The following is a 50,534-nucleotide window of genomic DNA, read 5'->3' on the forward strand; positions in this document are numbered from 1 at the left end:
AACCTCCAAGTTGGCGAAATCATATCGCCCTTAAGAGGTGTCCGGAATTATTAGGCCAGTTCAGCTTGCTCGCGAAGAGGGCGTGTCAGTCGACATTAACGTTGCCTGATACACCCTCTTCGCGAGCAAGCCCGCTCCCACAGTTGATTTGTGTCGGCCTTATCAGCGCTGCAAAAACGCCTGATGCAGCTCTTCCAGCGTTTCAAAGTGATACGCCGGCGCTTCGGCACTCAACTCTTCGCGGCTGCCGAACCCGTAACCCACCGCCGCCGCATCCAGGCCATTGCTGCGTGCGCCGATCAGGTCGTGCTTGCGGTCGCCGATCATCAGAGTGTTGGCCGGGTCCAGGCCTTCTTCGGCCATCAGGTGTGCGATCAGCTCGATTTTGTTGGTCCGGGTGCCATCCAGTTCACTGCCGTAAATCACTTTGAAGTGCCTGGCAAAATCGAAATGCCGGGCGATTTCCCGGGCGAATACCCACGGCTTCGAAGTGGCGATGTACAGCTGCCGCCCTTGTCCGCTCAGGGTTTCCAGTAGCGGCGTGACGCCGTCGAACACGCGGTTTTCGTAGAGGCCGGTGACCTTGAAGCGCTCGCGATAGAAATTCACCGCCTCCCAGGCGCGGGCTTCATCGAAGTCGTAGAACTGCATGAACGCCTGCAACAGCGGCGGGCCGATGAAGTGTTCAAGTTTGGCCAGGTCCGGCTCATCGATGCCCAGTTTGCTTAAGGCGAACTGGATCGAGCGGGTGATACCTTCGCGCGGGTCGGTCAGGGTGCCATCGAGGTCGAACAAAACGGTTTGGTAATGCATGTTGAATCCTGAATAACGAGGCTGGGTCAAAGCGAGTCGTAGCCTTCGGCCAGATGCAGGTCCTTGAGCTTCACGTAGTTCGCCGCGCTGTAGGTGAAAAAGGCGCGCTCCTTGTCAGTCAGCGGGCGGATCTGTTTCACCGGGCTGCCCACATACAGGAAGCCGCTTTGCAGGTGCTTGCCTGGTGGCACCAGGCTACCGGCACCGATGATCACGTCATCGTCGACCACCGCGCCGTCCATGACGATGCTGCCCATACCGATCAACACCCGGCTGCCCACCGAACAGCCATGCAGCATGACCTTGTGGGCGATGGTCACGTCATCGCCGATCAGCAACGGAAAGCCATCGGGGTTGAACGGCCCGGCATGGGTGATGTGCAACACGCAGCCATCCTGCACGCTGGTGCGCGCGCCGATGCGGATGCGGTGCATGTCGCCACGGATCACCGTCAGCGGCCAGACCGAGCTGTCTTCGCCGATTTCGACGTCGCCAATCACCACTGCCGAGCCATCGACAAAAGCGCCTTTACCCAGCAGCGGCGTGTGGTTCTGATACTTGCGAAGGTTCACGATAGGGTTTCTCTCTGTTGCTGATAGCTGCGGTGAACGTCGATTGTAATTAAGATGGCTACATGTTTCTCCAGCCAAGGTATCAACCGTGAGCGTGAACAACCCTCTTTTGCAGTCCTATGACCTGCCGCCGTTCTCCGCCATCCGCGCCGAACACGTACAACCGGCCATTGAACAGATCCTGGCTGACAACCGCGCCGCCATCGTCGAGATCCTCAAGACCCAGGCCAAACAGCCAACGTGGGCTGGCCTGGTGCTGGCGATGGATGAACTCAACGACCGCCTGGGCGCCGCCTGGAGTCCGGTCAGCCACCTCAACGCCGTGTGCAACAGCGCCGAACTGCGTGAAGCCTACGAGTCGTGCCTGCCGGCCTTGAGCGCCTATGCCACCGAATTGGGCCAGAACCGCGAACTGTTCCAGGCCTTCGAAGCCCTGGCCAGCAGTCCTGAAGCCGCTGGTTTCGAGGTGGCGCAGAAAACTATCCTGGAACACTCCCTGCGTGACTTCCGTCTGTCGGGTATCGACCTGCCGGAAGCCGAACAGAAGCGTTACGCCGAAGTACAGAGCAAGCTGTCCGAACTGGGCAGCCGTTTCTCCAACCAGTTGCTCGACGCTACTCAGGCGTGGACCAGGCACATCACCGATGAAGCCGCCCTCGCTGGCCTGACCGATTCGGCCAAGGCGCAAATGGCTGCCGCGGCTCAGGCCAAGGATCTGGACGGCTGGCTGATCACCCTGGAATTCCCGAGCTATTACGCGGTGATGACCTACGCCCAGGACCGCGCCCTGCGTGAAGAGGTCTATGCCGCGTACTGCACCCGTGCGTCGGACCAGGGGCCGAATGCCGGCCAGAACGACAACGGCCCGGTCATGGAAGAAATCCTCGACCTGCGTCAGGAACTGGCAAAACTCTTGGGGTTCAGCAGTTTCTCCGAGCTGAGCCTGGCGACCAAAATGGCCGAATCCAGCGATCAGGTGCTGAGCTTCCTGCGCGACCTGGCCAAGCGCAGCAAGCCATTCGCCGCCCAGGATCTGGAACAGCTCAAGGCCTACGCTGCCGAACAAGGCTGCCCGGATCTGCAAAGCTGGGACAGCGGTTTCTACGGCGAAAAACTCCGTGAACAGCGTTACAGCGTCGCCCAGGAAGCCCTGCGTGCTTACTTCCCGATCGACAAGGTGCTCAGCGGCCTGTTTGCCATCGTCCAGCGTCTGTACGGCATCGAGATCGCCGAACTCAAAGGCTTCGACACCTGGCACCCGGATGTGCGCCTGTTTGAAATCAAGGAAAACGGCCAGCACGTCGGCCGCTTCTTCTTCGACCTCTACGCCCGCGCCAACAAGCGTGGCGGTGCCTGGATGGACGGCGCCCGCGACCGTCGCCGCACGGCTGGCGGCGTGTTGCAAAGTCCGGTGGCGAACCTGGTGTGCAACTTCACCCCGGCCGACAGCGGCAAGCCTGCACTGCTGACCCACGATGAAGTCACCACCCTATTCCATGAATTCGGTCACGGCCTGCATCACCTGCTGACCCGCGTTGAGCATGCTGGTGTGTCCGGCATCAACGGCGTGGCTTGGGATGCCGTCGAACTGCCAAGTCAGTTCATGGAAAACTGGTGCTGGGAGCCGGAAGGTCTGGCGCTGATTTCCGGTCATTATGAAACCGGCGAACCGCTGCCTCAGGACCTGCTCGGGAAAATGCTCGCGGCGAAAAACTTCCAGTCGGGCCTGATGATGGTCCGCCAACTGGAGTTCTCGCTGTTTGACTTCGAACTGCACGCCAGCCACGGCGATGGTCGCAGTGTGCTGCAAGTACTCGAAGGCGTGCGCGACGAGGTTTCGGTCATGCGTCCGCCGGCTTACAACCGCTTCCCCAACAGCTTTGCGCACATCTTCGCCGGCGGTTATGCCGCGGGTTACTACAGCTACAAATGGGCTGAGGTGCTCTCGGCCGATGCGTTCTCGAAGTTTGAAGAGGAAGGCGTGCTCAACGCCGACACCGGTCGCGCGTTCCGCGAAGCGATCCTGGCGCGTGGCGGTTCCCAGGAACCGATGGTGCTGTTCGTCGACTTCCGTGGCCGTGAGCCATCGATTGACGCACTCTTGCGCCACAGCGGCCTGAGTGAGGACGCGGCAGCATGAGTGAGGGACCTGTGATTACGAAAAAACGCTTTATCGCCGGGGCGGTCTGCCCGGCATGCAGCGAGCCGGACAAGTTGATGATGTGGAACGAAGACCAGGTGCCGCACCGTGAGTGCGTGGCCTGCGGCTACTCCGACACACTCAATGAACAAGGGCTGTCGGTGCCCAGAGAGCTGGGTACGCGCGTCAATACGACTGCGCCGAAGGCGGCAGACACCAAAGTTCAGACGGTTCAGTTCTTCCCGAACCCGAAACTGACAAAAAAGCCTGACGAACAACACTGAGTGAAAAAGCCCCCGTTGCGTCATGCAACGGGGGGTTTTTTGGTTCCTTCACTGGTTTGGACTCGGACGCGGTCTTTTGTAGGAGCTGGCTTGCCAGCGATGGTCGTTAACGATAACGCGTGTGAACTGGATAAACGCGGCGCACTGGAGTCCATCGCCGGCAAGCCGGCTCCTACAGTTTCCCAGGATTGCGTGAAGAACTTTTTTACTCGATGTGAGCCGACTTGAACCAGCTCTTCATCGAGCACGCGGCAAACGGGCTGGTGCTGCAATCGCCGTTGGCCAGAGCCGTGCGCAGTTTTTCCACGTCGGCCTGCATCATGTAGCGAATGCCGTCCTTGAAGTGGGTACTGTCACCAAAGCCGCCCTGGGTCATTTCGTTCAGGGCCTCTTCCTTGGTCCAGCCCTGGATGACAACCCGGTACATGGCCGCCATCAGGCCGGTACGGTCGGAGCCGTGTTTGCAATGCATCAGTACCGGGCCTTTGGCTTCGGCAGACTTGATGGCGCGCAAGGCCTTGAGCACATCGGCGTCATCCACATGGTTGGTGCGATAAGGCAGCTGTACTTGAGTGATGCCTGGCGTGGACAACCAACTGGAGTCCGCTTCCGGCAGGAAGTTGATCACCGTCCCGACCTTGAGCTTCTCCAGCAGCGGCACCGCCCCTTTGTCCGGCAAGGCGCTGCGATAGAGGGTTGGCGACATTTGAAAGAGGTTGTATTGCTTCTCGACCGGTTGAGCCCAGTCTGCCGGACGGTGCATTGCGCTGTCGTCAGCAAATGCCGGTGTCAGGTTAACGAGTGCGACCAGCGACAGGCATATTGCAGATAAAAATCGTGATAGAGGCATGCTTGAGCGACCGTTCAGAAAGGGACGGGAAGATGCTGACAAGGATCAGCCATACGCGGTCAAAGGCCTGTGAGCGGACCGTCAAAGAATCGTGAAGTCCCTGCCCGGAAGTCGCTACGCCTGACCGGGCCTACAGTTCCAACTTGATGAATGCCTTGAGCAATGCCTCCAGGGCCGTCCCGTACTCATAAACCGTTCCAGTCTGAGGGTTACGGCGCGCGCCCTGAAACCGGGAACCGGAATCCAGAGACTCGGTTTCGAGAACATCGTAGCTGTAGAATTTTTGATCATCTTCATCAAGCTCCAATATCTCGACGCCTATTCGAAACTCGGGCGGGTCAGCGGGAAGGCGATAGAGATAGCCTGCGAATTCAGAAGTTATTAATGTTTGATGATAATAGGCGAGCGCGAGATTTGTCACGATACCGATATCTTTTTCGTCAATGCTATTGTCTGAATTAATATTGATGTCAGACCATGGGTCAAAGTCCAGTCTTACTGTTTTGTCGTAATTACTTACATGGAGTGTCAGAGTAGGAGCGTGGGTGAGGATATCGGGGAGGTGTTGATTTGTTGCGTCGGAATAGTTGTTTGGTCTTATTAATTTTATAAGTATTTGTACATCGTTTGATGTTTCTATTCGTTGCAAGAAAGCGCCTGTTTTGGTGAATATTGGCATTTTATCCTCGCGATTATCTTGAATGCATGCAGTCGTCCACATGCATCCGAAACGACTCTATGACAGCCGAAATCAACGGTCAGGAGTCAAGGGTTGACGATGCTGGCGTAGGCCTTGGCCAGCGCCTGCAGCTTGGCTTTGTCGGTTGCACCGATGGTCCCGTCTCCATCGACATCCTTGCCAACGGACCTGATACTGAACGAACTTCCACGGTCTGTGGAAACAGCCGTGTAAAACTCCGAGTCGACCAAACTTTCAACTTGGGTTTCATTTTCCGCGTCCCAACTTAGTTCTTTTCGAGCCAGTTGTAGCGAAACCAGTGTATTGGGCTCCGAAGGACTTGGTTGCATAAGTTGCAGGAAGATACCGCGCTGATTGAAGAAAGACATTAATAAATCCTTTTATTAGTTTGCTGTTGAGGGTGTTGCTTGTTGGGTTGAATATACGGGCGGGTATTGAATTCAGCCACTGACTATATGTTTCCTTAGTTTTCTCTTCGTTTGTTGGACAAGTAAGCTAATGACAACGACCATGCTGCCAGATGAAGGGCTGAGCGGTACTGGTCGCCAGGTGCGGTGTCGGTTACTGTATGGATATACAGATAAAGGAGTCCGCCGATGGTTAGCTCTCTGCCTCCCCGTGGCCGCGGCACCGCAACCAACCCGCACAACCGCTTCGCCCCCAGCCATTCGGTGACTGAGGACGACGGCTGGTACCAGGAAGTACCGCTCACCCAGGGCACCGAGGTGCGCATTGAAACGGCGAAAACCATCATTACCCGTAACACGTCGCCGGATTTGCCCTTCGATCGCTCGATCAATCCCTATCGCGGCTGCGAGCACGGTTGCATTTATTGCTATGCGCGCCCCAGTCACGCCTATTGGGACATGTCACCGGGGCTGGATTTCGAGACAAAACTGATCGCCAAGACCAACGCCGTGGATGTGCTGGAGGAGCAGCTGTCCAAGCGTGGCTATCAATGTGCACCGATCAACCTCGGTTCCAACACCGATCCGTATCAGCCGATCGAGCGTGAATACAAGATCACCCGGCAAACCCTCGAGGTACTCCTGCGTTACCGGCACCCGGTGACCATCGTCACCAAGGGCTCGCTGATTCTTCGCGACCTGGACCTTCTGACCGAGCTTGCCAGCCAAAGACTGGTGGCGGTAATGATCAGCCTGACCACCCTGGACGACGAACTCAAGCGCATCCTCGAACCGCGCGCCGCAGCGCCCAAGGCCCGGTTGCGGGCGATCAGGGTCATGCGCGATGCAGGCATTCCGGTGGGCGTGCTGTGTTCACCGATGATTCCGATGATCAACGACAGTGAGCTCGAAAGCCTGCTCGCCGAGGCCCATGCGGCCGGGGCGCAAAGTGCTGCTTACATGATGTTGCGCCTGCCGCTGGAAGTGGCGCCGCTGTTCGAAGAATGGCTGGGTGCCCACTATCCGCAACGGGCGGCGCATGTGCTGAGCCTGATTCGCCAGAGCCGTGGCGGTGAACTCTACGACAGCCGCTTTGGCGCTCGAATGCGCGGCGAAGGCCCCTTCGCCGACCTGCTGGCACAGCGCTTTGCCAAAACCATCAAGCGCCTGGGGCTCAATCGACGGGAAGGCTTTAACCTGGATTGCGACGCCTTTTGTCCGCCGGGTCGCCAGATGTCATTGATTTGAGGACAATTGGCCTATGGTTGAGTACTGAAGATCACGCTCACGCATTAGGCCGGTCACGTTTTTTGTGACCTGGAACACACGTCCTAGAGCGTTTCATTCAGTTTCAATTAAGATTCGGTCGCTAACTTGTTCATCGAGTGACTGATGGGTCGAGATGTTTGACCTGGATGTTTTTCAACCAGCCACTGGCTTCACACCGGACAACACGGGATGGCTCCCTGAGCCCGTCAATGAGGATGAATCATGAGTGATAAGGATAAACAGCCGTTGGCTGCATCGGCTTCGCCCGAACCCGAGGCGGAAACCGCCGATGCAGCGTTGCAGCATATCGTTGACGGTTTTTTGCATTTTCATCATGAGATCTTTCCCCAGCAGGAAGAGCTCTTCAAGAAACTCGCCACGGCCCAGCGGCCGCGAGCGATGTTCATCGCCTGCGCCGATTCACGCATCGTTCCCGAATTGATCACCCAAAGCTCCCCAGGCGATCTTTTCGTGACCCGCAATGTCGGTAACGTCGTACCACCTTACGGGCAAATGAACGGTGGTGTTTCCACGGCCATCGAGTACGCCGTACTGGCTCTGGGAGTGCATCACATCATCATTTGCGGGCACTCCGATTGCGGCGCCATGCGCGCGGTGCTTAACCCGCAAAGCCTGGAAAAAATGCCCACGGTCAAAGCCTGGCTGCGTCATGCCGAAGTGGCCAAGACCATGGTGCAGGAGAACTGCAACTGCTCTAACGAAAGCGAAAGCATGCACATCCTTACCGAAGAGAATGTGATCGCCCAGTTGCAGCATCTGCGCACCCATCCGTCGGTGGCCTCGCGCATGGCCAACGGTCAGCTGTTTATTCACGGCTGGGTCTACAACATCGAAACCAGCGAAATCAAAGCCTACGACGCCGATCAAGGCTGTTTCCTGCCGCTCAATGGCAGCCTGCCAATTCCTGTGGCGACGCCCAAAGCGCGCTTCTAAATCCTCCTAAATCGTTGTGTGGTTCAGTCGAGGCTGCCGTTCAGGCAGCCTGGCTTTGCCATGCCTGAAGAAAACTTCGGGAGACTCACCATGCGTGCTGCTCGACTCAAAGCTGTTCTGCCACGGGAGCTGCTGGCTTCGGTGGTTGTGTTTCTGGTTGCCCTGCCCCTGTGCATGGGCATCGCGATTGCTTCGGGGCTGCCTCCGGCCAAAGGTCTGATCACCGGCATCATTGGTGGCCTGGTAGTCGGTTGGTTGGCCGGCTCGCCGCTGCAAGTCAGCGGCCCGGCGGCGGGCCTGGCGGTTCTGGTATTCGAACTGGTTCGCCAACACGGTATCGCCATGCTCGGGCCCATTCTGGTGTTGGCGGGTTTGCTGCAACTGTTGGCCGGTCGTTTGAAGCTGGGTTGCTGGTTTCGGGTGACGGCGCCTGCGGTGGTGTACGGCATGCTGGCGGGGATTGGCGTGCTGATCATCCTGTCTCAGGTGCATGTGATGCTGGATGCGGTGCCCAAACCTTCGGGCCTGGATAACTTGGCAGCCTTCCCGGCGGCACTGGCTCAGGCGTTGCCCACGGTTGGCTGGCAAGCCGGTTTGCTCGGTTTGTCGACGATTGCCGTCATGTGGTTGTGGGAAAAACTCCGTCCGCAACCCCTGCGCTTCATTCCCGGGGCGCTACTCGGCGTCGGTCTGGCCACGCTTGCCAGCCTGGTGCTGGCGTTGCAGGTCAAACGGGTTGAGGTGCCGGCCAACCTGGCGGAGGCCATCGACTGGCTGAAACCGGCGGATCTGCTCAACCTGGCGGATCCGACCTTGCTGATCGCCGCGTTTGCAGTGGCCTTCATCGCCAGCGCCGAAACCTTGCTCTCGGCCGCGGCGGTTGACCGCATGCACAGCGGCCAGCGCTCGGACTTTGACCGGGAATTGTCGGCGCAAGGTATCGGCAACATGCTGTGTGGCCTGCTTGGGGCGTTGCCGATGACCGGCGTTATCGTGCGCAGTTCGGCGAATGTTCAGGCCGGAGCAACCACGCGCTTTTCAACCATTTTCCATGGCCTGTGGCTGCTGGCGTTCGTGCTGTTGCTGTCCAGTGTCCTGCAAAGCATTCCGGTGGCGAGCCTGGCGGGCGTGCTGGTGTATACCGGTTTCAAACTGGTGGACCTCAAGGTCTTTCGCGGCTTGGGCCGGTATGGTCGGGCGCCGATGTTCACTTACGCGGCAACGGCGCTGGCCATCGTTTTCACGGACCTGCTGACGGGTGTGTTGATTGGCTTCGGCCTGACGCTGGTGAAACTGGCGCTCAAAGCCTCGCGCTTGAAAATAAGCCTGGTCGACCTGCCTCAGGAAGGGGAAATGGAGTTGCGTCTGGTGGGCGCGGCGACCTTCCTCAAAGTGCCGGCGCTGACTCAGGTACTGGGCAGCATTGCGCCGGGTACGACGGTGCATGTGCCGCTCAATAACCTGAGCTACATCGATCACTCGTGTCTGGAGCTGCTGGAGGAATGGGGGCGGGCGAATGCGGCCAAGGGGTCGAAGCTTTTGATCGAATCGCGGGGATTGAAGCGTCGGCTTGAGGGGCGGGTGCGTACCAACACAGGAATTGGTGCGGCCGGGTAGATAACACTGTGGGAGCGGGCTTGCTCGCGAAAGCGGTCGATCAGCCAGTTCATCTGCTGAAGGGTTAACCGAGTTCGCGAGCAAGCCCGCTCCCACAGGGGATTGTGTTTACCGGTGGATCAAGCCGCCGGCTGATCCAGCTCCAGGCCTACGCCCAAACGGCGGGACATGCACGGCCAGCGTTTCCACGCGGCGCCAGTGTCCGGGCTGTTGAGCTTCTCACGGTAGGCTTCCACCGATTCCAGCGCGAAGCTTTCGTCGTTGAGCATCTCGTCAAAGGCGTGATGCACCACCTCATCCAGTTGGTTGGCAAATTCCTCACCGATCAATTGGTGAGCAATCAGGTTGGCGACAGTCATGTCCAAGGGGATCAGTGGCTGGCCGAAATGCTTGATGTACAGGTCGTTGACCTCTTCGACAAAGCGGTGCGCCAGATAGGCTTCATCCAGCAGGCTGTCGAGCCCGACATGGCCGGCCATGATGGCTGGCGGCTGGAGGAAGTACTGCTCGGCGATATTCAGCACCGGTTTGATCTGTGACTCGATGCCCGCTTCCCTGGCGACGTCATTGGCTGCGTCCAGCAGATCGGGTACTTCTTCGATGTAGGCGGCGACAAACCGTGTCAGTACGCCGTTGGTATCGATCTCCGGCAATTGGATCGTCGGGTGTAGATGGGGCAGTTTACTTTCCAGCTGACGCGTCAGCAGGCCGGTCTCGGCTTCGTGTTGTTGGGCTTTTTGGATCTGCTCGCGCAATGCGGCGGTGTTCATGAAAACTCCAGGAAACAAGGCAATGAAATAGGGAAGACATAACTTAGCTGGCTTACGAAAAATGCTAAGACGCATTTGTCATAATTATTTCATCCTTGAGACAGAGCCGTTATATCGATTAGCCACCACTCGTCTGCATCCTTCTCCATTCGTGCCCTGCAAAGCAAGTTAATGCTGTTTCAGATGATTTACGCCTTCGCGTTGCGAGGTCAGAGGTGCTGTCTATACTCGGGTTGGAATGGAGTTAGCTGATGACGCCCGACTGCATATGCAGCAAGGCGCGGCGATTCAAGTTCGTAGTCTGATGCAGCCGCTCCCTTGCCGCAGGTGAAAGCCGGCGGGATAACAAGAACGATAAGGGGAACCCGCAATGATGCGACATCCACATGTCTGGATGGGCCTCCTGTTGTGGTCGATTTTCGGTCAGGCGCAAGCGGCCTGGACTGTGAATATGGCGCCTGGAGCGACTGAAATCAGTCACGCAGTATTCGACCTGCACATGACCATTTTCTGGATCTGTGTGGTGATCGGCATCCTCGTTTTCGGTGCCATGTTCTGGTCAATGATTCTCCACCGCCGCTCGACAGGGCAGGTGGCCGCCAAGTTTCATGAAAGCACCACCGTCGAAATCCTCTGGACCATCGTGCCCTTCCTGATCCTGGTGGCCATGGCGATTCCCGCTACCGCGACGCTGATCAAGATGTACGACGCCAGCGAGCCGGAGATCGATATCCAGATCACCGGCTACCAGTGGAAGTGGCATTACAAATACCTGGGCCAGGACGTCGAGTTCTTCAGCAACCTGACCACCCCCCAGGATCAAATCCACAACAAGGAAACCAAGGGCGAGCACTACCTGCTCGAAGTCGACAAGCCATTGGTGCTGCCGGTCGGTACCAAGGTGCGCTTCCTGGTGACCTCCGCCGACGTGATCCACTCCTGGTGGGTGCCGGCTTTCGCGGTCAAGCGCGACGCGATTCCCGGGTTCGTCAATGAAGCCTGGACCCGCATCGACAAGCCCGGCATCTACCGTGGCCAGTGCGCCGAGTTGTGCGGCAAGGATCACGGCTTCATGCCGACCGTGGTCGAGGTCAAGGAAAAGGCCGATTACGAAAAATGGCTGGCCGATCGCAAGACCGAGGCCGCGCAGCTCAAAGAGCTGACCAGCAAGGAATGGACACTCGACGAGCTCAAGGATCGCGGCGACAAGATCTATCACACCACCTGCGTGGCCTGTCACCAGGCTGAAGGCCAGGGCCTGCCGCCGATGTTCCCGGCACTCAAGGGCTCGAAAATCGCCACCGGACCGAAAGACGCACACCTGAGCATTGTTTTCCACGGCAAGCCCGGCACCGCCATGGCGGCGTTCGGCAAGCAGCTTTCGGAAGTCGATATCGCAGCGGTCGTGACCTACGAACGTAACGCCTGGGGCAACAACAAGGGCGATATGGTCACTCCCAAAGAAGTGCTGGAGTTGAAACAGGCGGAAAGCAAATGACCCGGTCTATTGCGTACTTGAGGAACCGGTCGGGGCAGCTCGCCCCGGTCTGCCCAGCCCATCTGTTTGCAGGAGACAGGACATGACTGCTGTAATCGATGAACATGTTCATACCGCCACCGAGCACGCCCACGGTCCTGCCAAAGGCCTCATGCGCTGGGTGCTGACCACCAACCACAAGGACATCGGCACGCTGTACCTGTGGTTTGCATTTTCCATGTTCCTGCTCGGCGGCTCGTTCGCCATGGTGATTCGCGCCGAGCTGTTCCAGCCGGGGCTGCAGATCGTCCAGCCGGAATTCTTCAACCAGATGACCACCATGCACGGTCTGGTGATGGTCTTCGGTGCCGTGATGCCGGCCTTCGTCGGCCTCGCCAACTGGATGGTTCCGCTGATGATCGGCGCACCGGACATGGCGTTGCCACGGATGAACAACTTCAGCTTCTGGCTGCTGCCGGCGGCGTTTCTTCTGCTGGTATCGACCCTGTTCACTCCCGGCGGCGGACCGAACTTCGGCTGGACGTTCTACGCGCCGCTGTCGACCACCTACGCGCCGGAAAGCGTGACCTTCTTCATCTTTGCCATTCACTTGATGGGGATCAGTTCGATCATGGGCGCGATCAACGTGATCGCCACCATCCTCAACCTGCGTGCCCCCGGCATGACACTGATGAAAATGCCGCTGTTCGTCTGGACCTGGCTGATCACCGCTTTCCTGCTGATCGCGGTGATGCCGGTACTGGCCGGTTGCGTGACGATGATGTTGATGGACATCCACTTCGGCACCAGCTTCTTCAGCGCCGCCGGTGGCGGTGACCCGGTGCTGTTCCAGCATGTGTTCTGGTTCTTCGGTCACCCCGAGGTGTACATCATGATCCTGCCGGCCTTCGGTGCCGTCAGCTCGATCATTCCGGCGTTCTCGCGCAAGCCATTGTTTGGTTACACGTCGATGGTCTACGCCACGGCGAGTATCGCGTTCCTGTCGTTCATCGTCTGGGCGCACCACATGTTCGTGGTCGGCATTCCGCTGGTGGGCGAGCTGTTCTTCATGTACGCCACACTGCTGATCGCTGTGCCGACGGGCGTGAAGGTGTTCAACTGGGCCAGCACCATGTGGCAAGGCTCACTGACCTTCGAGACACCGATGCTGTTCGCCGTGGCGTTCGTGATCCTGTTCACCATCGGCGGTTTTTCCGGGCTGATGCTGGCCATCGCCCCGGCGGACTTCCAGTACCAGGACACCTACTTCGTGGTCGCGCACTTCCACTACGTGCTGGTGCCGGGGGCAATCTTTGGGATCTTCGCCTCCGCCTACTACTGGATGCCGAAATGGACCGGCCACATGTACGACGAAACCCTCGGCAAGCTGCATTTCTGGCTGTCGTTCATCGGTATGAACATGGCCTTTTTCCCGATGCACTTCGTGGGACTGGCGGGCATGCCGCGACGGATCCCGGACTACAACCTGCAATTCGCCGACTTCAACATGGTGTCGTCGATCGGCGCATTCATGTTCGGTGCCACGCAGATCTTCTTCCTGTTCATCGTGATCAAGACCATTCGCGGCGGCCCGCCGGCACCGGCCAAACCGTGGGATGGGGCCGAAGGCCTGGAGTGGAGCATCCCGTCGCCGGCGCCGTATCACACCTTCACCACGCCGCCGGAAGTGAAATGAACCGCCTCGGCCCTGTAGGAGCTGGCTTGCCAGCGAAGGACTCAACTCGGTGTGTCAGACATACCGGTTTCGCTGGCAAGCCAGCTCCTACAGGGTCCCGGCAGAGGTTATGAATCATGGCTGACTCGATTTCGCTGAAGAAACTGGTCACCCGTCTATTGCTGGTAGTGGGAGCAATGTTTGTGTTCGGGTTTGCGCTGGTGCCGATCTACGACGTGATGTGCAAAGCCTTCGGCATCAATGGCAAGACCGCCGGGCAGTACGAGGGTGAGCAGACGGTCGACACCTCGCGGCAGGTGCGCGTGCAGTTTCTGTCGACCAATACCGCCGACATGCCCTGGGATTTCTATCCCAAGGGTGAGGAATTGACGGCCAACCCTGGGGCGGTGAACGAGATGATCTTCATCGCTCACAACCCAACCGATAAACCGATGAGCGCCCAGGCTGTGCCAAGCATCGCGCCCAGCACTGCCGCCGCGTACTTCCACAAGACCGAATGTTTCTGCTTCACCCAGCAAGTGCTGCAGCCCGGTCAACGAATCGAGATGCCGGTACGTTTCATCGTTGACCGTGACATGCCCAAGGAAGTGAAGCACCTGACGCTGTCTTACACGCTGTTCGATATCACCGCCCGACATCCACCGGTAGCTGTAAACACTGGCGGCTGAGCGTGCCCGATAAGGAGAACAATAAATGGCAACTCATGAACATTATTACGTTCCCGCCCAGAGCAAATGGCCGATCATCGCCACGCTCGGCATGGTCACCACCGTGTACGGCCTGGCCACCTGGTTCAACGATCTGAAAGCGGCACGCCCCGAATCCCACGGGCCGCTGATCTTTTTCGTCGGCGGACTGCTGCTGGCCTACATGCTATTCGGCTGGTTCGGCACGGTGATCAAGGAAAGTCGCGGCGGTTTGTACAGCGCGCAAATGGATCGCTCGTTTCGCTGGGGCATGAGTTGGTTCATTTTCTCGGAGGTGATGTTCTTCATCGCCTTTTTCGGCGCGCTGTTTTATGTGCGTCACATCTCCGGCCCGGCTCTGGGCGGTGAAGGCGCCAAAGGCATCGCGCACATGCTGTGGCCGAACTTCCAGTTCACCTGGCCGCTGCTGAGCAACCCCGACTCGAAATTGTTTCCGCCGCCCAAGGAAGTCATCAGCCCCTGGGGCCTGCCGCTGCTCAACACCGTGTTGCTGGTGAGCTCCAGCGTGACCGTGACCATCGCCCACCACGCCTTGAAAAAGGGCCATCGCGGTGCACTGAAACTTTGGCTGGCGCTCACCGTATTGCTCGGCTGCGCGTTTCTCACCTTCCAGGCCGAAGAGTACATGCACGCCTACCACGAGCTGGGCCTGACCCTGGGCTCGGGCATCTACGGCGCGACGTTCTTCATGCTCACAGGGTTCCACGGCGCCCACGTGACCATCGGCACCATCATCCTGTTCGTGATGCTGATGCGGATCATGCGCGGGCACTTCGACATCGATCACCAGTTCGGCTTCGAAGCGGCGAGCTGGTATTGGCACTTCGTGGATGTGGTGTGGATCGGGTTGTTCGTTTTCGTCTACGTACTGTAGGAGCGAGCTTGCTCGCGAAGGTGTGTCAGTCGAAATCAACGTGTCTGACACACCATCGCCAGCAAGCTGGCTCCTACACGGCTACCAGGGGGCATGAGAAACCAGTTGGCCGCTGAAAAAACCCCAGGTGATCAGACCGAGGGTAATGGCGGCCAGCGTGACGCGCACACTCAAGGCAATGACGAGGCGGTTTGAGCGGCTGTCGTCCTTGACCAGAAAAAACAGGCCGCTGAACAGGCTGACAACCGTGGCAATCAGCATCAGGACGATGGCTGCTTTGAGCATGGTGAGACTCCGGGGGGACAAGCGATGCATTTGAGTATAGCTATCGCGATGACCGACTTTCTGGCGATGCCATGAAGCGCTTTCGGCCGGGTATCGTGCCAACGCTGGTGGTGGCGCTGTTGCTGCCGTTGCTGGTGTCCCTGGGGTTCTGGCAATTGAGCCGGGGCGCAGAGAAAAGCGCACTGCTGCAAACCTACGCCGAGCGCCGGGCCGCCGAGCCGATGGCCAGCACCGAGCTGCAACACACCCAGGATCCGGCCTTTCGCCGGGTGCGCCTGCATGGCGAATTCGATGCCGCCCACAGCCTGTTGCTGGATAACCGTCAACGCGACGGCAAGGTCGGGGTCGAACTGCTGCAGCCGTTCCAGGACCGGGCGACCGGGCTCTGGCTGTTGGTCAATCGCGGCTGGCTGCCCTGGCCGGACCGGCGCACCCCACCGCAATTCACAACGCCGAATCAAGCCTTGGGTCTTGATGCCTGGGTGTATGTCTCTCCCGGTGCCGCCTTCCAGTTGCACGCCGACCCCGACAGCACAACCTGGCCGCAACTGGTGACCGCTGTTGACCCGGCCAGGCTCTGGGCCGCGCTCAATCGTGACGGCTTTGCCTTTGAACTGCGCGCCGAAACCGGCCCTGCCACCTATCAGGCCGACTGGCCGGTGGTCGCCACGGGCCCGGAAAAACACATCGCTTATGCCGTGCAGTGGTTCGCCATGGCGATTGCCCTGTTCGGTCTTTATCTCTATCTCGGCTGGCACAACGCAAAGGAGAAACACCATGGGAGCGGCCATGAATCCACCCAGCATGTCTGAGGCGAAACCGCCGGTGAACCGGCGCAAGGGCCGCTTGCAACTGCTGCTGATACTTTTCGGGGTGATCGGTCCGATGATCCTCGCCACCGGCATGTACAAGCTGAATTTCTGGGTGCCCGAGGGCCGCAGTTATCACGGCGAACTGATCGGCAACGGCCAGACCCGCGCCGATATCGGCGTGCAGGCACAGGACGATCACTGGCAGATGCTGGTGACGGCGCCCAAGGATTGCGCGGTGGACTGCCAGCAACTGGTGTACCTGGCGCGGCAGATCCAGATCGGCCTTGGCCGCGATGCATCCCGCGCGAGCCATGCCTTGGCTGCCGCGCAGACGCTGAACAGCGATTACGAGACTAAACTTCAACGCGAGTACCCGCAGTTGCAGCGCTATTCACTGGACTTGCCGACCTACATTAAAGGCGCTCAGGGCAATGACGCGCCGCACCTGTGGATCATCGACCCTCACGGCAATCTGGTGCTGCGCTACGACCCGTCGGTGAAGGGCAAGGACCTGCTCAACGACCTGCGCCACCTGCTGAAACTGTCGAATATCGGATAAGGGCACCGTCATGGCCAAACCTGGATTTCGCCTCGCGTTGTTTGCCACCTTGCTGGCACTGATTGTGGTGTTGCTCGGCGCCTATACCCGCCTGACCCACGCAGGCCTCGGCTGCCCGGACTGGCCTGGCTGCTACGGCTTCATCAGCGTACCGAAAAGCGAAGTCCAGCTGGCCCATGCCGAATTGCATTTCCCGGACGCTCCGGTCGAGGCCCACAAGGGTTGGAACGAGATGATCCACCGCTACTTCGCCGGCACGCTGGGGATGTTGATCGCGGTGTTGGCCGGTCGCGCATGGGTGCATCGTCGCCATCCGGGGCAACCGGTGAAGTTGCCCTTGTTCATATTGGCGGTGGTTTTTGGCCAGGCCGCGTTCGGCATGTGGACGGTAACGCTCAAACTCTGGCCGCAGGTAGTCACCGGGCATTTGCTGGGCGGCTTCGCGACCTTGAGCCTGTTGTTTCTGTTGACCTTGCGCCTGTCCGGCGTACTGCCGGCGCTGACCGTGCCACGACGTTTGCAGTACTGGGCGACGGCGGGGCTGCTGCTGGTGATCGGGCAAATCGCCCTCGGTGGCTGGGTCAGTTCCAATTACGCCGCCGTGGCCTGCATCGACTTTCCGACCTGTCACGGCCAGTGGTTGCCGCCCGCCGACTTCGCCAACGGCTTTCACCTGACCCAACACATCGGCCCGAACTATCTTGGCGGGCAACTGGACAGCGACGCCCGCACGGCCATTCACCTGACCCATCGCATCGGCGCGTTGCTGGTCACCCTGGTATTGCTCGGTCTGGCCTGGCAATTGAAGGCGGTCGGCATGACGCGCCTGGCAGGCCTGGTGCTGGTCGCCCTTGGCGCACAAATCGCCCTGGGCATCAGTAATGTGCTGTTCCATCTGCCGCTGCCGGTGGCCGTCGCGCATAACGCGGGCGGCGCGGCGCTGTTGCTGACCATGGTGCTGGTCAATTACCACGCCCGAACCAGTCTGGTCCGGGTCAAGCAAGCGCGCTGGCACTTCAGCCCGCGTAAACACTCAGCCGGGCCCATAACAATAAAAGGAGAGATGCCATGGCGATTCTGATCGGCGCACGTCCCAGTCAGGCGATCTGGCGTGACTACCTGGAACTGACCAAACCCAAAGTCGTGGTGCTGATGCTCATCACTTCACTGGTGGGGATGTTCCTCGCAACGCGCGCCGGGGTGCCGTGGACGGTGCTGATCTTTGGCAACCTGGGCATCGCCTTGTGTGCCGGTGGCGCCGCGGCGGTCAATCATGTGGTGGACCGGCGCATCGACGCGGTGATGGCGCGCACCCACAAACGGCCGCTCGCCGAAGGCCGGGTTTCGCCGACCGCCGCGTTGACGTTCGCGCTGGTATTGGCAGCCCTCGGGCAAGCCATGCTGCTGGCGTTTACCAACCCGCTGACTGCGTGGCTAACTCTCGCCTCGTTGCTCGGCTATGCGGTGATCTACACCGGATTCCTCAAGCGCGCGACTCCGCAGAACATTGTCATCGGTGGTCTGGCCGGTGCCGCGCCGCCATTGCTCGGCTGGACTGCTGCCACCGGTCACGTCAGCGCCGAACCGCTACTGCTGGTGCTGATCATCTTCGCCTGGACCCCGCCGCATTTCTGGGCACTGGCGATTCATCGCAAGGAGGAATACGCCAAGGCCGATATCCCGATGCTGCCCGTCACCCACGGCGAGCACTACACCAAGATTCATATCCTGCTTTATACCTTCGCGCTGCTTGCCGTCAGCCTGATGCCTTATGTGATCCACATGAGCGGTATGCTCTACCTGGTATGTGCGCTCGGGTTGGGCGCGCGATTTCTGCAATGGGCCGTGGTGTTGTACCGTGGCACTCGGCCGCACGCGGCGATCGGCACGTTCAAGTACTCTATTTATTACTTGTTCCTGCTGTTTATTGCCCTGCTCGTAGACCACTACTTACTGTTGAACCTATGACTCGAACCCAGAAAACCGTCTTCATTCTCGTCGCCCTGATCGCGCTGATCCTGGGCCTGACCATCAACAAGGTACTGTCCGGGAAAAACCAGGGTGATCCGACGGCGCTGATCGACGCCGGCATCATTTTGCTGCCGCAGAGCCGTCATCTGCCGGACGTGACGATGACCAATCAGGACGGCCAGCCGGTCATGATCAATGAGTTGAAAGGTAAGTGGAGCCTGCTGTTCTTCGGCTATACCTTCTGCCCGGACATCTGCCCGACCACCCTCGCCCAACTGCGCCAGATCAAGAGCGAGTTGCCGCCAGAAGCCGTGGATAAGCTGCAAATCGTGCTGGTCAGCATCGACCCCAATCGCGATACGCCCAAGCAGCTCAAGCAGTACCTGGGCTACTTCGACCCGCAATTTATCGGCCTGACCCCGGCGTCGACCGATGAGCTGCAAAAGGTCGCCAACGCGGTGAGCATTCCATTCATTCCGGCGGACACCAACAAACCGAACTACACCGTCGACCACAGCGGCAACCTCGCTGTGCTCGGGCCGGATGGCACGCAGCGCGGGTTTATCCGGGCACCGTTGAATAATGCGAAGCTGGTGGCGCAGTTGCCGGTGATGCTCAAACGTAATTAAGCGCCACAATCCCTCTGTAGGAGCGAGCTTGCTCGCGATGGAGTGTCAGTCGACATTGCAGTGGCTGACACACCTTCGCGAGCAAGCTCGCTCCTACAAGGGGCCGTGTTTCAGGCATAAAAAATGGGGCGCATTCAATGCGCCCCATTTTTTTTTGCCGAATCAGATCAGAACGCCGGCACCACAGCGCCTTTGTACTTCTCGAGAATGAAGGCCTTCACTTCCGGGCTGTGCAGGGCCGCCACCAGTTTCTTCATCGCTTCGCTGTCCTTGTCATCCGGGCGAGCCACCAGGATGTTCACGTACGGCGAGTCGCTGCCTTCGATGACCAGCGCGTCCTTGGCCGGATCGAGCTTGGCTTCCAGCGCATAGTTGGTGTTGATCAGCGCCAGGTCGACCTGGGTCAGCACGCGCGGGATGGTCGCGGCTTCCAGCTCACGGATTTTCAGGTCCTTGGTGTTCTCGGTGATGTCCTTCACGGTCGACAGGATGTTGTTCGAATCCTTTAACTTGATCAGGCCGGCCTTGGCCATCAGCAACAGTGCACGGCCGCCGTTGGTGGCATCGTTCGGGATCACCACGTTGGCACCGCCAGGCAGTTCAGCAATGGTTTTGTACTTGCTGGAGTAAGCGCCCAGGGGCTCCAGGTGCACGCCGGCCACGGAAGCCAGATTGGTGCCCTTGGCCTTGTTGAATTCATCGAGGTACGGCTGGTGCTGGAAGAAGTTGGCGTCCAGGCGCTTTTCCGCGACCTGCACGTTCGGCTGGATGTAGTCGGTGAAGACTTTGACCTTCAGGTCCACACCTTCTTTGGCCAGGGCCGGCTTCACGAATTCGAGGATCTCGGCGTGTGGTACCGGGGTGGCCGCGACGGTCAGGGTTTCAGCGTGGGCAGAGAACGCGGCGACGGCCGCGAAGGCCACGAGTAGTTTTTTCATTCAGCTAACTCCTTGTGAGGCGCCCGTTTGGCGCCTGCCAGCGAATGGCCGGCTCATGTCTTACTTACGGGAAAAGTGGACGACCAGTTTGTCGCCAACGGTTTGCAGTACCTGAACCAGTACCAGCAGCAACACCACTGTCACCACCATCACATCGGTCTGGAAACGCTGGTAACCAAAGCGGATCGCCAGGTCACCCAGACCACCAGCGCCGACGACACCGGCCATTGCCGTGTAGGACACCAGTGTAATGGCTGTCACCGTAATCGCCGCGAAGATGCCCGGACGAGCCTCTGGCAGCAAGGCATTGGTGATGATCTGCCGCGTGGTTGCACCCATGGCCTGGGTCGCTTCGATGATGCCGCGATCCACTTCACGCAGGGCGGTTTCTACCAGGCGCGCAAAGAACGGCGTGGCCCCCACTACCAGCGGCGGGATCGCCCCCGCGACACCGAGGGACGTGCCGGTGATCAACACGGTGAACGGAATCATCACGATCAACAGGATGATGAACGGCAGCGAACGCAGAATGTTCACCACCAGCGACAACATCGCGTAGACGCCTTTGGCTTCCAGCAACTGGCGCGGGCTGCACAGGAACAGCAGCACGCCCAGTGGCAAGCCGAGCAGTACAGTGAACAACAGCGAACCGCCGAGCATCAGCAAGGTGTCGCCAGTGGCCAGCCAGATTTCGAACCAGTCGATATTGGCGAAGAAACTTGTCAGGGCTTCCATTAGCGCAGCACCTCCATGTGGACGTCGGCTGCGGTGAAGCGGGCAAAGGCCGCTTCCATGTCACCGCCAGTGACAGCCAGGGTCAGTTGCCCGTAAGGGATGTCTTTGATGCGGTCGATACGACCGGCCAGGATGCTGTAGTCCACGCCGGTTTCGCGGGCGACGGTGCCCAGCAACGGCGCGTAGGTCGCTTCGCCCTGGAAGGTCAGACGCACGATGCGCCCCGGCACGTGAGCGAAATCGTCACGCTGTTCGCTTTCGTCGATCTGCTCGTCTTCCTGCACGAAGCGCTTGGTGGTCGGGTGCTTCGGATGCAGGAACACCTCGGCCACCGAGCCTTGCTCGACGATCACGCCGGCGTCCATCACCGCGACCTGGTCGCAGACCCGGCGGATCACGTCCATCTCGTGGGTGATCAGGACGATGGTCAGTTTCAGCTCGCGATTGATCTCGGCCAGCAATTGCAGGACCGATGCAGTGGTCTGCGGGTCGAGGGCGCTGGTGGCTTCGTCGCACAGCAGGATTTTCGGCTTGGTTGCCAGGGCGCGGGCAATGCCCACACGCTGCTTTTGCCCGCCGGACAATTGCGCCGGGTACTTTTTCGCGTGGTCGGACAAACCGACCCGCGCCAGCAGCTCGGCCACGCGCGAGTCGATCTCGCCGCGCGACAATTCGCCGGCCAGGGTCAGTGGCAGCGCGACGTTGTCGGCCACGGTCTTGGAGGCCAGCAGGTTGAAGTGCTGGAAAATCATCCCGACCTGCTGACGGAAACGGCGCAGGCCGTTGGCATCGAGCGCGGTGACTTCTTCACCGTCGACGGTGATCTTGCCGCCGCTGGCGTTTTCCAGGCGATTGATCAGACGCAGCAGGGTACTTTTTCCTGCACCGGAATGACCGATCAAGCCGAATACCTGCCCGTTCTCAATCGTCAGACTGGTCGGATGCAGGGCGGGGATTTCCTTACCGGCGACGCGGTAGGTTTTGTGGACGTTTTGAAACTCGATCACGTAGCGAACCTTGTGGGGCGCGTTAGAAAAGGATCAGCGGTTAGCCGGGCGCGCATTTTAGCCTGTCCGTATAGAGGTTCTTAGCATTTATTTCGCATTTGTCCTGTCATTTGGCAATAACGCGATCAAAGGTGAGAAAAAAGGAATGGCCAAGTTTGGGAGAGGGAGGCGAAGGCCAGGGCGATTCAGGTCTTAGAGCTTTACTGCCAGACAGGACGCCTTCGCGGGCAAGCCCGCTCCCACACTGGATTTGTGTCGAACCCCCCCAGTTGTGTTCACAACCAATCAAATGTGGGAGCGGGCTTGCCCGCGAAGCTTTTCAGGGTTTACGCGGGCTCAGAACCATCTGCGCCGGAACACTGCGCAAAATTTGCCGCTCCAGCTTCAGATCAAACTGAGGATCGAGCTTGTTCACCCGTTTGGTCAGCAAATTAGCCAGCCAAGGGTAATCGTTGGTGCGCGGAGCCTGAATGCTCACGTCGCACTGGAAATTCACCACATCGGCGGCGATGGCATCCAGTTGGCGACGCAGTTTGCCCATATCGTTGATGTTCAGCACGACCGTGGTGCTTTCAGCCGACAGATCGATGACCTTGGCTTTGGGCTTGGCTTCGGCAGCCTTGAGGGCGGCTTCAGCTTTTTCCAGCTCGGCCTTGCGCGCCTGGGCAATCGAGCCGTTGACGCCGCCTGTCAGCGCCGGTGCCTTGGGCATCAACGAGCGGGCACGGCTCAGGGCGGTCGCGGCGGCATCCACGTCACCCTTTTGCAGCACGATCTGGCTGCGGCGCAGGTACGCTTCGGCGAGTTGCCGCTGGTATTGCTCAAGGGAAGCATCGTTAGGCGATTCGGCCTGCAAGGCTGCCAATTGGTCTTCGGCGGTGGCCAGTTCATCGCTGGCGATGTTTTGTTCCAGCTGTACGATGGCCGCGGCCCGTGCATCGGCGGCCTCGGTGGCCGCCGGTGGCGTGCTTTGGCAGGCGCCCAGCAGCAAAGAAAAAGCGACAAGGAGCAGATAACGGGAGGCGAACGACTTCATTCCTGCGACTCTCTATTTGCGCAAAAAACGAGCAAGTCTACACCCCTCGACGGGGCAGAACAAAACTCAGCAGAAACAGCGCGGCGGCGGTCACTACAATCGACGGGCCGGCCGGGGTGTCCTTGAACCAGGACAGCGCCAGCCCGCCACACACGGCGAGTATGCCCAGCAGGCTCGCGCCCAGTGCCATCTGCTCCGGCGAGCGGGCGTGACGTTGTGCCGCAGCGGCCGGGATAATCAGCAATGAAGTGATCAGCAATACGCCGACGATTTTCATCGCCACGGCAATCACCACGGCGATCAGCAGCATTAGCGCCAGGCGCAACCCCGCCACAGGCAAACCTTCGACCCTGGCCAGTTCTTCATGCACGGTGATCGCCAGCAATGGGCGCCACAACGCAACCAGCAAGACCAGAACCGCAGCGCTGCCGCCAAGAATCCAGGCCAGATCGGTTGGACTGATCGCCAGCAGGTCGCCGAACAGATAGGCCATCAGGTCGATCCGCACTTCGTGCATGAAGCTTAGTACCACCAGGCCCAGGGAGAGCGTGCTGGGTGCGAGAATTCCCAGAAGTGTGTCGGACGCCAGCGGCTGGCGTTGTTGCAAAGTCACCAGCAACACTGCCAACAGCAAGCAGCCAACGGTCACGGCAACGGTCGGGCTGACATCCAGCAGGAAGCCCAGGGCCACGCCGAGCAATGCGGCGTGGGACAGGGTGTCGCCGAAATAGGCCATGCGCCGCCAGACCACGAAAGACCCCAACGGGCCTGCGACGACGGCCAGGGCCAGACCTGCAAGCAGGGCGTAGAGCAGAAAATCAGCCATGCTTGCAGCTATCTCCGTGAACATGGGGTTGGCCCGAAGCGGGCGCCTTGACCACCGAGCCATGCAAGTCGTGGGCGTGGTCGTGATGGTGGTGATAAATCGCCAGGCTTTGTGCGTTTTTTCCGAACAGCTCGACGAAAGCCGGATCGCCGCTGACCTGCTCGGGATGGCCTGAACAGCAGACGTGACGATTGAGGCAAACCACCTGATCTGTGGTGCTCATCACCAGATGCAAATCATGGGAAACCATCAGCACACCGCAACCGTGGCGGTCGCGCAGACGGGTGATCAGGCTGTACAGCTCGGCCTGGCCGGCCACGTCGACACCCTGTACAGGTTCGTCGAGCACCAGCAGTTCCGGTTCGCGCAACAAGGCCCGGGCCAGCAACACGCGTTGCATTTCGCCACCGGAAACGCTTTGCACCGGGCTGTCGATCACCTGTTCGGCGCCGACTTCCTTGAGTGCCGCCAAGGCCATCGCCCGGTCCACGCCCGGCACCAGGCGCAAGAAACGCAGAACCGAGAGCGGGAGGGTCGGATCGACGTGAAGTTTTTGCGGCATGTAACCGACCCGCAGTTTCGGCTTGCGCCAAACGCTGCCGCTGTCCGGTTTCAACAGGCCGAGAACGGCACGCACCAGGGTGGTTTTGCCGGCGCCGTTGGGGCCGATCAGGGTCACGATCTGCCCCGGCTCGACGCTCAGCTCAATGTTGTCCAGCACCGGTTGCCCGGCGAACGTGACCGCAACCTGTTCAAGACGGATCAGCGCGTTGCTCATCAAGCCCCCTGGCAACCCGAGCAGAGACCGATCACTTCGACGGTCTGGCCTTCGACGATAAACCCGACATCCCTGGCGCTGGCGATGATCGCGTCGCTGATGGATTTTTGTTCGAGCTCAATGGCGGCGTGGCACTGACGGCAGATCAGGAACTGACCCTGGTGAGCATGTTCCGGGTGATTGCAGCCGATGAAGGCGTTGAGCGAGGAAATCCGGTGGACCAGGCCGTTTTCCAGCAGGAAATCCAGCGCGCGATACACCGTCGGCGGCGCGGCGCGGCGACCGTCCTGCTCGCTGAGGACCGCGAGAATGTCGTAGGCACCCAGGGGCTTGTGGCTTTGCCACACCAGTTCCAGCACCCGCCGGCGCAATGCGGTCAGGCGCAGGCCTTGACGTGCGCACAGGGCGTCGGCCTCGGACAAAGCGCTGTGAACGCAATGTGAGTGGTCGTGGGGACGGCTGGCAATCGGTGTTTTTAGCATGAGCGGCGACGAGTTTTGTGAGAGACGTTATTATGTTACCCGTTCTCGCCTCTTCGAGTGGTCATCGTGTCCCGACTTTTTTCTATCTTTGTCGCATTTATCGCAAGTTTTCTGCTGATCGGTTCGGCGCAGGCCGAGGTCAAGGTCCTTACCAGCATCAAGCCTCTGCAGTTGATCGCCGCGGCAGTACAGGACGGCGTGGCGATTCCGGAGGCTTTGCTGCCACCCGGAGCCTCGCCACATAACTATGCGTTGCGCCCCTCCGATGTGCGCAAGGTGCAATCGGTGGACCTGCTGTACTGGATCGGCCCGGACATGGAAGGTTTCCTGCCACGTGTGCTCAATGGTCGTACGCTGCCCAGCGTTGCCGTGCAGGATTTGCCGGGCATGAAACTGCGCCGTTTTGCCGAAGATAGCCACTCCCACGCCGAAGAAGCCGACGAACACGACCACGATCACCGTCCGGGCAGCCTGGATGCGCACTTGTGGCTGTCACCGGTTAACGCCCGGGTCATCGCAGCGAAAATGGCGGCTGACCTGAGTGCCGCCGATCCTGACAATGCCGTGCGTTATCAGAGCAATCTGAAAGCCTTCGACGAACGTCTCGATGCGTTGGATGCGCGCCTGAAGAAACGCCTGGCCGATGTTCAGGGCAAACCCTACTTCGTGTTCCACGAAGCGTTCGATTACTTCGAAGACGCCTACGGCCTCAAGCACGCGGGTGTGTTCAGCGTCGCAGCCGAAGTGCAACCCGGTGCCCAGCATGTCGCGGCGATGCGCGCGCGTTTGCAGGAAGTCGGCAAGACCTGCGTATTCAGCGAACCACCACTGCGTCCGCGCCTGGCAGAAACCCTGGTGGCGGGTTTGCCGGTGAAGCTGGCTGAATTGGATGCGCTGGGCGGGTACACGCCGGCGACTGCCCAGGGCTATGAGCAGATGCTGGAAAAGTTGGGGAACGATCTGGCGGGGTGTCTGGAGTCGCTTTAATTAATGCAATAACCCTGTGGCGAGGGAGCTTGCTCCCGCTGGACTGCGCAGCAGGCCTAAAGAAGGAGTCGCTTCGCAACCCAGCGGGAGCAAGCTCCCTCGCCACAATTTAAAGAGCGAAAGGCAACGGTGTACTGACCGTCTGCCGTTGCGCCAGGCGCAACTGGAACTCCATCGGATCGTGAATCAGCACATCCTGCCCGGCAAACGACTCCGCCGCGATCAGGCGTGACAACCAGAACCGTACGCAAGCCACCCGCAGCATGGTCGGCCACAACTCGGCTTCGGCAGCGGTGAACGGGCGCAAGGCCGCATAAGCGCCCAGCAAGGCCCGCGCTCGCGGTCCATCGATCACGCCATCGTCGTCCGAACACCAGTCGTTCAAGGCAATTGCCACGTCGTAGAGCATCGGCCCGGAGCAGGCGTTGTAGAAATCGATCAGCCCGGTCAAGTGGGTGCCTTCGAACATCGCGTTGTCGCGGAACAGGTCGGCGTGAATGTTCGCTCGCGGCAGTGCCAGGATTTTTTCTTTCTGCCGGGTGATTTCTTCCAGTGCCCGCTGCAGCAGGTCTTTCTGCTCGGCACCGAGGTGCGACAGGAACTGCGTGCCCTCTTCCAGCATCCAGTCCAGACCGCGATCGGTTTTGCGCTTGATCATGTTGGCCTGGGTCGCCAGGTGCAGATGGCCGAGCAACTCACCAACCTGCGCGCAATGTTGCGCGTTGGCTTGCTTGATGTGCTTGCCGGCCAGGCGCGGTTGCAGCAACGCAGGTTTGCCCGCCAGTTCGCGCAAGGCCACGCCGTCGGTGGTGCGCAAGGCGTAAGGCACCGGCAGGTCGGCGCCGTGCAGCACGTCGAGCAGTTCGATGAAGAACGGCATTTCCTGAACCGGACCGCGCTCGACCAGGGTCAGGACAAATTCGCCCTGCTCCAGGCTGATAAAGAAATTGGTGTTTTCGCTACCGGCGGCAATCCCCTGGAAATCAAGCAGGCGGCCGAGGCCATAAGGGGCGAGAAAAGCTTCCAGCTCGGGCCGAGCCAGGGGGGTGAACACAGACATGTTTAAACTGCCAGTACGGGCGCTGCTATTGAGCCAGCGCCGATTAAAGTTAAGGACGACTTACCACTTAAAAATTTCCCACGCCGGAATCAGCATATCCGGGTAATCAGAGCGGATGAAGTTACCTTCTGATCCGTCGGCGCGTACCAGGAAATACGGCTTGCCGCCTTTGGGCGTGACTTTGATCGCATACAGAAAGCCGTTTTGGCGGTATTCCTGGATGAGCTTGTCCCCTTCCGTGCGGATCGTGACATCTGGTTCCGGTGTCGGCGCATCGTCCGCCGCCATGACGGCCAATGGGGCGATTGCAAACAAGCCAGCCAGCAACAGGCGATTTGGTGTGCGCATGATAACCTTGTCCCTTTGTCGTCAACGGTCCCGCTATTCTAGCGCCGGACCCGCCGAAAAGGTTGATCCTGCTCATGAGCCAAGCCCCCCTCGTCCTGGTGGACGGTTCTTCTTACCTGTACCGCGCCTTTCACGCGCTACCACCGCTGACCACATCCAAAGGCCTGCCGACCGGTGCGGTCAAGGGCGTCTTGAACATGCTCAAGAGCCTGCGCAAGCAATATCCGGACAGTCCGTTCGCCGTGGTGTTCGACGCCAAAGGTGGGACTTTTCGCGATGACATGTACGCCGAATACAAGGCCAACCGTCCGAGCATGCCTGACGACATGCGCGTGCAGATCGAGCCGCTGCACCAGAGCGTGATCGCCCTGGGCTTCCCGCTGCTGTGCGTCGAAGGCGTCGAGGCCGATGACGTGATCGGCACCCTGGCCCGCAGCAGCGCGGCGGCGGATCGTCCGGTGATCATCTCCACCGGTGACAAGGACATGGCGCAACTGGTCGACGGTCACATTACCTTGGTCAACACCATGACCGGTAGCAGCATGGACGTGGAGGGCGTGAAGGAGAAATTCGGCGTCGCTCCCGAGCAGATCATCGATTATCTGGCGCTCATGGGCGATTCTTCCGACAACATTCCGGGTGTTCCGGGTATCGGTCCGAAGACCGCTTCAGGCCTGCTGGTCGGTGTGAATGGCGGCCTCACCGAACTCTATGCGCAGCTCGACATCGTGCCAACCCTGCCAATTCGTGGCGCCAAGACCCTGCCGGCCAAGCTCGAAGAGCACAAGGAAATGGCCTTCCTTTCCTATCAGCTGGCGACCATCAAGGTCGACGTGCCGCTGGACATTGGCCTCGATGACTTGCAAATGGGCGCGGAAGATCCGGCGAAACTCTACGAGTTGTACACCCTGCTGGAGTTCAAGAGCTGGCTGAACGACCTTGATCGCGACGCCAAACGCCTGGAACTGAGCGCTGCCGCCGAGCCTGCACCGGCCGCCGATCTGTTCAGCGAATCAGAGGCCGAAGCACCGGTCGCCGCTGCTGAAGCTGCCTATGAAACCATCCTCGATCAGGCGCGTTTCGATGCCTGGCTGGAAAAACTGAACAACGCCAAGCTGTTTGCCTTCGACACCGAAACCACCGGCATCGACGCGCAGCAGGCGCAACTGGTGGGCCTGTCATTCGCGGTTCAGGCCAACGAAGCGGCCTACATCCCGTTGACCCATTCCTACATCGGCGTACCGCAGCAGCTGGATCGCGACACAGTCTTGCGCGCGCTCAAGCCGATTCTGGAAGACCCGAACAAGCTCAAGGTCGGCCAGCACGCCAAGTTCGACATGAACATCCTGGCCAACTGCGCCATCGGCGGCGATCAGGACAACGGTATTACCGTGCGTGGCATTGCCTTCGACACCATGCTTGAGTCCTACGTGCTCAACTCCACGGCCACGCGCCATGACATGGACAGCCTCGCGCAGAAGTATCTGGACCACACCACAGTGAGTTTCCAGGACATCGCCGGCAAAGGCGTGAAACAGCTGACGTTCGATCAGATCGCCCTGGAGCAGGCCGGGCCTTACGCCGCCGAAGATGCGGATATCACCTTGCGTCTGCACCAGACCCTGTTTGAAAAGCTCTCGGCCATTCCGAGCCTGGCCAGCGTGCTGACTGACATTGAAATCCCGCTGGTGCCGGTGCTGGCGCGAATCGAGCGCCAGGGCGCATTCGTCGACGCCGCCCTGCTGGGCGTGCAAAGCATCGAACTGGGCGACAAGATGGTGGCTCTGGAGCGTGAGGCCTTCGAGATTGCCGGCGAGGAATTCAACCTCGGTTCGCCCAAGCAACTTGGCGTGATCCTTTACGAGAAGCTTGGCCTGCCGGTATTGAAGAAAACCGCCAAGGGCCAGCCGTCCACTGCCGAAGAAGTGCTGGCCAAACTGGCGGAAGACGAGTATCGATTGCCCAAGGTGCTCATGGAATACCGCACCATGAGCAAGCTGAAAAGCACCTACACCGACCGACTGCCGGAGCAGATCAACCCGCGTACCGGGCGGATCCATACCTCGTATCACCAGGCGGTGGCATCCACCGGGCGGCTGTCCTCCAGCGATCCGAACCTGCAGAACATTCCGGTGCGCACTGCCGAAGGGCGTCGCATCCGCCAGGCCTTCGTGGCCCCGACCGGTTACAAGCTGCTGGCGGCGGACTACTCGCAGATCGAGTTGCGGATCATGGCGCACCTGTCACGGGATGAAGGGCTGATGAATGCCTTCCGCCACAATCTGGACGTACACACCGCGACCGCCGCGGAAGTGTTCAAGGTCGAACTGGCCGACGTGACCTCCGATCAGCGCCGCAGCGCCAAGGCGATCAACTTCGGCCTGATCTACGGCATGGGTGCGCAGAAACTCGGCAAGGACATCGGCGTCGACACCAAGACCGCCAAGGCCTACATCGATACGTACTTCGCCCGGTATCCCGGCGTTCGCCAGTACATGGACCGCACGCGTGCCCAGGCCGCCGAGCAAGGTTATGTCGAGACGTTCTTCGGGCGTCGCCTGTACCTGCCGGACATCAATTCCAACAAGCCGCAAGAGCGTGCCGCCGCCGAGCGCACGGCGATCAACGCCCCGATGCAAGGCACCGCTGCGGACATCATCAAGAAAGCCATGGTCGCGGTGGACAACTGGCTGACCGTGTCTGGCCTCGACGCCAAAGTCATCTTGCAGGTGCACGATGAATTGGTGCTTGAGGTGCGTGAGGATCTGGTCGACCAGGTTCGCGATGAAATTCGCGTGCACATGAGCGAAGCCGCGAAACTGGATGTGCCGTTGCTGGTCGAAGTGGGTGTTGGAAATAACTGGGATGAGGCTCACTGAGCCTTCTTCTTGTAGGAGCGAGCTTGCTCGCGATGGAGTGTCAGACACATCGATTTCGACTGAAATTCCATCGCGAGCAAGCTCGCTCCTACAGAAAAATATCGTGTTCTGCTGCGGCATAGTGCCGCGGCAGAAGGGCAAACAGCTTAGTCCGGAAGGCTATTAGAGTTATTTCAAAGCTATTTGAAAAAAATCTGAACTAATCTTGCGAACCACCACTCAGAGTTACTGAATGGCTGGTGAAGCCCTTCGATGCTCCTATGTTGTGTTAAGTGTTGGCAGATATCTGGACCCCGCCCTAGCGGTCTAGAGCTTGAACCCCGGAACTTCCCCCTCCCCATAAGAAGTCCGGGGTTTTTTTTGCCTGCAGAAAACTGCCTGGGGGACGTCCCAGACAGTTTTCGTGGCTTATTGGGCTTCTACCTCGGCACCCTTGTCCGCCAGCTCCATCCAGCCTGCCAGCACTGTGTAGGCATCTTCCAGGCCCATACGTTTTGGGGCCGAGAACAGCTGAATTGTCACGAGATCGCCCCAGCCCTTGCGGATTTCCGCCTGAACCTTGAGCAGCGTGTTCTTGGCCGCGCCATAGGTCAGCTTGTCCGCTTTGGTCAGCAGAATGTGCATCGGCATGCCGGCAGCCACGGCCCAGTCAAGCATCAGCAGGTCGAAATCGGTCATCGGATGGCGGATGTCCATCATCAGGATCAGACCTTTCAAACTCTCGCGACCACCCAGATACGCTTCCAGGTGACGCTGCCAGTGTTGCTTGAGCGGGATCGGTACTTTTGCATAACCGTAGCCCGGCAGGTCGACCAGACGGCGTTCATCGTCTAGCTTGAAGAAGTTCAACAGCTGTGTGCGCCCCGGTGTTTTCGAGGTGCGCGCCAGGCTGGCATGAGTCAGGGTGTTCAAGGCACTCGACTTGCCGGCGTTGGAACGCCCGGCGAAGGCGACTTCGAAGCCCTCGTCATCCGGACATTGGTCGACTTTGGCGGCGCTGAGCATGAAGGTGGACTGTTGGCACAGACCGAGGATGGGATTCTTGAGTTGCATGGGATTTCCGATGTGGGCGGCGCCAGGAATGGGCGCGGCAAGCAGTGTCGCTTCCGTTTCAGTGACGCCAGTATATAATGCCGCAGATTTTGTGTGCGCTTTGTCCCAGCGTAGGATGAAGTTCACGAGAGCGACAGACCTTGATTGCGCACTAGAACGCAGCACGCTCTCAACCCTGAAAAGGTCGTTTTATGACGAAATGGCTGCTAGCTGCCGGTGTCTTGATGCCGCTTTACAGCGCTCAGGCTACACAGGATCCGGAAGCTGTGTACAACCGTGTTTGTGGTGCCTGTCATTCCGGCCAACTACCCATGGCGCCCCAAAGAGGCGATCAGGAAGCTTGGACGCCGAGGTTGGCGAAAGGTATGGAGACGCTGGTGCAACACGTGACCCAGGGTTTCAAGGCGATGCCGCCGCGTGGTTTGTGCATGGACTGCAGTGCCGAGGATTACCAAGCCATCATCCTTTGGATGAGCGAGTAAGCCCGGTCCATAACTCTTAACCCTTAGCCGTAGTTGGATTAGCTGATGAAGAAATTGATCGTGAGTCTGCTGTTGACCGTGGGCATCTCCGGCATGGCCCATGCTGCAGGTGAGCCAGTACAACCTGGTGACAAAGCAGCCGGCCAGGCAAAAGCCGCCGTATGTGGCGCCTGCCACGGCCCGGATGGCAACAGCATGGCGCCAAACTTTCCAAAACTGGCGGGGCAGGGTGAACGTTACCTGACCAAGCAGTTGCACGACATCAAGTCGGGCAAGCGCACCGTTCTGGAAATGACCGGTCTGCTGACCAACCTGAGCGATCAGGACCTGGCGGACATCGCGGCCTACTTCGCCAGCCAGAAAGGCAGCGTCGGTGCCGCCGACGAGAAGCTGGTCAAGCGCGGTGAGAATTTGTTCCGTGGCGGTGACCTGACCAAGGGCCTGCCAGCCTGCACCGGCTGCCACTCGCCAAACGGCGCAGGTAACGCACCCGCCGGTTTCCCGCACCTGGGTGGCCAGCACGCTCAGTACATCGCCAAGCAACTGACCGATTTCCGCAAGGAAGACGGTGGCCGCAACAACGACGGCGACACCAAGCCGATGCAGAGCATTGCCAAAAAGCTGAGCGACGAAGACATCGCCGCGGTGTCCAGTTACATCCAGGGCCTGCACTAAGGCCGGCGGATCGGGCGTTGAGCGGGGTACATATCGCTTGCAACGTTAACGCTCGATTAATCCGTCACAGCAAGTATAAAAAGGGTGGCTTTGGCCGCCCTTTTTTGTGGCCGCTGCCGTTACACTACAGAACTCAAGCCCGCCAGAATCTGTCTGAAAACAAGTCGCGCGAGGCGATAAAATTTGTCCAGGAGTAAAGCATGCGTAATCTGATCATCAGCGCCGTTTTTGCCGCTGCCAGCCTGTTTGGCATGACTGCCCAGGCCGCTGAAGCCCCCGCCGCACCTTTTGTCGAACTGACCAATCCGGTTCCGGTCGCCGTGCCTGGCAAGATCGAAGTGGTAGAGCTGTTCTGGTACGGTTGCCCGCATTGCTATGCCTTCGAGCCAGTGATCAATCCCTGGGTCGAGAAACTGCCTTCGGACGTGAACTTCGTGCGCATCCCTGCCATGTTCGGTGGCCCGTGGGATGCTCACGGCCAGATGTTCCTGACCCTTGAAGCCATGGGTGTCGAGCACAACGTTCACGCCGCGGTATTCAACGCGATTCAGAAAGAACACAAGAAACTGACCGACAAGAATGACATGGCCGACTTCCTCGCTACCCAGGGCGTGGACAAGGACAAGTTCATCGCGACGTTCGACTCTTTCGCTATCAAAGGTCAGATCATCAAGGCTCGTGAACTGGCCAAGAAGTATGAAATCTCCGGCGTTCCTACCATGATCGTCAACGGCAAGTACCGCTTTGACGTAGGCTCCGCCGGTGGTGCCGAAGAGGCCCTGCAACTGGCCGACAAACTGATCGACAAAGAGCGAGCGGCTAACAAGGCTGCCGCCAACTAAGGGCAGTCACTGCCATGCGCCGATGGGGTACTGAACGCGTCGTTGGCCTGCATGATCCGCGGGTCAACGAGCATCACCTGGAGTCCTCGGGCCTGCCCGCAGACAGTCGTCTGCGCTTGCTCAGTTTCAATATCCAGGTCGGCATCAGTACCGAGCGCTATCGGCATTATCTGACCCGGGGCTGGCAGCATCTGCTGCCGCACACCGGGCGTGCCGACAATCTGCAGAAAATCGGCAATCTGCTGGGCGACTTCGATCTGGTCGCCTTGCAGGAAGCCGATGGCGGCAGCCTGCGCTCAGGCTACGTCAATCAGGTCGAACACCTGGCCCAGCTCGGCGCCTTTCCCTACTGGTATCAACAACTCAATCGCAATCTCGGTCGCCTTGCCCAGCACAGCAATGGCGTGCTCAGCCGATTGCGTCCGTGGGCAATTGAAGATCATCCGTTGCCGGGGCCCAAAGGTCGCGGAGCCATTCTGGTACGTTTCGGCGAAGGCCCGGAAGCGCTGGTGGTGGTGATGATGCACCTGGCGTTGGGCGCCCGTGCGCGTAGCCTGCAACTGGCCTATATCCGTGAGTTGATTGGCGATTACAAACACCAGGTACTGATGGGCGACATGAACACCCATGCCAGTGACCTTCTGCAAAACTCCGCGTTACGTGACCTCGGCCTGCTTGCACCGCAACTGGAGGCGACGTTTCCCAGCTGGCGCCCGCAGCGCTGCCTGGACCATATCCTGCTGAGCCCGAGCCTGACCCTGGAAAAGGTCGAGGTGCTGGCACAGCCCATTTCCGATCACCTGCCGGTCGCGGTAGAGATTCGTCTGCCGGGTTCGCTCACGGCTGATGCATTGCCCGCGTTGAGTCCTGCCCTTCGCGGAACCCATGAATGAGCGACGAAGCACAGCGCTGGAAAGAGAAATACCTCAAGAGCATCGAACAACAGGAAAAGCTCGAACGTCGCTGGGACGCGCGGCTCGACTTGCTGCGTCGTGGGCTGGTGCGCAGCACCCTGGCGGCGGAAGGTACGGACCGCGCCGTTGACCAATGCATGAAGGAAATGCGCGAGGTCGTGCGCACCGATGACATGGACGCCGGCCTGGCCGCCCTGATTCCGCGCCTGGAAAAAGCCGTGCTCGACTCCGAGCAGCGTCGGGAAACCCGGGTCAACCAGACCAGTGCCGCCCTGACTGCGCTGGTCACTCAACTGCAAACATTGCCGCTGCCACGGGATGTGAGCCGGCCGCTCAAGAGTTTCGCCAAGCAACTGGATGCGCGGGTCAGTCAGGCACGTGAGATACCGTTGTTGCTCAGCGAGCTGAGTGGCTTGCAAGGCAAGGCGCTGAGCCAGTTGGAGACTCCGACGGAGCCCGGTCGACCGGGCTTGCTGCAGCGATTGTTCGGCGGTCGTGAAGTGGAGGAGACGGCCACATCGCCTGCCCAGGCCTGCGCCTCGCCGTCTGTCGAAGCGGTGGCGCCGCCTGTTGCCGAGAGCCCTGCGGCAATCATCGAGTCGGCCCCGGTCGTGATTGAACCGACAGTCTCCGAGGTCCCCACTGCCAAACGCGCTGAAGCAGAACTTTCTCCGACCGAACCACTCGTGGTTGCGCCTGATCCGGCAATCGTGACCTTTGCACCAGCGGCCGCGGAGCCTCAGCCAGCCAGCATTTCAGAAGTGCAAACCGGGGCCGAAATCGAACCGGTCGAACAATCCGCTTCGCAAACCAGCGCGACTGTCCCCGAGCCGGAAGCGAACCCCGACGAGCTGACCGCGCAAATATCGCCGGATAGCCTGCCCTTGGCGGAGATTGCGACTGAGGGCGTGGCCGTCGTCGATCATGCGCCCGAACACGATATTCTCTACGCGCTCCCGGACTCCCCCGAGCCTTCCTACAGCTCGGTGGCCAGTCACATCGAAGACACGCTGCTGGGGCTGCTCGACGATCTGACATTGCCCGAGCGGCATCGCCCGCAAGCCGAATCCATGCGCGATCGTCTGAAAAACGGCTTGAACTGGTATGAATTGCTACCGATTCTCGATGATTTCGCCACGTTGATGCTGGCCATTACCGACAGCGGCCAGCATGAGTTCGAAGCCTATCTGCAACGACTGAACGAGCGCCTCGAAGCCTTCCAGAGCAACTTGCAGGCTGCCACCGCAGGACACGCCGACAATCGTTCGGCAGCGCGGCAGATGGACACGCAGATCCGCGAACAGGTCGATGGCTTGCAAAGCAGCATGCAGGAAGCGGCAGACCTGGATGATCTCAAGCACGTCCTGGAAAACCATCTCGAAGGCTTGCTGGGCACGATGGACCAGCACCAGAAGCAGCGCGATGAGCGCGAGCAAGAGGTCGCTGCGCGCCTGCACAGCCTGGCCGAGCGGGTCGCCCATATGGAGCAGGAGGCCCTGGGTTACCGCGAGCACCTTGAAGAGCAACGGCAGAAGGCTTTGGTCGACCCCCTGACTGGCCTGCCCAACCGCGCGGCCTGGAGCGAGCGCCTGGATCATGAAGTCAAACATTGGCAGCAACATGGCAACACGCTGCTGTTGGCCATGCTCGACCTCGATCATTTCAAGCGCATCAACGATAACTACGGGCACCTGGCAGGTGACAAAGTGCTGAAAATCATTGCCAGCGTGTTGCGCAAACGTCTGCGCGGGACAGATTTCATTGCCCGGTTTGGCGGCGAAGAGTTTGTGCTGTTAATGCCATCGACGGTGCCGGCGGCGGGGCTGAAGCTGCTGGAAAGCTTGCGTGCCTCCATCGAGGCCTGTCCGTTCCACTTCAAGGGGGAGCCGGTGACCATCACCGTTTCTATCGGAATGACGGCGTTCAGGCCGAGTGAGCACGGCGATCAGGTGCTTAAAAGAGCCGATCAGGCGTTGTATCGGGCAAAAAATGCCGGTCGCAACCGGGTGGAGCCGGGCTGATCATTATTTGTTCGATTTGGTTTAATTCCATGGGATTGCCGTCAGCTCGCAAGGCATTACGTTACACTGTTGCATTATCGTCTTGTGTGTACTGCCTTTCGCCATGAAATATTTTGCTCTGATCCTATCGCTGATTGTGTTGGCCGGATGTGCCAGCGGTCCCCGTTTCGACACCAGCCACCCTTCGGCCAATCACGACAGTCGCGTGCAGTTTGTGGTGCTGCATTACACCAATGCCTCGCTGGAACGGTCGTTGCAACTGCTGACCCATGGCGAAGTCAGCAGCCATTACCTGATAGGTGACGACAAGGGCGCCACCATCTACAAATTGATGGATGAAAACCTGCGGGCCTGGCACGCCGGGGAGAGTGAATGGAATGGCCGGACCTGGCTGAATTCCAGTTCCATCGGTATCGAAATCGTCAATCCAGGCTTCAAGGACACTCCGACCGGACGCGTGTGGTACCCCTACACTGAAGATCAGGTCCAGTCCTTGATCGTGCTGCTCAAGGACATCAGCAAACGTCACGGCATAAGGCCTCGCGACATCATCGGCCATAGCGATATTGCACCGATGCGCAAGCTCGACCCGGGGCCGTTGTTTCCCTGGAAGCGTCTGGCCGCCGAAGGCTTGGGCATCTGGCCTAACGAACAGTCGGTGGCGCGCCAGCAAATGCAGTTCGCCGAGCAGTTGCCGAGCATCAGCTGGTTTCAGGCGCAATTGGCCCGCCTGGGTTATGCCACGCCACAAACCGGCGAGCTCGATGTCGCGACGCGACAGGTGATAGCGGCATTCCAGCTGCATTTCCGCCCGGCGCGCTTCGATGGCACTCCGGATGCGCAAACTGCCGCACTGCTTTTGGTGTTGAATCAGACAAAATAATGACGCCCGCCCGACGGTCCGGGCATTTTTCCAACCAGCAGCTATAACTCATTGGTAATACTTCGGATATTACAAAATGCCTGCTGCCCGAGAGACCTTCCATAGTTGGTTCCATCGTCCCTGGTTTTTGGGGTTGCTGGCTGCTGTCTTGAGCGCAACGTTATTGATGGCCGGCAGCTTGTTCGTCGCCATACACCAGGTCGAGCAAAACGAAAGCGAAGAAATGAATGCTCAGGGTGAGCGCTTCCTCGCCCGCCTGGAACAACTCTTCGGGCAACTGCGTGAAAGCCTTGACGACCTTGAAGCGCAACCGTTGCGCGGTTGCGATGCTGAAATGATCGCGACCTTGCAACAGGTTTCGTTCAATTATCGCTTCGTCTACGAAGCCGCTTACATGGACTCCTCGCGAATCTGTTCCAATCGCCCTCGCCAGGAAGGGCTGTCGCTGATTCGATCGCCGGACATCAAAGGCCCGACTTACAGCTATTGGCTCAATACCACGACCGAACCCGATGAAAACCGTGCGGCGCTGATGCTCGGGCGCGGGAATTTCCGGGTCGCGACCTCTCGCGGGCATTTGACCGACATGGTCGACCTGTCGCCGGGCAGCAGCCTGCTGGTGGTCCTTGATCATGGTGCCAGGGCGATTCCGGTGCTGGGCGTTTCTCAGGTCTGGCCGCCGGCCGAGGCCTGGCCACCGAAAAACCGCGATGCGCTACAAATCACCCAGACACGCCTGATTTATCGCATGCCCACCGACAACCCGGAATATCAATTGGTGTTGATCAACCCGCGCACCGGCATGCATATCCCGACGGTCTGGTGGTGGCTGCTGCCGGCCAGCCTTGCGCTGGGCATATGTGTCGGGTTCCTGGTGTTCCTGCTGGTGCAACAGCGGCAGTCGCTGGATGCCGAACTGACCGGCGCAATTCGCCGTGGCGAGTTGCAGGTGTTGTATCAACCGATCTTCGACCTCGATAGCCGCAACTGTGTCGGGGCTGAGGCGCTGCTGCGCTGGCGCAGACCGGACGGCACCCTGACCAGTCCCGACCTGTTCATTCCGATGGCGGAGAACACCGGGCAAATTCGCCAGATGACGGACTTCGTCCTGCAACGCCTGCTCGAGCAACTCGGACAGTTGCTGCGTGCCAATCCGCAACTGTACATCTCGGTCAATCTCGCGGCGTGTGACGTGATGGTTCCGCGGATCGGCCAGGTGATGGCGCGGCTGCTGACCCTGCACCGCGTCGCTGCACAGCAAATTGCCTTTGAGGTCACCGAGCGTGGGCTGGTCGACGTGGTGGTGGCCCGGGAAAACCTGCAAGCGCTACGGGATGTCGGGCACCAGGTGTTGATCGATGACTTTGGCACCGGCTATTGCAGCCTCGCCTATTTGCAAACCCTGCCGGTGGATTGCCTGAAAATCGACAAGGCGTTCATTGATGCGTTGGGGCATGACGCCGCCAGCAGCGGTGTGGCCCCGCACATCATTCACATGGCCCAGTCGCTGCACCTGAAGGTGATTGCCGAGGGCATCGAACATGAGGCCCAGGCCGAATTCCTGAGCAGTGAAGGCGTGAAGTTCGGCCAGGGCTGGCTGTTCGCCCGCGCGCTGAGCGCAGTGCAGTTCATTGAATTGATTACCCGTGGGCGGCGACGTCTGGCCGGCCGGCGTCTGGATGACGAAGCGTGAAGGTGACCTAAACGGTCAGCGCCATGTAGAACTGAGTACCCTGCCCCGGCCGTGAATAAACGCCCATCCGCCCGCCATGCAATTGCACGATTTCCTTGCACAGTGCCAGGCCGAGCCCGGCCCCGCCCTTCTTGCGTCCGACCTGCACGAACGGCTCGAAGATCCGCCCCTGCTGACCGTAGGCAATGCCTTCGCCGTTGTCCTCGACACTGATGATGACCCGGTCGCCGTGGCGCCGGGCTTGCAAACGTATCCGCCCGCCGGAACCGGTGTGACGCAAGGCGTTGTCGAGCAAGTTGTCGAGTACCCGGTCCAGTTGTGGCTGGTCGGCCTGCAGCCGTGGCAAAGGCCCCTGCACTTCCACCAGCAGATTGATTTCCTTCTCTTCGGCCGAAGTGGCAAAGCGTGCCTGAGCCTGTTCCAGCAAAGCCTCGATGGAACACGGCGCCAGGGTGAGTTTCTGCAAGCCGTTCTGGTAGCGGGAGAAATTCAGCAAGTCATTGATCAACTGCATCAGCCGCTGCATCTCTTCATTCACGGTATCGAGCAGATCGGCTTCCCGGGAATCCGGGGCAAAGTGCGCGCGCTCGCGGAACAACCCGAAGGCCATGTGCATGCCGGTGACCGGTGTGCGCAATTCATGGGAGGCGCGCAATACGAACTCGCTGCGTACCCGTTCGAAGGCACGCTGTTCCGTGACGTCATGCAGCACCATCACGGCACCGAGAATATGACCCTGGGTATGGCTGACCGGGGTCAGGCTATAGGTCAGCAGTCGTGACTCGCCGTCGACTTCGACACTCAAGTCTTCCGGCGCCCGCTCCAGCGTGCCTCCGCGCAGCACCAGTTGCAGCTGCTCATCGAGTTCGGGACGCTCGAGCGCCGTACCCAGCCCTTGACCCAGACGATCCGACTCCCAGCCCAACTGACGCTGGGCCACGGGATTAAGGTGTTCCAGATGGCCCTGGCGGTCGATCATCAGCAGTCCGTCGTCGATGCTGTCGAGCACGGCCTGCAAGCGCTGCTGCCCGGCCAGCAGTTCATCGACGTTGGTGGCCTGATGTTCACGCAGCGCCTGGGCCATGATCCCGAAACGCCGGGTCAGCTGGTTCAGCTCCATCGCCGAAGAGATCGGCAGTGTGACGTCGAAATTGCCCTGGCCGATATTGTCCGCTGCCTTGGCCAAGGCCTCGATGGGCTCCCCGAAACGCCGGGCAATGGCTTGCGCGGTCACGAAGCCGATAATCAGCACCGCCAGCCCCACCAAACCAAGCAACCCGGCAATCAGCAGTGCCCGCTCTCGGGCCTGACGCTCGGTATCGTTGATGTTATCCAGTGCGCGTTTGTGCTCGGCGATCAGGCCATTGCGTAGCGCGTTGAATTTTTCCGTCAGGTTGTCGTGGCTGCTGAGCACATTCGACGTATTCGGGGACGTTTCATAAGCCTGGATAAAGCGCTCGTAGTCGGCCTTGGCTTTTCGGAAGCCGTACTCGCTTCCGTTTTCCGCCGGCTCCTGGGCGATGCCTTCTTCCAGCAGTTCGAAGTAATGTTGCTTCGAGGCTGCGAAAGCGGCGGTGTCAGGCTTCTCGCTGAGTATGAGGATCAGTTGGTCTCCCAGGGTCTGACGCAGCTTGAGCCCCAGGTCCAGGGTGACGAAGTTGTTGCGGATCAGCGCTTCCTGGCTGCCGGCCATCTGCATCACGCTGACGAGTCCGAGCAAGAGCCCGAGCAACGCGACGGTGATCAGTGCGGAGATGCTCAGGAAAAGCCGGGTCCGCAATTTCATCGCCAGTTTCATCGGCTGTTACTCACAAGTTGTACTGCTTGCGTTTGCGGTACAGCGTCGAGGCGTCGATGCCCAGGGTCTTGGCGGCTTGATCCAGGGTGTCGGCGGTGGCGAGGATCGCGCCGATGTGGGCCTTCTCCAGCTCATCCAGGCTCAGTGCAGCGCCGATGCGCGGTGCGTTGTTGACTGGGGTTTCGGCCATGCCCAGATGACTGATCTCGACCCGCTCCTGCGCACAGATAATGCTCGCCCGCTCGATCACGTTGCGCAGCTCGCGGATGTTGCCTGGCCAGCGATAACTCAGCAGCGCTTCCCGTGCCTCGTTGCTGAAGGCTCGCGCGGGACGGGCATATTCCTTGACGAAACGCGCCAGGAAACGATCGGCCAGGTTGAGAATATCTTCGCGGCGTTCGCGTAGCGGTGGCAGGTGCAAGGTAATGACATTCAGGCGATAGAGCAGGTCTTCACGGAAACGACCGTCACGGACCATGTCCTCAAGATTGAGGTTGGTGGCCGCGAGGATGCGCACATCGGCACGGCGGGTCACCGGATCGCCGACGCGCTCATATTCTTTGTCCTGAATAAAACGCAGCAACTTTGGCTGCAAGGTCAGGGGAAAGTCGCCGATTTCGTCGAGAAACAGCGTTCCGCCGTCAGCCTGGTTGACTCGGCCCAAGGTGCTTTCGCTGGCGCCGGTGAAGGCGCCACGGCTGTGGCCGAAGAGTTCGCTTTCCATGAGCTCGGCGGTCAGCGACGGACAGTTGATCGTGACGCAGGATTTCTTCGCACGTTTGCTCCAGCCATGAATGGCTTGGGACAATTCGCCCTTGCCGGTACCGGATTCACCAAGGATCAGGATGTTGGCATCGGTCGTGGCAACCTGGCGGGCGGTTTCGAGCACCACTTTCATGGCCGGGCTGTGGGAGTCCAGACCATCCTTGGGCTTGCGCACTTCACCTTCCAGGGCTTCCAGTCGCGCCGACAGTTGCCGCACCTCCAACTGCTTGGCGGTGGCCAACCGCAATTGATCGGGGCTGCACGGTTTGACCAGATAGTCGGCGGCGCCGGCCTGGATCGCATCCACCGCCGTGTCGACGGCTGAATGCGCGGTGACGATCACCACCCGCATCCAGGGCGCCTGGATACGCATCTGGGCCAGCACATCGAGGCCGTTGTCTTCACCCAGGCGCAAATCGAGGAAACACAAGTCGAAGACTTGCCGCTGCAACAGGGCTTCTGCCTGCGCGGCGCTGGTGGCGGTAGCCACGCTGTAGCCTTCGTCTTCGAGGCAATAGCGGAAAGTACGCAGGATGGCAGACTCATCATCCACCAGCAGAATGCGGCCTTGATGCTCAGTGGCTGATTCCATTTTCCTGCGCTCCTTAATGAATGATCTTGGTTGAGTCCCGGAAAAATCGGGCAAGTTGCATGATTGATTCTGGGCCATTCCTGTCATGGCAGGGTAGCTTTCATCCGGTGTATCGGTTAGCCGCCTGATTTTGTGGGTCTTGAATAGGTGCCCGGCGTCTGACAACGGCCAGTGTGTATTTTTGACAGCCGCGCCTTCCTCTCAATTCAAAAAATTTACCTCTCCCTCAAACGAATCGTGCAATACGCACGGCCGTACGAGAGGCATCGTGCAGGATGCGTGCGAAGTGATTTCTTTTGAGATCATAAGATATTGATATTAAAGGGAATTAATTCAAATCAAGGCTGGCATGCAGACTGCAATTGTCTGGTTGACCAGGGCATTCAAAAACAAACGCCCGCTATCGAATACCGACCCAAGTGGTAGGAGCTCCAGGATGAACCGTCAACGTGCCGCCCACCTGCACCTCTCGCCTGTGCATATCCAGCAAGGGTTGTTTGCTGTTCTGGCGCTGTTGATCACCCTGATTGGCGGCCAGCAGCTTCTGCGCTGGGAGCAGAGCCAGCAGCCGGAACCTCCACGCCTGTCGATTCAGCATTTGACCCAAACCCATTTCAGCGCTGTCGGCAGCGGTCAGGCCGATAGCTCCCCGATGCGCATGATGGATGTCGACCAGGCCGGGCCTGTGGGTGAGATACGGCATCAGGAGCGTTGGGTGTTCTAGGCAAAACTTCCGTCGCACCCGATGCGCCGGGAAACGCAGTACCTCTAAACAGAAACGTAAGGAGAATCACCATGTTGAGCTGGGCAATCACATTCCTGATCATCGCCATCGTCGCCGCTGTATTGGGCTTCGGTGGTATCGCGGGCACCGCCACGGGTATCGCCAAGATTCTGTTTGTCGTGTTCCTGGTGATGTTCATTGCCTCCTTCTTCTTTGGACGTCGCGGTCGAGGCTGATATGAGAGGCGTGTTCAAGACACTGGCAGCCGCCCTGCTGTTGGGCGGTAGTGCCATGGCGATAGCAGCCAATGACGGCCAGGCGCGGGTCAATGAATTGTTGAACACAGACCCGCATTACGTGACACCTGGCAAGGCATCGTGAAGAAAGAGCAACGCCTCTTTCCACCTGCGCCACCTGAGGAAGGCCGGCGCATGACCAAGGGGTCGGGACGTTCTGCCTGTTTCAGGGGCGGAGTGACCTACGGGTACAGGGAGCGCCTGCGCATGGGCCGGGTCAGGATAAGCTGCTGCGCAAGTTCGCCGAACCGCCATGGCTCGACGGGCTTGCGAAGGGCTTGATCGCGCAACACATTGAAATAGAGCGCTCGTCCCGGTTTCATCAGCGTTATCGCTTCCTGGTCCTTGTTGCGTCGGAAAACACTTTTCCCGGTGTTTCACCTGCGACCGTATATCGAGAAAAATCACTTTTCTTTGACCGCGATTTTTCGCTTCGTCCTGTGGGATTTTGCTGAAAAATCAACGCTCGGCCACTGCTCAAAAAATATCCAATCTGCTCTGTGATGGCCGGTTCACGGCACTTATGCCCGACGAAATGTCGCATTCGAACCGATTGCGACGTCGCATTCAGTAAAAAAACCTCATGCCGATTCGGCATGGGGTAGGCGTTTACGGCATTAGACGGCGCTTCCTTGCATCGGAATAGTTGCGCCTTTTTTCGCCTGCCAGAATGCCGTAAACACGCGTTCCGGGGCACCTTATACGGGGGCAGATGCACTGGACTTTTTCGCCACAAGCGTTCCAGTTCGCGCATCTCCCTGAGTCAAACAACAAGTAAGGGTAAAGATATGAAGAAGGCAAAGCTTAGCCTCGCCTGGCAGATCCTCATCGGTCTGGTATTGGGGATTGCAATCGGTGCGCTGCTCAACCATTTCAGTGCCGAAAAAGCCTGGTGGATCAGCAACGTCCTGCAACCGGCAGGCGATATCTTTATCCGTCTGATCAAGATGATCGTAATCCCGATCGTCATTTCCTCCCTGATCGTCGGCATTGCCGGCGTCGGTGACGCCAAGAAGCTGGGGCGCATCGGCTTCAAGACCATCATCTACTTCGAAATCGTCACCACCATCGCCATCGTGGTCGGTCTGCTGTTGGCCAACCTGTTCCATCCGGGTGCCGGCATCGACATGAGCACCCTGGGCACTGTGGACATTTCCAAGTACCAGGCCACGGCGGCCGAGGTTCAGCATGAACACGCGTTCATCGAAACCATCCTCAACCTGATCCCGTCGAACATCTTCGCGGCCATGGTTCGCGGCGAAATGCTGCCAATCATCTTCTTCTCCGTATTGTTCGGTCTCGGTTTGTCGAGCCTGCAGGCGGACCTGCGCGAACCGCTGGTGAAGATGTTCCAGGGCGTATCGGAAAGCATGTTCAAGGTCACTCACATGATCATGAACTACGCCCCGATCGGCGTGTTCGCACTGATCGCGGTGACCGTTGCCAACTTCGGCTTCGCCTCGCTGATACCGCTGGCCAAACTGGTGATCCTGGTTTACGTCGCCATCGCCTTCTTCGCTTTCGTGATCCTGGGCCTGATCGCTCGCCTGTTCGGCTTCTCCGTGATCAAGCTGATGCGCATCTTCAAGGATGAGCTGGTACTGGCCTACTCCACCGCCAGCTCCGAAACCGTGCTGCCACGCGTGATCGAGAAGATGGAAGCCTACGGCGCGCCGAAAGCCATTTGCAGCTTCGTGGTGCCAACCGGTTACTCGTTCAACCTCGACGGTTCGACCCTGTACCAAAGCATCGCGGCGATCTTCATTGCCCAGTTGTATGGCATCGACCTGTCGATCAGCCAACAACTGTTGCTGGTACTGACCCTGATGGTCACCTCCAAAGGCATCGCCGGCGTACCGGGCGTGTCCTTCGTGGTACTGCTGGCCACCTTGGGCAGCGTCGGTATTCCTCTGGAAGGCCTGGCGTTCATCGCCGGTGTCGACCGCGTCATGGACATGGCCCGTACCGCACTGAACGTGATCGGTAACGCACTGGCTGTTCTGGTTATCGCTCGTTGGGAAGGCATGTACGACGACGCCAAAGGCCAGCGCTACTGGAATTCCCTGCCGCACTGGCGCAGCAAGGAAAAACTGCCGGCGGGTGAAATTTCCAAGGGCTGATGCAATACCCCTTGTGGGAGCGGGCTTGCTCGCGAAGGCACCCTGTCAGCCAGTTCAATGCGCAATGACACACCGCTTTCGCGAGCAAGCCCGCTCCCACACTGGAATTGTGCAGGCAGTAACAAACAAACCCCGGAGAAATCCGGGGTTTGTCGTTTCTGGCTACCCCGCTATCATTCGCGCATCTTTTGGGGGATTTGACTGATGCTCAATGGCCTGTGGCTTGGCTTCTTCATCGTGGCAGCCGTATCGGCGCTGGCCCAGTGGCTGATTGGCGGCAACGCCGGAATTTTCGCGACGATGGTGGAAAGCATTTTCGCCATGGCCAAGTTGTCGGTCGAAGTCATGGTCCTTCTGTTTGGCACCCTCACCCTCTGGCTGGGTTTTTTGCGCATTGCCGAGAAAGCCGGGATCGTCGAATGGTTGGCCAAGGCCCTGGGGCCGCTGTTTTTGCGCCTGATGCCTGAAGTCCCGCCTGGTCATCCGGCCATTGGCCTGATCACCCTGAACTTCGCCGCCAATGGCCTGGGCCTGGACAACGCCGCCACACCGATCGGCCTCAAGGCCATGAAAGCGCTGCAGGAGCTCAATCCCAGCGCTACCGTCGCCAGTAACGCACAGATCCTGTTCCTGGTGCTCAACGCCTCCTCGCTGACCCTGCTGCCGGTGACGATCTTCATGTATCGCGCCCAGCAAGGCGCGCCTGACCCGACGCTGGTGTTCCTGCCAATCCTGCTGGCGACCAGTTGCTCGACCATTGTCGGCTTCCTCTCGGTGGCGTTCATGCAGCGCCTGCGCATCTGGGACCCCGTGGTGCTGGCCTACCTGATCCCCGGTGCCCTCGCCCTCGGTGGTTTCATGGCGTTGCTGGCGACCCTTTCGGCGACCGCGCTGGCCGGCCTGTCGTCGATCCTCGGCAACCTGACGCTGTTTGGCCTGATCATGCTGTTTTTACTGATCGGCGCGCTGCGCAAAGTGAAGGTCTACGAGGCCTTCGTTGAAGGTGCCAAAGAGGGTTTCGACGTCGCCAAGAACTTGCTGCCCTACCTGGTGGCAATGCTCTGCGCGGTGGGTGTTCTGCGGGCATCCGGGGCGCTGGACTTCGGTCTGGACGGGATTCGTCATCTGGTGGCATGGGCCGGTTGGGATACGCGTTTCGTCGACGCGCTGCCGACGGCGATGGTCAAACCCTTCTCGGGTAGCGCCGCCCGGGCGATGCTGATTGAAACCATGAAGACCTCGGGCGTGGACAGCTTCCCGGCGTTGGTGGCGGCGACGATCCAGGGCAGTACCGAGACGACGTTCTATGTCCTGGCGGTGTACTTCGGTGCCGTGGGCATCCAGCGCGCACGACATGCTGTCGGTTGTGCATTGCTGGCGGAGCTTGCCGGGGTGCTGGGTGCGATCGGGGTTTGCTACTGGTTCTTTGGTTGATCGGCCCCGCCGGCCAACGCCTTCAACGCGGCCTTGCGCTCGCCCGTCGGCAAGGCGCCGAGCTTCTCCACGGCGGCATAAAACCTCAGCCAATCGCCATCCACCTGATGGAACAGCGTGGCAAATGCCGGTACCCATTGGTCGTACAAACCAAACGGCAATAGCCGGGCATTGTTCATGGGGGCATAGATCCAGGCGTCGTAGCGTTTGTCTGCGGCCCACTGACGGTCGCGCAATTGCCGGTATTCGCTGCGCAAGCGCTCGAACTCGGCAGCCTTGCGCTGGCGCATTTTTTCGGTTGGCAACGGCAAGGTGTAGAGCTTTTCCAGCCGGGTGCGGGTCTCCAGCACCAACTCGGTGAACTGTTCGCGCCGACGCGCCTGCGCATCGTTATCCGGTGGCAGGTGGCGGTAGGCGCGCCATTGGCGAGTACCTTCCTGTTCGACGAAGGTGGCAAAGGATTCGTTGAACTCCGTGTCGTCCTTCACATAGAAACGCTGATGGGCCAGCTCGTGGAAGATCAGCGTGGCCAGTCGCTCATCGCCCCAGCCCATCATCGAACTGATGATCGGGTCGTTGAACCAACCGAGTGTCGAATAGGCCTCGACGCCACCAATCGACACGTCCATGCCCTGCAAGCGTTGCAAAGCCGCTTCGCCGCGGGCTGCGCTCTGGCTGTAGTAACCGCGATAGGCCACGCAGCCGGCGACGGGGAAGCAGTGGTTTACAGGTTTGAGGGAAAATTCCGGCGTGGCGAAGACATTCCAGACAACGTAGGGACGCCCAATGTCCGCGTACAGGCGGTAGCTCTGGTTATCCGGCAGGTGCAATTGCTGGCTGGCGAACGTTCTGGCCTTTTGCGATTGCTCCAGGTGTGTACGCAGTTTTTGATCGCGTGCCGGGTCGACAATTACGCTGGAAACCGGCTCCCTGGCCCGCAGCAACTGCAGTTGGCCGCTGGCCAATTGGCTGTAATAGCTGACGCTGGCGCAACCGTTGAGCAACAAAAACAACACACCCGGAAACAAAACGCGAAAAACGCGATCAAGTAACCCAAGGCTAGGAAGCGGCCTGATCACAATAATTCTTCCTTGGAAAGTCTTTCCACAAGACTATCCCGCCTGACTGGAGCTCCGCTATGCGCATGTTGATACTGACAGGGGGCCTGCTGATGCTGGCCGGCTGTGCTTTTTTCGGACTACCCCGCCCTGATCCTGCGCAAGCCTGGATCGACCTGGAGTCGAAGCAAAAAGGTACGAAGCTGCAAGCGCTGGAGGTCGATAACAAGGTCACCGACGATAAACGCTATTTTGAGGTCCAGCCCGGTAGCCATGAGTTGACGGTTCGCTACCAATTCTCGGTCCAGCCCACCAACATCGGCCCTGACGCCGAACCGTTGTGGCGCGATTGCCAGTTGAATGTGAAATTCAACGACTTCAACGCGGGCGAGCGTTATCGGTTACAGGCGGGGAACATTGGTTTTCGGCCTTGGGCGAAACTCTACGATCAACGGCGCAAAGTGATTGGCCAAGGCACACCGGCAGGCTGCCAACATACCTGATCGGCGTTATGCTGAATGCATAACCCCTTGGGACATTCATCATGTACAGGTTGATGCTGTTGCTGGCTGCCAGCGTTATCGCTGGCTGTCAGAGCCCGATGCCGGCGGCTAATCCAAAGATGGCCTGGGTCGAATTTTCCACGCCCTTCCCTAACGATAAATTGCTGATGGCCGAGCGTCTGGATAAACAGCGCTTGGCCGACGGGCGTTTTTTTGAGGTTATGCCCGGCAGCCACGAACTGATCGTCCGCTTCGACTACGAAGTACCTGGTGGCGGGGGCTTGAACATGATGGGCGGCCCTTCTGAACGCATATGTTACTTGACCATCAACTTCGATCATTTCGAAGCCGGCCAACGTTATGTGCTTGAAGGCCGCTCGATTGCCTTCATCCCTGAAGCCAGGCTATACAACGCCAAGCGGGAGATCGTTGCAGAAGATCGGGAGTCTTACTGCTTGATGTGACGTGTCAGCGGTCGTTCTTCTGGTAGATGATTTTCTTGGTGCCGTTTTCGCAGGAGCCAACGACCATGTTCTGGTCGTGTACCTCGTCGTTGGTGACGATTTCTAGCGTGTAGGAAGTGACGCCACTGGCCTGGATCTTGGCTTCGATCTCGGCCTTGAGTTCTTCGCAGGGCTTCGGCGCCGCGAGGGCCGAAGTGGTCAGTGCGCAACAGATTACTGCCAGGGCAAAACGTTTCATGGTTGAAGCTCCTTTGACGCAGCACGCGCAGTCATGGGGTTTCGCTGCTGTCATTTATTCGACCACAGTTTTAGCGGGCAAGTCTGTCACGACGCAAAAAAGATCGCAGTCTTGGGCAACCTGCCGAGTGATCCTGGTGGTTGCCCAAGGCTGCGATCTTTCGTTTCAACTCAAATCCAGCCGACCCATGTTGCCTCCAGGCTGATTTTCGCCTTGAGGTTCAACTTCACCTCGTCCGATCCATCTGCTTTTTTCGAGGGATTTTTTACCGGGCTATTGAAACTCGGGTATATGCCCACATTGCATGAAACACGCTTTTGGATTCGGCAGGTTTTCGTTCACAAGAACAAACCTGCGCCCTCAATTGGAGAAGCAGGTTTATGAAACGACTGTCCGATATCAAGTTTTCGACCCTCGATCTGGTGCCGGTGCGCGAGAATGGCAGCGCGGCCCAGTCGCTGCGCAATTCGCTGGACCTGGCGCAACACGTCGAGAAGTTCGGTTACAACCGCTTCTGGGTGGCTGAGCACCACAACATGGACGGTATCGCCAGTTCCGCGACTTCGGTGCTGCTCGGCTACCTGGCCGGTGGCACGTCGACCATTCGTGTCGGTTCGGGTGGGGTGATGTTGCCCAACCACGCACCGTTGGTGATTGCCGAGCAGTTCGGCACCCTGGAAAGTCTTTATCCGGGCCGGATCGATCTGGGCCTGGGGCGCGCCCCGGGCTCCGACCAGATGACCGCACGAGCGTTGCGCCGCGAGCGGTCCGGCAGCGCCGACGACTTTCCGGAAGATGTGGCGGAACTGGTGCGCTACCTGGGGCCACGCACTCCGGACCAACGCATCATCGCCATGCCGGGAACCGGGACCAATGTGCCGGTCTGGTTGTTGGGGTCGAGCCTGTTCAGCGCACAGTTGGCGGGTGAACGCGGTTTGCCCTACGCCTTCGCATCGCATTTCGCACCGCGCTACATGCATGAAGCGATTCGGGTCTACCGCAATCACTTCAAACCGTCAGCCGTTTTGGACAAACCCTACGTGATGCTTGGTGTGCCATTGGTGGCAGCCGATACCGACGAGCAGGCCGATTACCTGGCCACTTCGGTTTTCCAGCGGATTCTCGCCCTGATGCGTGGCCAAAGCCTGGTGCAGCGCCCGCCGGTGAAAACCATGGACGGCCTGTGGCTGCCCCATGAGAAAGAGGCCGTGCACGATTTCCTTGGCCTGGCCATGATCGGCAGCCCGCAGAAAATCCGCGCCAAGCTCGAGGTCCTGATCGAACAGACCCAGGCCGACGAGCTGATTTTCACCTGCGACCTGTACGAACATGCGGATCGCGTGCATTCCTACGAGTTGCTCGCGCAGGTTATGCGAGGCTGAGGCTCAAAAGGCAGGCATAAGAAAGACCTGCGCAAAGCGCATAATGCTTTTCAGTTAGGGATTCTGTAGGAGCGAGCTTGCTCGCGATGGACTCAAGAGCGCCGCGTTTAGTCAGTAAACACGCGGCATCGTTAA

51 protein-coding genes and 1 pseudogene are annotated in these 50,534 nt (G+C 59.3%); 31 read left to right on the forward strand and 21 right to left on the reverse strand.

From position 1 onward, the window contains the following. Positions 1 to 162 precede the first annotated feature (162 nt). The gene (locus AC07XF_RS21735; RefSeq protein ID WP_495028115.1) at positions 163 to 813 is read right to left on the reverse strand and encodes an HAD family hydrolase; all 651 of its coding nucleotides are present in this window, start codon (positions 811 to 813) and stop codon (positions 163 to 165) included. A gap of 26 nt (positions 814 to 839) precedes the next feature. Continuing rightward, positions 840 to 1,385: a gamma carbonic anhydrase family protein gene (locus AC07XF_RS21740; protein WP_495028116.1), complete on the reverse strand. Its 546-nt coding sequence runs from the start codon at positions 1,383 to 1,385 to the stop codon at positions 840 to 842. Positions 1,386 to 1,473: 88 nt separating this feature from the next. Between AC07XF_RS21740 and prlC the strand changes: the two genes are divergently transcribed. Beyond that, positions 1,474 to 3,525 (forward strand): oligopeptidase A, encoded by a 2,052-nt coding sequence (prlC, locus tag AC07XF_RS21745; protein ID WP_495028117.1) that lies wholly within the window; start codon positions 1,474 to 1,476, stop codon positions 3,523 to 3,525. Further along, positions 3,522 to 3,809 carry a YheV family putative zinc ribbon protein gene (locus AC07XF_RS21750; protein WP_495028118.1) on the forward strand — a complete coding sequence of 96 codons (288 nt, stop codon included), beginning with the start codon at positions 3,522 to 3,524 and terminating at the stop codon, positions 3,807 to 3,809. The genes prlC and AC07XF_RS21750 overlap by 4 nt, the downstream gene beginning before the upstream one ends. A gap of 205 nt (positions 3,810 to 4,014) precedes the next feature. Here the strand turns inward: AC07XF_RS21750 and AC07XF_RS21755 are convergent, their stop codons facing one another. The 3 genes from AC07XF_RS21755 to AC07XF_RS21765 all read right to left on the reverse strand — a co-directional run bounded on the left by AC07XF_RS21755 (position 4,015) and on the right by AC07XF_RS21765 (position 5,727). Beyond that, positions 4,015 to 4,659, reverse strand: coding sequence for a dual specificity protein phosphatase family protein (locus AC07XF_RS21755; protein WP_495028119.1), 645 nt, complete (start codon positions 4,657 to 4,659; stop codon positions 4,015 to 4,017). 130 nt (positions 4,660 to 4,789) lie between these two features. After that, positions 4,790 to 5,338, reverse strand: coding sequence for a hypothetical protein (locus tag AC07XF_RS21760; RefSeq protein WP_495028120.1), 549 nt, complete (start codon positions 5,336 to 5,338; stop codon positions 4,790 to 4,792). Positions 5,339 to 5,424: 86 nt separating this feature from the next. Further along, positions 5,425 to 5,727 carry a hypothetical protein gene (locus AC07XF_RS21765; RefSeq protein WP_495028121.1) on the reverse strand — a complete coding sequence of 101 codons (303 nt, stop codon included), beginning with the start codon at positions 5,725 to 5,727 and terminating at the stop codon, positions 5,425 to 5,427. A gap of 228 nt (positions 5,728 to 5,955) precedes the next feature. Between AC07XF_RS21765 and AC07XF_RS21770 the strand changes: the two genes are divergently transcribed. From AC07XF_RS21770 to AC07XF_RS21780, 3 genes are all read left to right on the forward strand, one after another. After that, the gene (locus AC07XF_RS21770; RefSeq protein ID WP_495028122.1) at positions 5,956 to 7,014 is read left to right on the forward strand and encodes a PA0069 family radical SAM protein; all 1,059 of its coding nucleotides are present in this window, start codon (positions 5,956 to 5,958) and stop codon (positions 7,012 to 7,014) included. Positions 7,015 to 7,257: 243 nt separating this feature from the next. Then, positions 7,258 to 7,989 (forward strand): carbonic anhydrase, encoded by a 732-nt coding sequence (locus AC07XF_RS21775; protein ID WP_495028123.1) that lies wholly within the window; start codon positions 7,258 to 7,260, stop codon positions 7,987 to 7,989. A 90-nt stretch (positions 7,990 to 8,079) separates the two neighbouring features. Then, positions 8,080 to 9,606 carry a SulP family inorganic anion transporter gene (locus AC07XF_RS21780; protein ID WP_495028124.1) on the forward strand — a complete coding sequence of 509 codons (1,527 nt, stop codon included), beginning with the start codon at positions 8,080 to 8,082 and terminating at the stop codon, positions 9,604 to 9,606. 119 nt (positions 9,607 to 9,725) lie between these two features. On the opposite strand, the gene AC07XF_RS21785 is transcribed toward AC07XF_RS21780, so the two are convergent. Continuing rightward, positions 9,726 to 10,376 carry a hypothetical protein gene (locus AC07XF_RS21785; RefSeq protein ID WP_495028125.1) on the reverse strand — a complete coding sequence of 217 codons (651 nt, stop codon included), beginning with the start codon at positions 10,374 to 10,376 and terminating at the stop codon, positions 9,726 to 9,728. 370 nt (positions 10,377 to 10,746) lie between these two features. On the opposite strand from AC07XF_RS21785, the gene coxB reads away from it, so the two are divergent. From coxB to AC07XF_RS21805, 4 genes are all read left to right on the forward strand, one after another. Continuing rightward, a complete protein-coding gene (gene coxB, locus AC07XF_RS21790; RefSeq protein ID WP_495028126.1) occupies positions 10,747 to 11,874 on the forward strand; it encodes a cytochrome c oxidase subunit II in 1,128 nt (375 codons plus the stop codon). 82 nt (positions 11,875 to 11,956) lie between these two features. Then, entirely contained in the window at positions 11,957 to 13,549 is a 1,593-nt protein-coding gene (gene ctaD, locus AC07XF_RS21795; protein ID WP_495028127.1) for a cytochrome c oxidase subunit I, read from the forward strand. A gap of 116 nt (positions 13,550 to 13,665) precedes the next feature. Next, on the forward strand, positions 13,666 to 14,217 hold the full coding sequence (locus tag AC07XF_RS21800; protein WP_495028128.1) for a cytochrome c oxidase assembly protein: 552 nt from the start codon (positions 13,666 to 13,668) through the stop codon (positions 14,215 to 14,217). 25 nt (positions 14,218 to 14,242) lie between these two features. Continuing rightward, on the forward strand, positions 14,243 to 15,130 hold the full coding sequence (locus AC07XF_RS21805) for a cytochrome c oxidase subunit 3 (RefSeq protein ID WP_495028129.1): 888 nt from the start codon (positions 14,243 to 14,245) through the stop codon (positions 15,128 to 15,130). Between the two features lie 81 nt (positions 15,131 to 15,211). On the opposite strand, the gene AC07XF_RS21810 is transcribed toward AC07XF_RS21805, so the two are convergent. Next, on the reverse strand, positions 15,212 to 15,415 hold the full coding sequence (locus AC07XF_RS21810; RefSeq protein ID WP_007969817.1) for a twin transmembrane helix small protein: 204 nt from the start codon (positions 15,413 to 15,415) through the stop codon (positions 15,212 to 15,214). Between the two features lie 71 nt (positions 15,416 to 15,486). Between AC07XF_RS21810 and AC07XF_RS21815 the strand changes: the two genes are divergently transcribed. From AC07XF_RS21815 to AC07XF_RS21835, 5 genes are read left to right on the forward strand one after another with little or no spacing between them, the layout of a single operon-like run. Then, complete coding sequence (locus AC07XF_RS21815; protein ID WP_495028130.1) at positions 15,487 to 16,227, forward strand: SURF1 family protein; 741 nt, start codon at positions 15,487 to 15,489, stop codon at positions 16,225 to 16,227. Next, a complete protein-coding gene (locus AC07XF_RS21820; RefSeq protein ID WP_495028131.1) occupies positions 16,193 to 16,786 on the forward strand; it encodes a PA_0111/PP_0108 family redox-active disulfide protein in 594 nt (197 codons plus the stop codon). Before AC07XF_RS21815 ends, AC07XF_RS21820 begins: the two co-directional genes overlap by 35 nt. A gap of 10 nt (positions 16,787 to 16,796) precedes the next feature. Further along, positions 16,797 to 17,867: a COX15/CtaA family protein gene (locus tag AC07XF_RS21825; protein WP_495028132.1), complete on the forward strand. Its 1,071-nt coding sequence runs from the start codon at positions 16,797 to 16,799 to the stop codon at positions 17,865 to 17,867. Next, positions 17,855 to 18,754, forward strand: coding sequence for a heme o synthase (cyoE, locus tag AC07XF_RS21830; protein WP_495028133.1), 900 nt, complete (start codon positions 17,855 to 17,857; stop codon positions 18,752 to 18,754). Before AC07XF_RS21825 ends, cyoE begins: the two co-directional genes overlap by 13 nt. After that, positions 18,751 to 19,386, forward strand: a complete 636-nt coding sequence (locus AC07XF_RS21835) for an SCO family protein (RefSeq protein WP_495028134.1) — start codon at positions 18,751 to 18,753, stop codon at positions 19,384 to 19,386. Before cyoE ends, AC07XF_RS21835 begins: the two co-directional genes overlap by 4 nt. A gap of 167 nt (positions 19,387 to 19,553) precedes the next feature. Here AC07XF_RS21835 and AC07XF_RS21840 read toward each other — a convergent pair whose 3' ends face one another. From AC07XF_RS21840 to zur, 7 genes are all read right to left on the reverse strand, one after another. Continuing rightward, positions 19,554 to 20,324, reverse strand: coding sequence for a MetQ/NlpA family ABC transporter substrate-binding protein (locus AC07XF_RS21840; protein ID WP_495028135.1), 771 nt, complete (start codon positions 20,322 to 20,324; stop codon positions 19,554 to 19,556). Between the two features lie 60 nt (positions 20,325 to 20,384). Further along, positions 20,385 to 21,059, reverse strand: coding sequence for a methionine ABC transporter permease (locus tag AC07XF_RS21845; protein WP_008002212.1), 675 nt, complete (start codon positions 21,057 to 21,059; stop codon positions 20,385 to 20,387). Continuing rightward, a complete protein-coding gene (locus tag AC07XF_RS21850) occupies positions 21,059 to 22,066 on the reverse strand; it encodes a methionine ABC transporter ATP-binding protein (protein WP_495028136.1) in 1,008 nt (335 codons plus the stop codon). The genes AC07XF_RS21845 and AC07XF_RS21850 overlap by 1 nt, the downstream gene beginning before the upstream one ends. Positions 22,067 to 22,385: 319 nt before the next feature. After that, complete coding sequence (locus tag AC07XF_RS21855) at positions 22,386 to 23,102, reverse strand: PA5502 family lipoprotein (protein WP_495028137.1); 717 nt, start codon at positions 23,100 to 23,102, stop codon at positions 22,386 to 22,388. Positions 23,103 to 23,139: 37 nt separating this feature from the next. Continuing rightward, positions 23,140 to 23,928, reverse strand: coding sequence for a zinc ABC transporter permease subunit ZnuB (znuB, locus tag AC07XF_RS21860; protein ID WP_495028138.1), 789 nt, complete (start codon positions 23,926 to 23,928; stop codon positions 23,140 to 23,142). Next, entirely contained in the window at positions 23,921 to 24,706 is a 786-nt protein-coding gene (znuC, locus tag AC07XF_RS21865) for a zinc ABC transporter ATP-binding protein ZnuC (protein WP_007989407.1), read from the reverse strand. The genes znuB and znuC overlap by 8 nt, the downstream gene beginning before the upstream one ends. Further along, complete coding sequence (zur, locus tag AC07XF_RS21870) at positions 24,706 to 25,188, reverse strand: zinc uptake transcriptional repressor Zur (protein ID WP_495028139.1); 483 nt, start codon at positions 25,186 to 25,188, stop codon at positions 24,706 to 24,708. Before zur ends, znuC begins: the two co-directional genes overlap by 1 nt. A 66-nt stretch (positions 25,189 to 25,254) precedes the next feature. Here zur and AC07XF_RS21875 point away from each other — a divergent pair, with 66 nt between their 5' ends. After that, positions 25,255 to 26,175 carry a zinc ABC transporter substrate-binding protein gene (locus AC07XF_RS21875; RefSeq protein ID WP_495028140.1) on the forward strand — a complete coding sequence of 307 codons (921 nt, stop codon included), beginning with the start codon at positions 25,255 to 25,257 and terminating at the stop codon, positions 26,173 to 26,175. Positions 26,176 to 26,284: 109 nt separating this feature from the next. Here the strand turns inward: AC07XF_RS21875 and AC07XF_RS21880 are convergent, their stop codons facing one another. Together AC07XF_RS21880 and AC07XF_RS21885 are read right to left on the reverse strand one after the other, a co-directional pair. Then, positions 26,285 to 27,235: a homoserine kinase gene (locus AC07XF_RS21880; RefSeq protein WP_495028141.1), complete on the reverse strand. Its 951-nt coding sequence runs from the start codon at positions 27,233 to 27,235 to the stop codon at positions 26,285 to 26,287. Positions 27,236 to 27,295: 60 nt separating this feature from the next. Beyond that, positions 27,296 to 27,583, reverse strand: a complete 288-nt coding sequence (locus tag AC07XF_RS21885; protein ID WP_007989414.1) for a DUF2782 domain-containing protein — start codon at positions 27,581 to 27,583, stop codon at positions 27,296 to 27,298. 74 nt (positions 27,584 to 27,657) lie between these two features. Between AC07XF_RS21885 and polA the strand changes: the two genes are divergently transcribed. Continuing rightward, positions 27,658 to 30,462 carry a DNA polymerase I gene (polA, locus tag AC07XF_RS21890; protein ID WP_495028142.1) on the forward strand — a complete coding sequence of 935 codons (2,805 nt, stop codon included), beginning with the start codon at positions 27,658 to 27,660 and terminating at the stop codon, positions 30,460 to 30,462. A gap of 408 nt (positions 30,463 to 30,870) precedes the next feature. Here polA and yihA read toward each other — a convergent pair whose 3' ends face one another. Next, positions 30,871 to 31,515, reverse strand: coding sequence for a ribosome biogenesis GTP-binding protein YihA/YsxC (yihA, locus tag AC07XF_RS21895; protein WP_008002192.1), 645 nt, complete (start codon positions 31,513 to 31,515; stop codon positions 30,871 to 30,873). A gap of 191 nt (positions 31,516 to 31,706) precedes the next feature. On the opposite strand from yihA, the gene AC07XF_RS21900 reads away from it, so the two are divergent. From AC07XF_RS21900 to AC07XF_RS21930, 7 genes are all read left to right on the forward strand, one after another. Then, positions 31,707 to 31,997: a c-type cytochrome gene (locus tag AC07XF_RS21900; protein ID WP_495028143.1), complete on the forward strand. Its 291-nt coding sequence runs from the start codon at positions 31,707 to 31,709 to the stop codon at positions 31,995 to 31,997. Between the two features lie 45 nt (positions 31,998 to 32,042). Further along, entirely contained in the window at positions 32,043 to 32,672 is a 630-nt protein-coding gene (locus tag AC07XF_RS21905; protein WP_495028144.1) for a c-type cytochrome, read from the forward strand. 200 nt (positions 32,673 to 32,872) lie between these two features. After that, positions 32,873 to 33,514 carry a thiol:disulfide interchange protein DsbA/DsbL gene (locus AC07XF_RS21910; protein ID WP_495028145.1) on the forward strand — a complete coding sequence of 214 codons (642 nt, stop codon included), beginning with the start codon at positions 32,873 to 32,875 and terminating at the stop codon, positions 33,512 to 33,514. Positions 33,515 to 33,528: 14 nt separating this feature from the next. Further along, complete coding sequence (locus AC07XF_RS21915; RefSeq protein ID WP_495028146.1) at positions 33,529 to 34,407, forward strand: endonuclease/exonuclease/phosphatase family protein; 879 nt, start codon at positions 33,529 to 33,531, stop codon at positions 34,405 to 34,407. Then, complete coding sequence (locus AC07XF_RS21920; RefSeq protein WP_495028147.1) at positions 34,404 to 36,449, forward strand: GGDEF domain-containing protein; 2,046 nt, start codon at positions 34,404 to 34,406, stop codon at positions 36,447 to 36,449. Before AC07XF_RS21915 ends, AC07XF_RS21920 begins: the two co-directional genes overlap by 4 nt. A 103-nt stretch (positions 36,450 to 36,552) precedes the next feature. Further along, positions 36,553 to 37,332, forward strand: coding sequence for an N-acetylmuramoyl-L-alanine amidase (locus tag AC07XF_RS21925; RefSeq protein WP_495028148.1), 780 nt, complete (start codon positions 36,553 to 36,555; stop codon positions 37,330 to 37,332). A gap of 76 nt (positions 37,333 to 37,408) precedes the next feature. After that, entirely contained in the window at positions 37,409 to 39,025 is a 1,617-nt protein-coding gene (locus AC07XF_RS21930) for an EAL domain-containing protein (RefSeq protein WP_495028149.1), read from the forward strand. Between the two features lie 7 nt (positions 39,026 to 39,032). Here the strand turns inward: AC07XF_RS21930 and AC07XF_RS21935 are convergent, their stop codons facing one another. Next, positions 39,033 to 40,823, reverse strand: coding sequence for a KinB sensor domain-containing domain (locus tag AC07XF_RS21935; RefSeq protein ID WP_495028150.1), 1,791 nt, complete (start codon positions 40,821 to 40,823; stop codon positions 39,033 to 39,035). Positions 40,824 to 40,833: 10 nt separating this feature from the next. After that, positions 40,834 to 42,180, reverse strand: coding sequence for a sigma-54-dependent response regulator transcription factor AlgB (gene algB, locus AC07XF_RS21940; RefSeq protein ID WP_495028151.1), 1,347 nt, complete (start codon positions 42,178 to 42,180; stop codon positions 40,834 to 40,836). Between the two features lie 436 nt (positions 42,181 to 42,616). Here algB and AC07XF_RS21945 point away from each other — a divergent pair, with 436 nt between their 5' ends. From AC07XF_RS21945 to AC07XF_RS21965, 5 genes and pseudogenes are all read left to right on the forward strand, one after another. Continuing rightward, on the forward strand, positions 42,617 to 42,904 hold the full coding sequence (locus tag AC07XF_RS21945; protein ID WP_495028152.1) for a hypothetical protein: 288 nt from the start codon (positions 42,617 to 42,619) through the stop codon (positions 42,902 to 42,904). 71 nt (positions 42,905 to 42,975) lie between these two features. Then, the gene (locus AC07XF_RS21950) at positions 42,976 to 43,140 is read left to right on the forward strand and encodes a DUF1328 domain-containing protein (RefSeq protein ID WP_003170804.1); all 165 of its coding nucleotides are present in this window, start codon (positions 42,976 to 42,978) and stop codon (positions 43,138 to 43,140) included. A 1-nt stretch (position 43,141) separates the two neighbouring features. After that, a pseudogene (locus AC07XF_RS21955) lies at positions 43,142 to 43,302 on the forward strand (inhibitor of vertebrate lysozyme family protein); the annotation flags it as partial. Between the two features lie 686 nt (positions 43,303 to 43,988). After that, entirely contained in the window at positions 43,989 to 45,320 is a 1,332-nt protein-coding gene (gltP, locus tag AC07XF_RS21960) for a glutamate/aspartate:proton symporter GltP (protein ID WP_495028153.1), read from the forward strand. A gap of 204 nt (positions 45,321 to 45,524) precedes the next feature. Then, complete coding sequence (locus AC07XF_RS21965; protein ID WP_495028154.1) at positions 45,525 to 46,754, forward strand: nucleoside recognition domain-containing protein; 1,230 nt, start codon at positions 45,525 to 45,527, stop codon at positions 46,752 to 46,754. Here the strand turns inward: AC07XF_RS21965 and AC07XF_RS21970 are convergent. Continuing rightward, positions 46,736 to 47,833 (reverse strand): aminopeptidase, encoded by a 1,098-nt coding sequence (locus AC07XF_RS21970; protein ID WP_495028155.1) that lies wholly within the window; start codon positions 47,831 to 47,833, stop codon positions 46,736 to 46,738. The genes AC07XF_RS21965 and AC07XF_RS21970 overlap by 19 nt on opposite strands. Before the next feature lie 59 nt (positions 47,834 to 47,892). Between AC07XF_RS21970 and AC07XF_RS21975 the strand changes: the two genes are divergently transcribed. After that, positions 47,893 to 48,315: a PA0061/PA0062 family lipoprotein gene (locus AC07XF_RS21975; protein WP_495028156.1), complete on the forward strand. Its 423-nt coding sequence runs from the start codon at positions 47,893 to 47,895 to the stop codon at positions 48,313 to 48,315. A gap of 41 nt (positions 48,316 to 48,356) precedes the next feature. Further along, positions 48,357 to 48,779, forward strand: coding sequence for a PA0061/PA0062 family lipoprotein (locus AC07XF_RS21980; RefSeq protein WP_495028157.1), 423 nt, complete (start codon positions 48,357 to 48,359; stop codon positions 48,777 to 48,779). Between the two features lie 4 nt (positions 48,780 to 48,783). Here AC07XF_RS21980 and AC07XF_RS21985 read toward each other — a convergent pair whose 3' ends face one another. Then, complete coding sequence (locus AC07XF_RS21985; protein WP_204932768.1) at positions 48,784 to 49,017, reverse strand: DUF1161 domain-containing protein; 234 nt, start codon at positions 49,015 to 49,017, stop codon at positions 48,784 to 48,786. 380 nt (positions 49,018 to 49,397) lie between these two features. On the opposite strand from AC07XF_RS21985, the gene AC07XF_RS21990 reads away from it, so the two are divergent. Next, entirely contained in the window at positions 49,398 to 50,399 is a 1,002-nt protein-coding gene (locus AC07XF_RS21990) for an LLM class flavin-dependent oxidoreductase (RefSeq protein ID WP_007989465.1), read from the forward strand. Positions 50,400 to 50,534 lie beyond the last annotated feature (135 nt).

This window comes from Pseudomonas sp. GW821-FHT01C01 (assembly GCF_059422645.1).

Excerpts from the sequence above, each read along its gene's own strand:
- znuC (WP_007989407.1), bottom strand. The coding sequence starts at position 24,706 with ATGAGCAACGCGCTGATCCGTCTTGAACAGGTTGCGGTCACGTTCGCC.
- AC07XF_RS21980 (WP_495028157.1), top strand. The coding sequence starts at position 48,357 with ATGTACAGGTTGATGCTGTTGCTGGCTGCCAGCGTTATCGCTGGCTGT.
- AC07XF_RS21845 (WP_008002212.1), bottom strand. The coding sequence starts at position 21,059 with ATGGAAGCCCTGACAAGTTTCTTCGCCAATATCGACTGGTTCGAAATC.
- AC07XF_RS21885 (WP_007989414.1), bottom strand. The coding sequence starts at position 27,583 with ATGCGCACACCAAATCGCCTGTTGCTGGCTGGCTTGTTTGCAATCGCC.
- AC07XF_RS21785 (WP_495028125.1), bottom strand. The coding sequence starts at position 10,376 with ATGAACACCGCCGCATTGCGCGAGCAGATCCAAAAAGCCCAACAACAC.
- yihA (WP_008002192.1), bottom strand. The coding sequence starts at position 31,515 with ATGCAACTCAAGAATCCCATCCTCGGTCTGTGCCAACAGTCCACCTTC.
- AC07XF_RS21925 (WP_495028148.1), top strand. The coding sequence starts at position 36,553 with ATGAAATATTTTGCTCTGATCCTATCGCTGATTGTGTTGGCCGGATGT.
- AC07XF_RS21880 (WP_495028141.1), bottom strand. The coding sequence starts at position 27,235 with ATGTCTGTGTTCACCCCCCTGGCTCGGCCCGAGCTGGAAGCTTTTCTC.
- AC07XF_RS21900 (WP_495028143.1), top strand. The coding sequence starts at position 31,707 with ATGACGAAATGGCTGCTAGCTGCCGGTGTCTTGATGCCGCTTTACAGC.
- coxB (WP_495028126.1), top strand. The coding sequence starts at position 10,747 with ATGATGCGACATCCACATGTCTGGATGGGCCTCCTGTTGTGGTCGATT.
- polA (WP_495028142.1), top strand. The coding sequence starts at position 27,658 with ATGAGCCAAGCCCCCCTCGTCCTGGTGGACGGTTCTTCTTACCTGTAC.
- AC07XF_RS21835 (WP_495028134.1), top strand. The coding sequence starts at position 18,751 with ATGACTCGAACCCAGAAAACCGTCTTCATTCTCGTCGCCCTGATCGCG.
- AC07XF_RS21810 (WP_007969817.1), bottom strand. The coding sequence starts at position 15,415 with ATGCTCAAAGCAGCCATCGTCCTGATGCTGATTGCCACGGTTGTCAGC.
- AC07XF_RS21975 (WP_495028156.1), top strand. The coding sequence starts at position 47,893 with ATGCGCATGTTGATACTGACAGGGGGCCTGCTGATGCTGGCCGGCTGT.
- AC07XF_RS21805 (WP_495028129.1), top strand. The coding sequence starts at position 14,243 with ATGGCAACTCATGAACATTATTACGTTCCCGCCCAGAGCAAATGGCCG.
- AC07XF_RS21820 (WP_495028131.1), top strand. The coding sequence starts at position 16,193 with ATGGGAGCGGCCATGAATCCACCCAGCATGTCTGAGGCGAAACCGCCG.
- algB (WP_495028151.1), bottom strand. The coding sequence starts at position 42,180 with ATGGAATCAGCCACTGAGCATCAAGGCCGCATTCTGCTGGTGGATGAT.
- AC07XF_RS21750 (WP_495028118.1), top strand. The coding sequence starts at position 3,522 with ATGAGTGAGGGACCTGTGATTACGAAAAAACGCTTTATCGCCGGGGCG.
- AC07XF_RS21855 (WP_495028137.1), bottom strand. The coding sequence starts at position 23,102 with ATGAAGTCGTTCGCCTCCCGTTATCTGCTCCTTGTCGCTTTTTCTTTG.
- AC07XF_RS21910 (WP_495028145.1), top strand. The coding sequence starts at position 32,873 with ATGCGTAATCTGATCATCAGCGCCGTTTTTGCCGCTGCCAGCCTGTTT.
- ctaD (WP_495028127.1), top strand. The coding sequence starts at position 11,957 with ATGACTGCTGTAATCGATGAACATGTTCATACCGCCACCGAGCACGCC.
- AC07XF_RS21780 (WP_495028124.1), top strand. The coding sequence starts at position 8,080 with ATGCGTGCTGCTCGACTCAAAGCTGTTCTGCCACGGGAGCTGCTGGCT.
- AC07XF_RS21755 (WP_495028119.1), bottom strand. The coding sequence starts at position 4,659 with ATGCCTCTATCACGATTTTTATCTGCAATATGCCTGTCGCTGGTCGCA.
- znuB (WP_495028138.1), bottom strand. The coding sequence starts at position 23,928 with ATGGCTGATTTTCTGCTCTACGCCCTGCTTGCAGGTCTGGCCCTGGCC.
- AC07XF_RS21905 (WP_495028144.1), top strand. The coding sequence starts at position 32,043 with ATGAAGAAATTGATCGTGAGTCTGCTGTTGACCGTGGGCATCTCCGGC.
- zur (WP_495028139.1), bottom strand. The coding sequence starts at position 25,188 with ATGCTAAAAACACCGATTGCCAGCCGTCCCCACGACCACTCACATTGC.
- AC07XF_RS21985 (WP_204932768.1), bottom strand. The coding sequence starts at position 49,017 with ATGAAACGTTTTGCCCTGGCAGTAATCTGTTGCGCACTGACCACTTCG.
- AC07XF_RS21800 (WP_495028128.1), top strand. The coding sequence starts at position 13,666 with ATGGCTGACTCGATTTCGCTGAAGAAACTGGTCACCCGTCTATTGCTG.
- AC07XF_RS21760 (WP_495028120.1), bottom strand. The coding sequence starts at position 5,338 with ATGCCAATATTCACCAAAACAGGCGCTTTCTTGCAACGAATAGAAACA.
- AC07XF_RS21765 (WP_495028121.1), bottom strand. The coding sequence starts at position 5,727 with ATGTCTTTCTTCAATCAGCGCGGTATCTTCCTGCAACTTATGCAACCA.
- AC07XF_RS21770 (WP_495028122.1), top strand. The coding sequence starts at position 5,956 with ATGGTTAGCTCTCTGCCTCCCCGTGGCCGCGGCACCGCAACCAACCCG.
- AC07XF_RS21990 (WP_007989465.1), top strand. The coding sequence starts at position 49,398 with ATGAAACGACTGTCCGATATCAAGTTTTCGACCCTCGATCTGGTGCCG.
- AC07XF_RS21825 (WP_495028132.1), top strand. The coding sequence starts at position 16,797 with ATGGCCAAACCTGGATTTCGCCTCGCGTTGTTTGCCACCTTGCTGGCA.
- AC07XF_RS21815 (WP_495028130.1), top strand. The coding sequence starts at position 15,487 with ATGAAGCGCTTTCGGCCGGGTATCGTGCCAACGCTGGTGGTGGCGCTG.
- AC07XF_RS21735 (WP_495028115.1), bottom strand. The coding sequence starts at position 813 with ATGCATTACCAAACCGTTTTGTTCGACCTCGATGGCACCCTGACCGAC.
- AC07XF_RS21840 (WP_495028135.1), bottom strand. The coding sequence starts at position 20,324 with ATGAAAAAACTACTCGTGGCCTTCGCGGCCGTCGCCGCGTTCTCTGCC.
- AC07XF_RS21915 (WP_495028146.1), top strand. The coding sequence starts at position 33,529 with ATGCGCCGATGGGGTACTGAACGCGTCGTTGGCCTGCATGATCCGCGG.
- gltP (WP_495028153.1), top strand. The coding sequence starts at position 43,989 with ATGAAGAAGGCAAAGCTTAGCCTCGCCTGGCAGATCCTCATCGGTCTG.
- AC07XF_RS21930 (WP_495028149.1), top strand. The coding sequence starts at position 37,409 with ATGCCTGCTGCCCGAGAGACCTTCCATAGTTGGTTCCATCGTCCCTGG.
- AC07XF_RS21935 (WP_495028150.1), bottom strand. The coding sequence starts at position 40,823 with ATGAAACTGGCGATGAAATTGCGGACCCGGCTTTTCCTGAGCATCTCC.
- AC07XF_RS21950 (WP_003170804.1), top strand. The coding sequence starts at position 42,976 with ATGTTGAGCTGGGCAATCACATTCCTGATCATCGCCATCGTCGCCGCT.
- AC07XF_RS21775 (WP_495028123.1), top strand. The coding sequence starts at position 7,258 with ATGAGTGATAAGGATAAACAGCCGTTGGCTGCATCGGCTTCGCCCGAA.
- AC07XF_RS21920 (WP_495028147.1), top strand. The coding sequence starts at position 34,404 with ATGAGCGACGAAGCACAGCGCTGGAAAGAGAAATACCTCAAGAGCATC.
- cyoE (WP_495028133.1), top strand. The coding sequence starts at position 17,855 with ATGGCGATTCTGATCGGCGCACGTCCCAGTCAGGCGATCTGGCGTGAC.
- AC07XF_RS21945 (WP_495028152.1), top strand. The coding sequence starts at position 42,617 with ATGAACCGTCAACGTGCCGCCCACCTGCACCTCTCGCCTGTGCATATC.
- AC07XF_RS21965 (WP_495028154.1), top strand. The coding sequence starts at position 45,525 with ATGCTCAATGGCCTGTGGCTTGGCTTCTTCATCGTGGCAGCCGTATCG.